The sequence below is a fragment of the Cellulomonas edaphi genome (assembly GCF_030362815.1).
In the GTDB taxonomy this organism is placed as follows: Bacteria; Actinomycetota; Actinomycetes; order Actinomycetales; family Cellulomonadaceae; genus Cellulomonas; species Cellulomonas edaphi.
The window spans coordinates 57,672-113,809 of the sequence record NZ_JAUCGR010000003.1 but is presented as its reverse complement, the minus strand read 5'-3'; the positions used below and the strand labels follow the sequence as shown (position 1 = coordinate 113,809).

Annotated in this window: 54 protein-coding genes (1 of these 54 only partly in view); 43 read left to right on the top strand and 11 right to left on the bottom strand. The window is 73.9% G+C overall.

The annotated features are described in order from the left end of the window. Positions 1–92 precede the first annotated feature (92 nt). Genes QRT05_RS12000 through QRT05_RS11980 form a run of 5 tightly spaced genes read left to right on the top strand, consistent with a single transcriptional unit; the run spans position 93 to position 3,517 of the window. Positions 93–611 carry a type III secretion system chaperone family protein gene (locus QRT05_RS12000; protein WP_289447510.1) on the top strand — a complete coding sequence of 173 codons (519 nt, stop codon included), beginning with the start codon at positions 93–95 and terminating at the stop codon, positions 609–611. A gap of 5 nt (positions 612–616) precedes the next feature. Beyond that, on the top strand, positions 617–1,324 hold the full coding sequence (locus QRT05_RS11995; protein ID WP_289447509.1) for a class III extradiol ring-cleavage dioxygenase family protein: 708 nt from the start codon (positions 617–619) through the stop codon (positions 1,322–1,324). After that, positions 1,321–2,277 carry a tRNA (adenosine(37)-N6)-dimethylallyltransferase MiaA gene (miaA, locus tag QRT05_RS11990; protein WP_289447508.1) on the top strand — a complete coding sequence of 319 codons (957 nt, stop codon included), beginning with the start codon at positions 1,321–1,323 and terminating at the stop codon, positions 2,275–2,277. Before QRT05_RS11995 ends, miaA begins: the two co-directional genes overlap by 4 nt. Then, positions 2,274–3,200, top strand: coding sequence for a diaminopimelate epimerase (gene dapF / locus QRT05_RS11985; RefSeq protein ID WP_289447507.1), 927 nt, complete (start codon positions 2,274–2,276; stop codon positions 3,198–3,200). Before miaA ends, dapF begins: the two co-directional genes overlap by 4 nt. Further along, positions 3,197–3,517 (top strand): thioredoxin family protein, encoded by a 321-nt coding sequence (locus QRT05_RS11980; RefSeq protein ID WP_289447506.1) that lies wholly within the window; start codon positions 3,197–3,199, stop codon positions 3,515–3,517. Before dapF ends, QRT05_RS11980 begins: the two co-directional genes overlap by 4 nt. Before the next feature lie 40 nt (positions 3,518–3,557). Here QRT05_RS11980 and QRT05_RS11975 read toward each other — a convergent pair whose 3' ends face one another. Then, positions 3,558–4,901, bottom strand: coding sequence for an MFS transporter (locus QRT05_RS11975; protein WP_289447505.1), 1,344 nt, complete (start codon positions 4,899–4,901; stop codon positions 3,558–3,560). Further along, complete coding sequence (locus QRT05_RS11970; protein WP_289447504.1) at positions 4,898–5,503, bottom strand: class I SAM-dependent methyltransferase; 606 nt, start codon at positions 5,501–5,503, stop codon at positions 4,898–4,900. The genes QRT05_RS11975 and QRT05_RS11970 overlap by 4 nt, the downstream gene beginning before the upstream one ends. A 189-nt stretch (positions 5,504–5,692) precedes the next feature. Between QRT05_RS11970 and hflX the strand changes: the two genes are divergently transcribed. The 3 genes from hflX (at position 5,693) to QRT05_RS11955 (ending at position 10,470) form a co-directional block, all read left to right on the top strand. Then, on the top strand, positions 5,693–7,213 hold the full coding sequence (hflX, locus tag QRT05_RS11965) for a GTPase HflX (protein WP_289447503.1): 1,521 nt from the start codon (positions 5,693–5,695) through the stop codon (positions 7,211–7,213). Positions 7,214–7,268: 55 nt separating this feature from the next. Beyond that, on the top strand, positions 7,269–9,404 hold the full coding sequence (locus QRT05_RS11960; protein ID WP_289447502.1) for an ATP-dependent DNA helicase: 2,136 nt from the start codon (positions 7,269–7,271) through the stop codon (positions 9,402–9,404). 64 nt (positions 9,405–9,468) lie between these two features. Beyond that, the gene (locus tag QRT05_RS11955; protein ID WP_289447501.1) at positions 9,469–10,470 is read left to right on the top strand and encodes an L-lactate dehydrogenase; all 1,002 of its coding nucleotides are present in this window, start codon (positions 9,469–9,471) and stop codon (positions 10,468–10,470) included. Here the strand turns inward: QRT05_RS11955 and QRT05_RS11950 are convergent. Together QRT05_RS11950 and lexA are read right to left on the bottom strand one after the other, a co-directional pair. Continuing rightward, positions 10,467–10,664 carry a hypothetical protein gene (locus QRT05_RS11950; RefSeq protein ID WP_289447500.1) on the bottom strand — a complete coding sequence of 66 codons (198 nt, stop codon included), beginning with the start codon at positions 10,662–10,664 and terminating at the stop codon, positions 10,467–10,469. The two genes, QRT05_RS11955 and QRT05_RS11950, sit on opposite strands and share 4 nt — an antisense overlap. Before the next feature lie 29 nt (positions 10,665–10,693). Beyond that, positions 10,694–11,434 (bottom strand): transcriptional repressor LexA, encoded by a 741-nt coding sequence (lexA, locus tag QRT05_RS11945; protein ID WP_289447499.1) that lies wholly within the window; start codon positions 11,432–11,434, stop codon positions 10,694–10,696. A gap of 437 nt (positions 11,435–11,871) precedes the next feature. Here lexA and QRT05_RS11940 point away from each other — a divergent pair, with 437 nt between their 5' ends. The 4 genes from QRT05_RS11940 to QRT05_RS11925 all read left to right on the top strand — a co-directional run bounded on the left by QRT05_RS11940 (position 11,872) and on the right by QRT05_RS11925 (position 15,475). Then, the gene (locus QRT05_RS11940; RefSeq protein ID WP_289447498.1) at positions 11,872–12,288 is read left to right on the top strand and encodes a LysM peptidoglycan-binding domain-containing protein; all 417 of its coding nucleotides are present in this window, start codon (positions 11,872–11,874) and stop codon (positions 12,286–12,288) included. A 396-nt stretch (positions 12,289–12,684) separates the two neighbouring features. Continuing rightward, positions 12,685–13,179 carry a transcriptional regulator NrdR gene (gene nrdR / locus QRT05_RS11935; protein WP_289447497.1) on the top strand — a complete coding sequence of 165 codons (495 nt, stop codon included), beginning with the start codon at positions 12,685–12,687 and terminating at the stop codon, positions 13,177–13,179. 54 nt (positions 13,180–13,233) lie between these two features. Then, positions 13,234–15,183 (top strand): S9 family peptidase, encoded by a 1,950-nt coding sequence (locus QRT05_RS11930; RefSeq protein WP_289447496.1) that lies wholly within the window; start codon positions 13,234–13,236, stop codon positions 15,181–15,183. A 103-nt stretch (positions 15,184–15,286) separates the two neighbouring features. Beyond that, the gene (locus tag QRT05_RS11925) at positions 15,287–15,475 is read left to right on the top strand and encodes a DUF5302 domain-containing protein (RefSeq protein ID WP_289447495.1); all 189 of its coding nucleotides are present in this window, start codon (positions 15,287–15,289) and stop codon (positions 15,473–15,475) included. A 93-nt stretch (positions 15,476–15,568) separates the two neighbouring features. Here the strand turns inward: QRT05_RS11925 and serA are convergent, their stop codons facing one another. Next, positions 15,569–16,768 carry a phosphoglycerate dehydrogenase gene (gene serA, locus QRT05_RS11920; protein WP_289447494.1) on the bottom strand — a complete coding sequence of 400 codons (1,200 nt, stop codon included), beginning with the start codon at positions 16,766–16,768 and terminating at the stop codon, positions 15,569–15,571. 61 nt (positions 16,769–16,829) lie between these two features. Then, on the bottom strand, positions 16,830–19,103 hold the full coding sequence (locus QRT05_RS11915) for a HelD family protein (RefSeq protein ID WP_407650338.1): 2,274 nt from the start codon (positions 19,101–19,103) through the stop codon (positions 16,830–16,832). 222 nt (positions 19,104–19,325) lie between these two features. On the opposite strand from QRT05_RS11915, the gene QRT05_RS11910 reads away from it, so the two are divergent. From QRT05_RS11910 to QRT05_RS11890, 5 genes are all read left to right on the top strand, one after another. Continuing rightward, the gene (locus tag QRT05_RS11910; RefSeq protein WP_289447493.1) at positions 19,326–20,555 is read left to right on the top strand and encodes a PP2C family protein-serine/threonine phosphatase; all 1,230 of its coding nucleotides are present in this window, start codon (positions 19,326–19,328) and stop codon (positions 20,553–20,555) included. Between the two features lie 56 nt (positions 20,556–20,611). Continuing rightward, entirely contained in the window at positions 20,612–22,165 is a 1,554-nt protein-coding gene (locus QRT05_RS11905; RefSeq protein ID WP_289447492.1) for a sensor histidine kinase, read from the top strand. Continuing rightward, positions 22,149–22,589: a response regulator gene (locus tag QRT05_RS11900; protein WP_289447491.1), complete on the top strand. Its 441-nt coding sequence runs from the start codon at positions 22,149–22,151 to the stop codon at positions 22,587–22,589. Before QRT05_RS11905 ends, QRT05_RS11900 begins: the two co-directional genes overlap by 17 nt. A 133-nt stretch (positions 22,590–22,722) precedes the next feature. Then, positions 22,723–23,658, top strand: a complete 936-nt coding sequence (locus QRT05_RS11895; protein ID WP_289447490.1) for a PAC2 family protein — start codon at positions 22,723–22,725, stop codon at positions 23,656–23,658. A 176-nt stretch (positions 23,659–23,834) separates the two neighbouring features. Next, on the top strand, positions 23,835–24,038 hold the full coding sequence (locus tag QRT05_RS11890) for a cold-shock protein (RefSeq protein ID WP_289447489.1): 204 nt from the start codon (positions 23,835–23,837) through the stop codon (positions 24,036–24,038). Positions 24,039–24,110: 72 nt separating this feature from the next. Here QRT05_RS11890 and QRT05_RS11885 read toward each other — a convergent pair whose 3' ends face one another. Then, positions 24,111–25,010 carry a spermidine synthase gene (locus QRT05_RS11885; RefSeq protein WP_289447488.1) on the bottom strand — a complete coding sequence of 300 codons (900 nt, stop codon included), beginning with the start codon at positions 25,008–25,010 and terminating at the stop codon, positions 24,111–24,113. A gap of 153 nt (positions 25,011–25,163) precedes the next feature. Between QRT05_RS11885 and QRT05_RS11880 the strand changes: the two genes are divergently transcribed. The 3 genes from QRT05_RS11880 to QRT05_RS11870 are packed head-to-tail and all read left to right on the top strand — an operon-like array spanning position 25,164 to position 27,434. Continuing rightward, positions 25,164–25,682, top strand: coding sequence for an SAV_6107 family HEPN domain-containing protein (locus tag QRT05_RS11880; RefSeq protein WP_289447487.1), 519 nt, complete (start codon positions 25,164–25,166; stop codon positions 25,680–25,682). Further along, a complete protein-coding gene (gene dinB / locus QRT05_RS11875; protein ID WP_289447486.1) occupies positions 25,679–26,998 on the top strand; it encodes a DNA polymerase IV in 1,320 nt (439 codons plus the stop codon). The genes QRT05_RS11880 and dinB overlap by 4 nt, the downstream gene beginning before the upstream one ends. Positions 26,999–27,035: 37 nt before the next feature. After that, a complete protein-coding gene (locus tag QRT05_RS11870) occupies positions 27,036–27,434 on the top strand; it encodes a DUF3040 domain-containing protein (RefSeq protein ID WP_289447485.1) in 399 nt (132 codons plus the stop codon). Here the strand turns inward: QRT05_RS11870 and QRT05_RS11865 are convergent. Genes QRT05_RS11865 through QRT05_RS11855 form a run of 3 tightly spaced genes read right to left on the bottom strand, consistent with a single transcriptional unit; the run spans position 27,379 to position 31,960 of the window. Then, positions 27,379–29,715 carry a transglutaminase family protein gene (locus tag QRT05_RS11865; RefSeq protein ID WP_289447484.1) on the bottom strand — a complete coding sequence of 779 codons (2,337 nt, stop codon included), beginning with the start codon at positions 29,713–29,715 and terminating at the stop codon, positions 27,379–27,381. The two genes, QRT05_RS11870 and QRT05_RS11865, sit on opposite strands and share 56 nt — an antisense overlap. Beyond that, positions 29,712–30,959: a DUF58 domain-containing protein gene (locus QRT05_RS11860; protein ID WP_289447483.1), complete on the bottom strand. Its 1,248-nt coding sequence runs from the start codon at positions 30,957–30,959 to the stop codon at positions 29,712–29,714. The genes QRT05_RS11865 and QRT05_RS11860 overlap by 4 nt, the downstream gene beginning before the upstream one ends. Further along, a complete protein-coding gene (locus QRT05_RS11855; RefSeq protein WP_289447482.1) occupies positions 30,959–31,960 on the bottom strand; it encodes an AAA family ATPase in 1,002 nt (333 codons plus the stop codon). The genes QRT05_RS11860 and QRT05_RS11855 overlap by 1 nt, the downstream gene beginning before the upstream one ends. Before the next feature lie 369 nt (positions 31,961–32,329). Between QRT05_RS11855 and mraZ the strand changes: the two genes are divergently transcribed. The 22 genes from mraZ to QRT05_RS11745 all read left to right on the top strand — a co-directional run bounded on the left by mraZ (position 32,330) and on the right by QRT05_RS11745 (position 54,601). Beyond that, on the top strand, positions 32,330–32,806 hold the full coding sequence (gene mraZ / locus QRT05_RS11850) for a division/cell wall cluster transcriptional repressor MraZ (RefSeq protein WP_289447481.1): 477 nt from the start codon (positions 32,330–32,332) through the stop codon (positions 32,804–32,806). A gap of 209 nt (positions 32,807–33,015) precedes the next feature. Next, on the top strand, positions 33,016–34,050 hold the full coding sequence (rsmH, locus tag QRT05_RS11845) for a 16S rRNA (cytosine(1402)-N(4))-methyltransferase RsmH (RefSeq protein WP_289447480.1): 1,035 nt from the start codon (positions 33,016–33,018) through the stop codon (positions 34,048–34,050). Further along, positions 34,047–34,460: a hypothetical protein gene (locus tag QRT05_RS11840; RefSeq protein WP_289447479.1), complete on the top strand. Its 414-nt coding sequence runs from the start codon at positions 34,047–34,049 to the stop codon at positions 34,458–34,460. The genes rsmH and QRT05_RS11840 overlap by 4 nt, the downstream gene beginning before the upstream one ends. Before the next feature lie 131 nt (positions 34,461–34,591). Next, positions 34,592–36,289 carry a peptidoglycan D,D-transpeptidase FtsI family protein gene (locus QRT05_RS11835; RefSeq protein WP_289447478.1) on the top strand — a complete coding sequence of 566 codons (1,698 nt, stop codon included), beginning with the start codon at positions 34,592–34,594 and terminating at the stop codon, positions 36,287–36,289. A gap of 61 nt (positions 36,290–36,350) precedes the next feature. After that, positions 36,351–37,937: a UDP-N-acetylmuramoyl-L-alanyl-D-glutamate--2,6-diaminopimelate ligase gene (locus QRT05_RS11830; protein WP_289447477.1), complete on the top strand. Its 1,587-nt coding sequence runs from the start codon at positions 36,351–36,353 to the stop codon at positions 37,935–37,937. Next, positions 37,934–39,373: a UDP-N-acetylmuramoyl-tripeptide--D-alanyl-D-alanine ligase gene (locus QRT05_RS11825; protein WP_289447476.1), complete on the top strand. Its 1,440-nt coding sequence runs from the start codon at positions 37,934–37,936 to the stop codon at positions 39,371–39,373. The genes QRT05_RS11830 and QRT05_RS11825 overlap by 4 nt, the downstream gene beginning before the upstream one ends. Next, the gene (gene mraY / locus QRT05_RS11820) at positions 39,370–40,452 is read left to right on the top strand and encodes a phospho-N-acetylmuramoyl-pentapeptide-transferase (RefSeq protein ID WP_289447475.1); all 1,083 of its coding nucleotides are present in this window, start codon (positions 39,370–39,372) and stop codon (positions 40,450–40,452) included. The genes QRT05_RS11825 and mraY overlap by 4 nt, the downstream gene beginning before the upstream one ends. Next, positions 40,453–41,874: a UDP-N-acetylmuramoyl-L-alanine--D-glutamate ligase gene (murD, locus tag QRT05_RS11815; RefSeq protein WP_289447474.1), complete on the top strand. Its 1,422-nt coding sequence runs from the start codon at positions 40,453–40,455 to the stop codon at positions 41,872–41,874. It begins immediately after the preceding gene. Beyond that, on the top strand, positions 41,871–43,103 hold the full coding sequence (gene ftsW / locus QRT05_RS11810) for a putative lipid II flippase FtsW (protein WP_289447473.1): 1,233 nt from the start codon (positions 41,871–41,873) through the stop codon (positions 43,101–43,103). The genes murD and ftsW overlap by 4 nt, the downstream gene beginning before the upstream one ends. Further along, positions 43,096–44,226: a UDP-N-acetylglucosamine--N-acetylmuramyl-(pentapeptide) pyrophosphoryl-undecaprenol N-acetylglucosamine transferase gene (locus QRT05_RS11805; protein WP_289447472.1), complete on the top strand. Its 1,131-nt coding sequence runs from the start codon at positions 43,096–43,098 to the stop codon at positions 44,224–44,226. The genes ftsW and QRT05_RS11805 overlap by 8 nt, the downstream gene beginning before the upstream one ends. Next, on the top strand, positions 44,223–45,656 hold the full coding sequence (gene murC, locus QRT05_RS11800; RefSeq protein ID WP_289447471.1) for a UDP-N-acetylmuramate--L-alanine ligase: 1,434 nt from the start codon (positions 44,223–44,225) through the stop codon (positions 45,654–45,656). Before QRT05_RS11805 ends, murC begins: the two co-directional genes overlap by 4 nt. 98 nt (positions 45,657–45,754) lie before the next feature. Further along, positions 45,755–46,663, top strand: coding sequence for a cell division protein FtsQ/DivIB (locus tag QRT05_RS11795; protein WP_289447470.1), 909 nt, complete (start codon positions 45,755–45,757; stop codon positions 46,661–46,663). 236 nt (positions 46,664–46,899) lie between these two features. After that, a complete protein-coding gene (ftsZ, locus tag QRT05_RS11790; RefSeq protein WP_289447469.1) occupies positions 46,900–48,147 on the top strand; it encodes a cell division protein FtsZ in 1,248 nt (415 codons plus the stop codon). 9 nt (positions 48,148–48,156) lie between these two features. Beyond that, on the top strand, positions 48,157–48,879 hold the full coding sequence (gene pgeF, locus QRT05_RS11785; RefSeq protein ID WP_289447468.1) for a peptidoglycan editing factor PgeF: 723 nt from the start codon (positions 48,157–48,159) through the stop codon (positions 48,877–48,879). Positions 48,880–49,034: 155 nt separating this feature from the next. Next, positions 49,035–49,514, top strand: coding sequence for a cell division protein SepF (locus tag QRT05_RS11780; RefSeq protein ID WP_289447467.1), 480 nt, complete (start codon positions 49,035–49,037; stop codon positions 49,512–49,514). Positions 49,515–49,517: 3 nt separating this feature from the next. Beyond that, positions 49,518–49,796 carry a YggT family protein gene (locus QRT05_RS11775; RefSeq protein ID WP_289447466.1) on the top strand — a complete coding sequence of 93 codons (279 nt, stop codon included), beginning with the start codon at positions 49,518–49,520 and terminating at the stop codon, positions 49,794–49,796. Between the two features lie 165 nt (positions 49,797–49,961). Further along, positions 49,962–50,654 carry a DivIVA domain-containing protein gene (locus tag QRT05_RS11770; RefSeq protein ID WP_289447465.1) on the top strand — a complete coding sequence of 231 codons (693 nt, stop codon included), beginning with the start codon at positions 49,962–49,964 and terminating at the stop codon, positions 50,652–50,654. Positions 50,655–50,795: 141 nt separating this feature from the next. Further along, the gene (locus QRT05_RS11765) at positions 50,796–51,248 is read left to right on the top strand and encodes a TraR/DksA family transcriptional regulator (protein ID WP_407650347.1); all 453 of its coding nucleotides are present in this window, start codon (positions 50,796–50,798) and stop codon (positions 51,246–51,248) included. A 20-nt stretch (positions 51,249–51,268) separates the two neighbouring features. Then, positions 51,269–51,898 carry a signal peptidase II gene (gene lspA, locus QRT05_RS11760; protein WP_289447464.1) on the top strand — a complete coding sequence of 210 codons (630 nt, stop codon included), beginning with the start codon at positions 51,269–51,271 and terminating at the stop codon, positions 51,896–51,898. Further along, a complete protein-coding gene (locus QRT05_RS11755; protein WP_289447463.1) occupies positions 51,891–52,826 on the top strand; it encodes an RluA family pseudouridine synthase in 936 nt (311 codons plus the stop codon). Before lspA ends, QRT05_RS11755 begins: the two co-directional genes overlap by 8 nt. A 119-nt stretch (positions 52,827–52,945) precedes the next feature. Then, entirely contained in the window at positions 52,946–54,112 is a 1,167-nt protein-coding gene (locus QRT05_RS11750; protein WP_289447462.1) for an acyltransferase family protein, read from the top strand. A gap of 9 nt (positions 54,113–54,121) precedes the next feature. After that, the gene (locus QRT05_RS11745; protein ID WP_289447461.1) at positions 54,122–54,601 is read left to right on the top strand and encodes a GNAT family N-acetyltransferase; all 480 of its coding nucleotides are present in this window, start codon (positions 54,122–54,124) and stop codon (positions 54,599–54,601) included. Between the two features lie 16 nt (positions 54,602–54,617). On the opposite strand, the gene QRT05_RS11740 is transcribed toward QRT05_RS11745, so the two are convergent. Then, positions 54,618–55,730, bottom strand: coding sequence for a right-handed parallel beta-helix repeat-containing protein (locus QRT05_RS11740; RefSeq protein ID WP_289447460.1), 1,113 nt, complete (start codon positions 55,728–55,730; stop codon positions 54,618–54,620). Between the two features lie 262 nt (positions 55,731–55,992). Here QRT05_RS11740 and dnaE point away from each other — a divergent pair, with 262 nt between their 5' ends. Next, positions 55,993–56,138, top strand: partial view of a DNA polymerase III subunit alpha gene (gene dnaE / locus QRT05_RS11735; RefSeq protein ID WP_289447459.1) — the start only. 3,409 nt of this gene lie beyond the right edge of the window; the window shows 146 of its 3,555 coding nt (coding positions 1–146); the start codon lies at positions 55,993–55,995; its stop codon lies beyond the right edge, outside the window.

Here is a 56,138-nt window from a genome sequence, read left to right as displayed (position 1 = left end):
GCCGTGTCCGACGTCGGGCCGGTGGCGACGAGGGTCGGTCACGGTCGTTAGGGTCAGGGGGCACGACGACCACGACCCGAACGGTGACCGACATGACGAACTTCGACCCCGCTGCGCTGCCCGCGGCCGCGTTCGAGCCCATCTCCGAGCTCGGCCCGCTGAGCCGCGAGCGCATCAAGACGCGGCTCGACGCTCGCGGCTACAACTACGCGATCGACAGCGACGGCGACATCGGCGGGCGCTGGGACGACCACATCTTCTACTTCCTGCTGCTCGGCAAGGACTCCGAGTACCTGCAGGTGCGCGGTCGCTGGTCGCGCACGCTGCCCGCCTCGTCGCTCGGCCAGCTGCTGGTGCTCGCCAACGAGTGGAACGCCGGACGCATCTGGCCCAAGGCCTACGTCCGCACCGAGGAGAACGAGACGCTCGGCGTCTACTGCGAGCACTCGGTGGACTACGAGCCCGGCCTCACGGACGCGCAGCTCGACCAGCACCTCGGGTGTGCCATCTCGACCTCGCTGGCGTTCTTCAGCAGCCTCGACGAGCAGTTCCCCGAGGCCGTCGCGGCCGCCAAGGAAGAGATCGCCCGCCTCACGGCGGAGCAGCAGTAGCACGGATGCTCGTCGCCGCCGCGCTCGTCCCCGACACCGCGCTGCTCGTCCCCGGTTCCGGCGGGACGGTCGACGTCGCCGCGACGTTGCGGTCCGCCGCGCTGGACGCGGTGCAGGCCTCGGTCGCTGACGCGCGCTCGCTCGTCGTCGTCGCGCCCGGCCCGCGGACGCGTGAGCTGACCGGGCGGGTGGTCGCGACGCTCGGCGCTGCCGGGATCCCTGACGGGCAGCTCGCCTGGCCCCCGGTCGCGTTCGGGACGGGCGAGGACGCGCGCGCGTCGGTGGCAGCGTCGGTCGGGCTGCACCTCGCGGCGCGCTGCGGGTGGCACGGCGCGACGAGGGTCGTCGAGGTCGCGCCCGGAGCGGGTCTCGGCGAGCTCGGCGCGTCGCTGGTCGCCGACGGCCCGACCGGGCTGCTCGTCGTGGGGTCGGGCAGCGGGCGGCACGGTCCCGACGGGCCGCTGGCCGACGACGAGCGCGCGCCCGCGTACGACGAGGCGCTGCTCGCGGACCTCGCCGACGCGGGCCCGGCAGCCCGGGCGCGCCTGACGCAGCGCCCGGCCGACGAGGCCGCCGCGCTGGCCGTCACCGGGTGGGCCCCTTGGCAGGTGCTGGTCGGTGCCGCCGGGGAGCGCGCCGTGACGGCGCGGCTGGCCGTCCAGCAGGTCGTGGCCGGAGCACAGCACGCCGTCCTGTCGTGGGTCGTGGCATGAGCCTCGTCGTCGCCGTCGTGGGTCCCACCGCCACCGGCAAGTCGGACCTCGGGATCGCGCTCGCCACCGAGCTCGGCGGTGAGATCGTCAACGCCGACGCGATGCAGCTGTACCGGGGCATGGACATCGGTACGGCCAAGCTGCGGCCGCACGAGCGCGGCGGTATCGCCCACCACCTGCTCGACGTGCTCGACCCGCACGAGGACGCGTCGGTGGCGGACTACCAGACCATGGCGCGCGCCGAGCTCGTGGGGATCGAGGCCCGCGGGGCCCGCGCGGTGGCGGTCGGCGGGTCGGGCCTCTACGTGCGCGCGCTGCTCGACGCGATGGAGTTCCCGGGGACGGACGCGGGCGTGCGCGACGCGCTGGAGGCGCGTGTCGAGGCGGAGGGCGCACGCGCGCTGCACGCCGAGCTCGAGGCCGTCGACCCGGCGGCCGCCGCGGGCATCGGTCCACGCAACGCTCGCCGCATCGTGCGTGCCCTCGAGGTCATCACCCTCACCGGTCGCCCGTACTCGGCGTCGTTGCCGCAGCACGTCTACGAGGTCCCGGCCGTCCAGATCGGTCTCGACTGCGACCGCGCCACGCTCGACGCGCGCATCGAGGGCCGCGTCGAGCGGATGTGGTCGCAGGGCCTCGTCGAGGAGGTCGAGGCGCTGCTCGCCCGCGGGCTGGGTCGCACCGCGTCCCGCGCCGTCGGCTACGCCGAGGTGATCGCCATGCTCGACGGGCGGCTGACCGCCGCGCAGGCGCGCGAGGCGACCGCCGCCGGGACGCGCCGGCTGGCACGCAAGCAGATGGGCTGGTTCGGCCGGGACCCGCGGGTGCACTGGCTCGACGCGCAGGCGCCCGACCTGCTGGACCGAGCGCTCGACCTGGTGCGGCGTGCCGACGCCGGGACGCTCGGCCTCGCGACGGAGGACCCGGCACCGCGCCGTACCCTGGGCTCATGACTTCCGGCACCCTGCGCGTGACGAAGGGCCACGGGACCCAGAACGACTTCGTCCTGCTCGACGACCGCGAGGGCGCCCTCGACCTCACCGACGCTCTCGTCCGCGACCTCGCCGACCGGCGGGCGGGCGTCGGCGGCGACGGCGTGATCCGGGTGGTCGCCTCCGAGAGCCTGCCGGAGGGGGCGGCCGCGCTGCGCGACGAGCCGTCCGCCGAGTGGTTCATGGACTACCGCAACTCCGACGGCTCGATCGCGGAGATGTGCGGCAACGGCGTGCGCGTGTTCGCCGCCTACCTCGAGCACCTGGGCCTGTGGGGCGGCTCGGGCGAGCTCGCGCTCGGCACCCGCGCGGGCGTGCGCCGCGTGCGCCGCGTCGAGGGCCCGGACGGTGCCGCCTGGTACGCCGTCACGATGGGTCGCTGGACGCTGCCAGGTGGCCCCGACGCCCTCGCGGCGGGGTACGACGCCGAGGTGCAGGTGTCCGGCCTCGACGTGGTTCGGCCCGCCCTGAGCGTGGACGTCGGCAACCCGCACACGGTGCTCGCTCTGCGTGACGACGAGCTGGACGGCGCGGACCTCTCGCGCGAGCCCCTCGTCGTGCCGGTGCCGCCGCACGGGACGAACGTGGAGCTCGTCGTGCCGCTGGGTGAGCAGGAGGTCGACGGCCGGGTGGTCGGCCGCGTGCGCATGCGCGTGCACGAGCGCGGGGTCGGGGAGACCCGCTCGTGCGGGACGGGCGCCGTCGCGGCCGCGATGGCCGTCCGGGCCTGGGCCGGTGCGGGCGCCCCCGACGTGTGGCTCGTGGACGTCCCCGGCGGGACCGTGCGCGTGACCGCCCTCCCGGACGGCGAGGCCGAGCTCGCGGGTCCGGCGGTGCTCGTCGCCGAGGCCCAGGTGGACCTGGACGCCCTCGGCGTGCGATGACGGTCCGGCTCAGCGCGCAGGACCTCGGCGTGCCGCTCGGCAGCGGCGCCACCGTGGTGCAGTTCTCCAGCACCTTCTGCCAGCCGTGCCGCATGACGCGGCTCGTGGTCGAGCGCGCGCTCGCGGATGCCCCGGACGTCGCCTACGTCGACCTGGACGTCGCCGACCACCTCGAGCTCGGCGAGCGACTGCACGTCGACGTCACGCCCACGGTGCTCGTCCTGGACCGGACCGGTGCGCAGCGGCACCGCGCCGCGGGGGTCCCGCGGTTGGCGCAGGTGCGCGCCGTGATCGCGTCCGCGCGTGAAGGCGCCTGACGCCGTGCTCGCGCCCGCGTGGGCGAGCTGACGGCCCGGCTCAGCGCCGCGCCACGCGAGGCGCGACGACCGCTGCGGCCGACGCCAGGAGCGTCGTGAACGCGAACGTCGCGACGAACGGACCGTCGGCGCCCGCGGCGGCCGCGAACACCAGGCCCGTCACCGCGAGCGACCACGCCGCGCCGGTGCTGTCGGCGATGGTCAGTCCGGCGCTGTTCTCGCCCTGCGTGCCGGGCTGCGAGTAGCCGAGCACGAGCACGGTCTGCCGCGCGTACGTCAGGCCCATCCCCGCCCCGGCGCAGGCCCACGTCGCCACGAGGAGACCCACCGGCGCGTGCGCGGCCGCGACGGCGCACGTCGCACCGATGCCCACGGTCACGACGACGGTGCCGATGCGGACCGCGTCGCGGTCGCGGAGCCGACCGGCGAGCCGCCCCTGCACCCAGGACGCGCCCGCCCACGAGATGGCGGCCGCCGTGAGCGTGATGCCGGCCAGCGTGGGGGAGATGTCGTAGCGGCGCGTGAGCAGGTACGGCAGGTAGACCTCGGCGCCGAAGAACGCGCCCGCCATCAGCCCGCGGCTGACGACCACGCTGGGCAGGCCGCGCTCCACGCGAAGCGACCCGGCCGGGAGCAGCCGGTGCAGCGCCACGAGCATGACCGCCGTCGCGGCGGCGGCCAGGACCACGTCCCACGGCGACGCGACCTGCGTGGCCAGGTTGAGCCCGAGCACCGCGAGGGCGGCCAAGCAGGCCCACGGCACGCGACGGCCGCCCGGGCTGGCGGGCTCCGCCGGTGCGCCGAGCCGCGCCACGTGGGACAGCACGGCCAGGGCGACGGGGATCACGATGCCGGCTACGCCCAGGAACACCCAGCGCCACCCCAGGTGCTGCGCGATGGCCCCGGCCAGCGGCGGGCCCACCAGGGACGGCACCACCCAGGCGGCGGAGAAGCCCGCGAAAACCCGCGGGTGCAGCAGTGCAGGGCACGCGCGCGCCACGACGACGTAGACGGCCACCGTGATGCCGCCGGCGCCGAGCCCCTGCACCAGGCGGCCCGCGACGAACAGCTCCATCGACGAGGCGAGCCCGGCGAGCGTCAGTCCGGCCGCGAACAGCGCGACGGCCGCGGCGAGCGGCCCGCGTGGCCCGGCGCGGTCAGCCCAGAGGCCGGCGACGACCATGCCGACGACTCCCGCGGCCAGCGGCCCGGCGAAGGCGAACGCGTAGAGGTCGGCGCCGTCGAGCGCCCTGGAGACCGTCGGCATGACGGTCGTGACGGCCAGGGCCTCGAACGCGGCCAGGAAGATCAGCGCGTAGAGGCACCACGTGGTCACGCGCAGGGTGCGCCAGGCGACCTCCGGGCGCAGGTCCTGCGTGCTCACGACTGGCGGACGGTGAGCACCCGGAAGCCGCGCGAGCTGGCCGTGCGCTCGACGGGAGTCCCCAGCGCGTCCGCGAGCCAGCGCTGCAGCGAGTCCGCACCCAGGTTCTTGCCCACCACCAGGTGCGCCTCGCCCCCCGGAGCCAGCCGGGGGAGCCACTGCAGGAGCAGCTCGTGCAGGGCCGCCTTGCCGACACGGATCGGCGGGTTCGACCACACGGCGGCGAACCACACGTCGTCGGGCACGTCCTCGGGCCGCGCCGCGCGGATCTGGTCGAGGCCCAGACGATCCGCGTTGCGTCGCACCAGGTCGAGCGCGCGCTCGTTGACGTCCACCGCCCACACCCGGGCCTGGGGCGACTGCAACGCCATGCTGAGCGCGATCGGCCCCCAGCCGCACCCGAGGTCGAGCAGGTCGCCCGACGACGGTGGCGCGGGCACCTCGTCGAGCAGCACCGCCGTCGCGTGGTCGACGTGCCCGGGAGAGAACACGCCACCGGCCGTCTCCACCTGGAGCGTGCGCCCGGCGAGCTCGACGGTGAGGCTGCGTCGCTCGTCGTCGGACGCGGGGTGGGCGGTGAAGTAGTGGTCGTGCTCGGTCACGCACCGACCCTATCCGCGGCCGTCCGTGCTCCGCGCACGCCGATCCACGGGGGCGAGCAGCGCTCGGCCGGGAGCGAAATGGGTCGACCGCGAGGGTGTCCCGTGCGACCCTGGAAACCTCGCGCACGGCGGTCCCTCTGGGGTTCTCGTGCCGCGTGATCGAGGACCTGGACGACCGAGAGGAACCGCGTGAACGACCCGCAGCCCACCATCCGCGAGACGCAGGACGCCCCGGTGGCCCGCAGCGCGCAGGAGGTGGCCGACGACGTCGTCGCGCGGGTGCTGGCGAGGGCCGGCACAGCCGTCCAGGCCGGCGGCACGGTCCACTCCTCGTACGACGGCGACCAGCTGGACCTCGAGGAGCGCACGTCCCTGCGCCGCGTCCGCGGCCTGTCCACCGAGCTCGAGGACGTCACCGAGGTCGAGTACCGCCAGCTCCGGCTGGAGAAGGTCGTCCTCGTGGGCCTCTGGGGCGCCGGCAGCGTGCACGACGCCGAGGTGTCGCTCCGAGAGCTCGCCGCGCTCGCGGAGACGGCCGGTTCCGAGGTGCTCGACGGGATGCTCCAGCGCCGCCGCTCGCCCGACCCCGGCACCTACCTCGGCTCGGGCAAGGCCGCCGAGCTCGCGTCCGTCGTGGCCGCGGTCGGCGCGGACACGGTCGTTGTCGACGGCGAGCTCGCACCCTCGCAGCGGCGCGCGCTCGAGGACATCGTGCGTGTGAAGGTCGTCGACCGGACCGCGCTGATCCTCGACATCTTCGCCCAGCACGCCAAGTCCCGGGAGGGCAAGGCCCAGGTCGAGCTCGCTCAGCTGGAGTACCTGCTCCCGCGCCTGCGCGGCTGGGGCGAGTCGATGTCCCGCCAGGCCGGTGGCCAGGTCGGCGGCGCCGGCGCGGGCATGGGGTCGCGTGGTCCCGGTGAGACCAAGATCGAGCTCGACCGGCGGCGCATCCGTAACCGGATGGCCAAGCTCCGCAAGGAGATCGCCGCCATGGAGCCCGCGCGCCAGACCAAGCGCGCCTCCCGCAAGAAGAACGCGATCCCGTCCGTCGCCATCGCCGGCTACACCAACGCGGGCAAGTCGTCGCTGCTCAACCGCCTGACGAACGCAGGTGTCCTCGTGGAGAACGCGCTGTTCGCCACGCTCGACCCGACGGTGCGCCGTGCGGAGACCGCCGACGGGCGCGTCTACACGCTCGCCGACACCGTGGGCTTCGTCCGGGCGCTGCCGCACCAGCTGGTCGAGGCCTTCCGGTCGACGCTCGAGGAGGTCGCCGACGCCGATCTCCTGCTGCACGTGGTCGACGCGTCGCACCCCGACCCCGAGGGCCAGATCGCCGCGGTCCGGCACGTGCTGGCCGACATCCCGGGGGCGATGGACGTGCCCGAGATCATCGTGCTCAACAAGGCCGATCTCGCCGCGCCCGACGTGATCGCCCGCCTGCGCTCGCGCGAGCTGCACACGATCGTGGTCTCCGCCCACACCGGCGAGGGCATCGAGGAGCTGCAGGCACTGGTCGCCGACCAGCTGCCGCGTCCGGGCGTGCTCGTCGAGGTCGTCGTGCCCTACGACCGGGGCGACCTCGTCAGCCGGGTGCACCTGCACGGCGACATCGACTCCGAGGAGCACACCGAGCAGGGCACGCTGCTGCGGGCGCGGGTCGACTCGGCGCTGGCGGCCGAGCTGGCGAGCGCCGCCGTCACCGCCTGAGAGGCCGCCCACAGGGGTGGCGTCCGCAGCCGGCGAGGCGCACTACGCTGACGCGGTGCCTCCCACGACAGCCCGCTCGACCGCGCCGAGCGGGAGCGCGGCGGGGACGGACGAGCCGTCGGTCGACGAGCTGCTCGACCTCGCCGTGGGCGCGCTGGGTGGTGCACGGCGCGACGGCCAGCACCAGATGGCGGTGGCGGTCACCACCGCCCTCGAGACGGGCGACCACCTGCTCGTCCAGGCCGGGACGGGCACGGGCAAGTCGCTCGGCTACCTCGTGCCTGCCGTCCGGCACGCCGTGCTCGAGGACCAGCGCGTCGTCGTCTCGACGGCCACCCTCGCCCTGCAGCGGCAGGTGATCACGCGCGACCTCCCCCTGGTGGCCGACGCGCTGGCGCCGCGCCTGCCCCGCGCCCCGCGCATCGCGCTGCTCAAGGGCTGGCACAACTACGTGTGCGTCAACAAGGTGTCCGGCGGCTATCCCGAGGACGAGGGCGCGACGCTGTTCGACCTGGGGGAGCACGCGGGTGCGGCCGAGCACCCGGCCCCCGAGCGCGGGGAACGCCCCGGCACCGGGGAGTCGCTCGGCGAGCAGGTGGTGCGGCTGCGCGAGTGGGCCGAGGAGACCGAGTCGGGCGACCGTGACGACCTGGTTCCCGGCGTGACGGACAAGGCGTGGCGGCAGGTCTCCGTCACCTCGCTCGAGTGCATCGGCGGCAAGTGCCCGATGCTGGCCGAGTGCTTCCCGGAGCGCGCGCGGGCGCTGGCTCGGGAGGCCGACGTCGTGGTCACCAACCACGCCATGCTCGGCATCGCGGCGTCCGGCTCGCCCAACGTGCTGCCCGAGCACGACGTCCTGGTGGTCGACGAGGCGCACGAGCTCACCGACCGCGTGACCGCGCAGGCCACCGCCGAGCTGTCGCTCGCGAGCATCGAGCACGCCGCGCGGTTGGCGCGGCGGCACGGAGGCGTCCCGACCACGGACCTGGACTCGGCGGGGCAGGCGCTCGCCTCCGTGCTGGTCACAATGCCCGAGGGTCGGTTCCCGCGCGGTCTGCCCGACGGGGCGCGTGCGGCGGTCGCCGCGGTGCGGGACGCGTCGCGCACGCTGCTCAGCGTCCTCAAGCCGGATGCCAGCACGGCCAAGGCGGCGGGCGCCGAGGGCGGCCTGAAGATGGCCGCGTCGGCCATGCTCGTCCTGTTCGAGGTCGCGGACCGCATGGCGGCGGACCCCGAGGACAACAGGCACACGGTGCTGTGGTGCGCGCGCAGCGAGGACCGGCGGGGAACCCCTACGACGCGCCTGCACGCCGCACCGCTGGCGGTCAACGGCCTGATCCGCACCCACCTGCTCTCGGGTCGCTCGGCGGTGCTGACCTCCGCGACGCTCGCGCTCGGCGGCTCGTTCGAGCCGGTGGCCCGCGCCGTCGGTCTCGAGGTCCGCGCCGACGCCGAGCCGGTCGGGCCCACGGGCTCGGAGACGGCGCCGGCCGAGCTCAGCTGGACGGGCCTGGACGTCGGCAGCCCGTTCGACTACCGCCGCCAGGGCATCTGCTACGTGGCCGCCCACCTGCCACCGCCCGGGCGCGAGCCGGCGACGGACGCACAGCTCGACGAGATCGAGGCGCTCGTGACCGCGGCGGGGGGACGCACCCTCGGGCTGTTCTCGTCGCGCCGCGCGGCCAACGCGGTCGCCGAGGCCATGCGCGAGCGCCTCGACGTGCCCGTGCTGCTGCAGGGCGACGACCAGCTGCCCACGCTCGTCGCGCAGTTCGCCGCCGACGAGGCCACGTGCCTGTTCGGCACCCTGTCGCTGTGGCAGGGAGTCGACGTGCCCGGGCCCTCGTGCTCGCTGGTGCTCATCGACCGCATCCCGTTCCCGCGTCCCGACGACCCCGTGCGCTCCGCGCGCGCCGACGCCGTGGGCTCCGCGGGCGGCAACGGGTTCATGGCCGTCTCGGCCACCCATGCCGCCCTGCTGCTGGCGCAGGGGGCCGGCCGGTTGATCCGCGGCACCCAGGACCGCGGCGTGGTCGCCGTGCTGGACCCCCGGCTGCGTACCGCGCGCTACGGAGACTTCCTCGCGCGCTCGATGCCGGACTTCTGGCGCACTACCGACCGTGACGCCGTGCTCTCGGCGCTGACCAGGCTGCGGGCGCCCGGCGCGCCGACGACGGGCCGGACGCCCTGAGCAGGCGCGATGCGTTCGGGCTAGCCTGGCCAGGTCCAGCCGGAACCGCGCCAGGGGAGTAGCGATGACCCAGCCCGACGACATCGACGAGGCCCCGATGGGGGCGAGCGTCAGCACCCGCAGGACGTCCAAGCTGGCGATCGTGGGCGCGGGCGCCGTCGGGTCGACCATGGCCTACGCGGCGCTCATGCGCGGGGCCGCTCGCTCGGTGGCGCTCTACGACATCAACAAGGCGAAGGTCGAGGCGGAGGCGCTGGACCTGGGGCACGGCATCCAGTTCATGCCCATGGCGGAGGTCGTCGGCTCGGACGACATCGCGGTGTGCGCCGACGCGGACGTCGTGATGTTCACCGCGGGAGCCAAGCAGAAGCCCGGCCAGACCCGCCTGGACCTGGCCGAGGCCACCATCTCCCTGGTGCGCAAGGTGCTGCCCCTGGTCACGCAGGTGGCGCCGAACGCGGTCTACGTCATGGTGACGAACCCCGTGGACGTCGTGACCTACGCGGCGCTGAAGATCTCCGGGCTGCCGCCCACCCAGCTGTTCGGGTCGGGCACCGTGCTCGACTCGTCCCGGCTGCGGTACCTCATCGCCCAGCACACCGGCGTCGCCGTGCAGAACGTGCACGCGTACATCGCCGGCGAGCACGGCGACAGCGAGCTGCCGCTGTGGAGCTCCGCGAGCATCGGTGCGGTGCCGGTGCTCGAGTGGCAGGGCGTCGACGGCGCGAGCCCCATGACCGGGGACGTGCGCGACAAGATCGCCCGCGAGGTCGTCGAGTCCGCCTACCGGATCATTGAGGGCAAGGGAGCGACGAACTACGCGGTCGCGCTCGCGGGGTCGCGCATCATCGAGGCCGTCCTGAAGGACGAGCGCCGCATCCTGCCGATCTCGTCGCTGCTCAACGGCTACTACGGCATCGACGACGTGTGCCTGTCGGTGCCCACGATCGTCGGCGCGGGCGGCGTGGGGGACCGGCTGGCCGTCCCGATGTCCGACGACGAGCTGGCGGGCCTGCGGGCGTCGGCGGACGCCGTGCGGTCGGTCGCGCGCCAGTTCGGGTTCTAGGGCTCCGACGGCTCCTCGCCGGGCTCGCGCCCGGCCTCGGTCGACGGCGGGGCGCCCGTACTCACCGTCGTTGCCGGGTCGTCGACCATCGGGGGCCCGAGCTCGCCGGCCGCGTCGCGCCGCTCGCGCGCTCGGCGCAGGGCGGCGTCGATCCCGGCAGCAACGCCGGGCCCGGGATCACGCTGCGGTGCCATCGCGACCACCTCTCCGACGTCGCGCGCACTCAGAGGCTGCGGAGCACGCTCACGACGCGACCCAGCACGACCGCCTCGTCGCCGTCGATGGCCGCATAGGAGGCGTTGGCCGGGAGCAGCCACACGTGGCCGTCGGTCCGCTTGAGCGTCTTGACCGTCGCCTCGCCGTCGATCATGGCCGCCACGATCTCGCCGTTCTCGGCCACCGGCTGGCGTCGCACGACCACCCAGTCGCCGTCGCAGATGGCCGCCTCGATCATCGAGTCACCGCTGACCTTGAGCAGGAACAGCTCGCCGTCACCCACCAGCTGGCGCGGGAGCGGGAAGACGTCCTCGACCACCTGGTCGGCCAGGATCGGGCCGCCGGCCGCGATGCGACCCACCACAGGGACGTAGCTGGGCGTGGGGGCGCCGTCGCGCTCGGGCGCGTCGTCGTCCACGAACGAGGGTGCCCCGAGCGCACCCCACGGGGTCACGCCGCGTGAGTCGTCCGGGTGCACGACCTCGATGGCGCGGGGCCGGTTGGGGTCGCGCCGCAGGTAACCCTTGCGCTCGAGGGCCGTGAGCTGGTGCTTCACGCTCGACGGGCTGTTCAGCCCGACCGCCTCGCCGATCTCCCGCATGCTCGGCGGGTAGCCGCGCGACTCGACGGACGACCGGATCGTGTCGAGGACGAGCCGCTGCCGGGCCGTGAGGCCGTCGGGTCCCGCGGGGGCGTCGGGCAGTGCGTGCACCGTCGCCAGGTCCTGGGTGGACGTCTCGTCGCTCACGTGCGGCCTCTCCTTCGCGGCGCGGCCCGGGCGGCGCCGATCGGTGGTCTCTGCGGTGCGGGATGAATCTGCGGTGCGGGATGAATCTGCGGTGCGGGATGAATCTGCGGTGCGGGATGAATCTGCGGTGCTGGTCTGTCTGCGGTTCTCGCGTCTCTGCGGTGCTGGTCTGGCCACGCGTGTTCTCACTGGTCAGACCCCCTTGGGACGCCCGCCCCCCGGCCGTGTCAGTGGTCGATGGTGCGCTGTACCTACGCGGCCAGCCTAGGGAACCGCGGACCTGATTTCAAACATCTGTTCGACGAGCGCTCGACACGTGTCGGTGCCGACTGGTAGACATCGTACAGACGTTCGACGTACATACGTTCGGTCGGGAGACGACCGAGCACCGGGCGGGAGCAGCGGCTCCCGGCCGGGGACGCGAAAGGTGGAGACACATGAGTGCGATCGCGATGGGCCCGCAGCTCCGTTCGGCACAGCCGCTGCGCCCCGTGCGCCAGGCGCGCCCGGCACAGCCTGCGCGTTCAGCGGAGCCCGCCGGTGCGGCCCGCCCCGGTGTGCGCGGCCTCGCGCTGACGCACCGCGGTCGTGCCGTGGTTGTCGTCGTCGCGGCCCTCATGGGCGCACTCGTCGTGATGCTCGGCGGGCAGGCTCTCGCCGAGCCGCCGGCGAGCTCGCGCTCCGTGGTCGAGCATCAGGTGGTGGCCGGCGAGACCCTCTGGGGCATCGCCGCGGAGGCCGTCTCGCCGGGCGAGTCCGTGGGCAAGGCCGTCACCGAGATGGTGCGCCTCAACAACCTGCCGAGCGCGGAGCTGATGGCCGGTCAGACGATCCTGGTGCCGACGCACGGCTGACCTTCGCGCTGCGCACGAGAGTGGTGCGTGGGCGCGGCGAGCGGGCGTCGTGCGCGCGGTGAGCGGACCACCCGGTTGCCATCGGGGCGACCCAAAGGCTAGGTTAGGCTTACCTTCTTCGGCGAGCTGGGGGGCTCACGAGAAGCGCGGGAGCCAGGGGGCCTACGGTCTTCCGCTCATCCGCAGCACCACGCGGCGTCGAGGCGAGTCGACGCCGCAGGGATGGGGGCGTCCCACCTCGGGGCGGTCGCTCAGGCGGCCGCCCCGAGGCCTGTGCACGTCGCCTTGCGAGGCCGTGCGGCGTTGGCCTAGCGTCACGGGGGCGCACACGCGGCGCGCCGCCCGGCGCGGCAGCCCGTCGCACGATCCTGCGCACCGGCCCGAAGGGGATGCTCCGTGCACTGTCCGTTCTGCCGTCACCCGGACTCGCGAGTCGTCGACTCGCGGACGTCCGACGACGGCGCCTCCATCCGTCGCCGCCGCCAGTGCCCCAACTGCAACCGGCGGTTCACGACCGTGGAGACGACGAGCCTGTCGGTGGTGAAGCGCTCGGGCGCGACCGAGCCGTTCAGCCGCGACAAGATCGTCGGCGGCGTCCGCAAGGCCTGCCAGGGCCGTCCGGTGAGCGAGGACGACCTCGCCATCCTGGCCCAGAAGGTGGAGGAGACTCTGCGCTCGTCGGGGTCGGCGGAGATCGACGCGTACGAGATCGGCCTCGCGATCCTCGTGCCGCTGCGCGAGCTCGACGAGGTCGCCTACCTGCGGTTCGCCAGCGTGTACCAGGCGTTCGAGTCCCTCGAGGACTTCGAGGCCGCCATCACGGTGCTGCGCGCCGGCCACGTCGACCACGACGAGGACGACACGCTCGAGGACTCGGCCACGACGTCCTGACCGCGCGCGCCCACGGATGCGGTGCGGCACGCAGGACCGGCGTACGGTCGTGCGGTGATCCCTGACGATCTTGCGCTCCTCCATGTCCCCGGCACCCCCGCGGTGCTCCCCGACGGCTCCGCCGCGATCGTCTCGGTGGTCCATCCGGATCTCGAGGCCGACGAGTACCGCGGCTCGCTCTGGACCGTGCCGCTCGACGGCGCCGCGCCGCGGCCCCTCACCCGCGGGTTCCGGGACACGGCCCCCGCGGTCTCGCCGGACGGGCGGTGGGTCGCGTTCTGCCGTGCGGAGAAGGACGGCAAGCCGCAGGTCTTCCTCGTCGAGGCGACCGGCGGGGAGCCGGTCGCGCTCACGGACGCGCCGCTCGGCGCCGCCAGCCCCGTGTTCTCGCCGGACGGCACCCGCATCGCCTTCCTCGCGCGCGTGCCCGAGCCGGGCAGGTACGAGCCGGACGGGAGCCCCGCCGCCGAGGCGCCGCGGCACATCACGGAGCTGCGCTACCGCGCCGACGGCATCGGCTTCGTGCGCGACCGCCCCCAGCACCTGTTCGTGCTCGACCTGCCTGCCCCCGACGCGGCGGTCGCCATCGACGGCGTGCCGTCGGCGACCGCGCTGACCAGCGGCCCCGACGGCGTCGGCACCTTCACCTGGCTCGACGACGCGGCCCTGGCCGCGACCATGGCGCGGCACGCCTCGCGCGAGGTGGACCTGCGCAGCGACGTCGTGCGAGTCGACGCCCGGTTCCCGGAGGAGCCCACCCCGCTCACGGACGCGGACCAGGGCTCGACGCTGGACGTCTCCACCGTCCGTGCCGCGGCGGACGGCTCGCTGCTGTGGTTCGTCGCCTCGGACCTCGGAGACACGGGCCTGGACTTCGTCGCCTCGCAGAGCGGGCTGTTCGAGCTGTCGCTCGCCGAGGGAGGTGCGCCGCGTCGGCTCACCGACCCCGACACCGTGGACCTGCTGCCCGAGCTGCTCGTCGAGCACGACGGCCGCCCCGTGGTGGCGGACCAGCGCCGCGGGGCCGTGCACCTCGTGCGGGTCGACGTCGTAGGTGCCATGACCGACCTCGTGTCGGGCCCGGTGGTGGTCACCGCGGCCGGGTCGGGAGGTGGCGCGCTGGTCGCGGTGCGTGCCGCAGCGGGCGACGCGGGCGAGCTCGTCCTCGTGGGCTCCGAGGAGCCCCTCACCGACTTCTCGGCGCCGCTGCGAGCAACGGGCCGCACACGCCAGGGCGTCGAGCTGACCGCGACGGCCCCCGACGGCTACCCGATGCACGGCTGGCTCACCACGCCCGACCCGGCGCGCTACGGCGAGGGGCCGTACCCGACGATCCTCATGATCCACGGCGGACCGTTCGCGCAGTACACGCACGCGCTGTTCGACGAGGTCCAGGTGCTCGTCGAGGCGGGGTACGCCGTGGTCCACGGCAACCCACGCGGATCGTCGGGCTACGGCCGCGACCACGGGCTGGCCATCGCGCAGCGGTTCGGCACCGTGGACGCCGACGACGTGCTCGCGCTGCTCGACGCGGCGCTGGGCGACCCCAGGCTGGACGCCTCGCGCGTCGGTGTGATGGGCGGGTCCTACGGCGGGTACATGACCGCCTGGTTGACCACCCGAACCGACCGCTTCGCGGCCGCCATCGTCGAGCGGGGGTTCCTCGACCCCGTGAGCTTCGTCGGCTCGAGCGACATCGGCTGGTTCTTCGGCGGTGCGTACCTGGGGGAGGACCCCGCCGCGGTCGCCGCGCAGTCCCCGATGGCGCACGTCGGCGAGGTGAGCACGCCGACGCTGGTGATCCACTCCGAGCAGGACTGGCGCTGCCCGGTCGAGCAGGGCCAGCGGTGGTTCGTCGAGCTCCGGCGACGCGGCGTGCATGCCGAGCTGCTGCTGTTCCCCGGCGAGGGGCACGAGCTGACGCGATCCGGCCGGCCGCGGCACCGTCAGGCGCGCTTCGAGCACGTCCTGGCCTGGTGGGCGGCGCGGCTGCCCGTCGCCTGACGACGCCGGCCCGCCGCGGAACTCGCTGGCGTCGGGCGCCGGCATCGGCCAGGCTGGGGGTGCCCGCGCGCTGCGGGCAGCACCGACGGACGAAGGAGACGCCATGGCGCAGGACGACAAGGCAGGAGCCGTGAGCGAGGACGCCAAGGCCAAGTTCCGCGAGGCGCTGGATCGCAAGAAGTCGGCGAGCCACCGCACCGCGGACGGGACGGCGAACACCGGTCAGGTGCACGGCTCCGAGACCGCGGGCCCGTCGCAGCGGCGGTTCCAGCGCAAGTCGGGCTCGGCCTGACGGCACCGGCAGACGAACGAACGGCCTGTCCCCACCGCGGGGGACAGGCCGTTCGGCGTCGAAGGTCAGGCGTCGAGGGTCAGGCGTCGAACGTCAGGACAGGACGCGCAGCCGGATCGCCTCGGGCTGCGACGAGAGCGCCGCGACCACGGCCGGGTCGACCGCGGAGCCGGCGTCGGTGACCACGTAGCCGATGTCGCCGCGCGTGGCCAGCAGCTGGCCCTCGATGTTGACACCGTGCTCCGCGAGGGTCGCGTTGATGCCGGCGAGCACGCCGGGGACGTTGTGGTGCAGGTACGCGAGCCGGTGCACGCCGGGGTGCTGGTCCAGCGCGACGTTGGGGAGGTTCACGGACAGCGTGGTGGAGCCGGTCGCGATGTAGTCCCGCAGCTTGTGCGCCACGAACTGGCCAATCGCCTCCTGCGCCTCCTCGGTGGAACCGCCCGTGTGGGGCGTGAGGATGACGTTCGGCAGGCCGCGCAGCTCCGACTCGAACGGGTCCCCCTTGCGCTTGGGCTCGACCGGGAACACGTCGACCGCGGCGCCGGACAGGTGGCCCGAGACAATCGCGTCGCGCAGGGCCGCGGGGTCCACCACGAACCCGCGGGACAGGTTGAGCAGCACCGCGCCGGGCTTCATGCGCGCGATCTGCTTGGCGCCGAACAGCCCGGCGTTGCCCGAGCGGCCGTCCACGTGCAGCGTGACGACGTCGGACGTCTCGAGCAGCTCGTCGAGCGTGTGCATGCGACGGGCGTTGCCGAGCGCCAGCTTCTCCGCCGTGTCGTAGAAGACGACGGACATGCCGAGGTTCTCGGCGAGGACGGACAGCTGCGTGCCGATGTTGCCGTAGCCGATGATCCCGAGCGTGCGACCACGGACCTCGTGCGCGCCGACCGCCGACTTGTTCCACACGCCGTCGTGCATCTGCTTGTCGAACTCGGTCAGCCGCCGGGTCAGCGCGATGATCTCGGCGATCGCGATCTCGACGACGGAGCGCGTGTTGGAGAAGGGCGCGTTGAACGTCGCGACGCCGCGCGTGGCCGCCGCGGCGAGGTCGATCTGGTTGGTGCCGATGCAGAACGCACCGATCGCGACCAGGTCGGAGGCCTGCTCGATCGCCGCCGCCGTGACCTGGGTCTTGGAGCGGATGCCGAGCAGGTGCACCCCGTCGAGCGCCTCGATCAGCTCGGACTCGTCGAGCGCGCCCGTGCGCGTGACGACGTCGAAGCCGGCCTCGGCGAGGATGGCGTGCGACTGGGGGTGGAGGTTCTCGAGCAGCAGGGCCTTGGGCACGGGCCCATCGTGCGCCTGTCCGAGGGCCGGGCACAGGGGTGTCCGACCCTCGGACAGCCGGTCAGGACGCGATCCCGGCGGGCAGGTCGAGCGCGTGCACCACGTGCAGCACGCGTGTCGGGCGCGTCATCGCGACGTACAGGTCGCCCGCGGACTCGGCGAGGACGTCGGCAGGCTCGACCAGCACCACCGCGTCGAACTCGAGCCCCTTCGCCTCGCGCGGCGTCAGCAGCACGAGCGGGGCGTCGAGGTCCGCAGCGAGGGTGGCCTGCCCGACCGCCGGGGACAGGCCGGCCGCGACGAGCGCGTCCCGGACCGTGTCCAGCGTCGCCGTCGTCGCCACGACGGCCACCCGGCCCGCGCCGATGTCGTCCGTCACCGACGCGACCGCCTCGCCCGCGCGACTCGCGACCGCCGGGAGGAGCTCGCCGGGCGTGGCGTGCGTGAGCACCAGGGCGTCGTCCACCTCGCGTGCCGAGGTGAGGGGGCTGATGGGCAGCCCGGCGGCCGTGGCCATCCGCACCGCGGCATCCGCGACCGCTGCGGGCGTCCGGTAGTTCACGGTCAGCTCGTTGAGGCGCCAGGAGCCCTGCAGCACCGGGTCCAGCATGTGCGCCCAGCTGCGCGCCCCGCCCGAGGCGCTCGTCTGGGCGACGTCGCCCACGATCGTGAGCGAGCGGGTCGGCACGCGGCGCAGCAGCGCCCGCCACGCCATCGCGGACAGCTCCTGCGCCTCGTCGACGACCACGTGGCCGTACGTCCAGGACCGGTCGTTCGCCGCACGCTCCGCCGTCGTCATGGCCGGTCCGGAGCCGGCGAAGCGGTCCGCGAGAAGCTCGGCGGACACCAGGGCGCCCGACCCGGTCGACTCCAGCACCTGGCGCGCGTACGCCACCTCGGTGGCCCGCTGCTCTGCCGCGGCGCGGGCCAGCGCGCGGGCCGCCTGGTCGTCCTCGCCGAGCAGCTCGGCGGCCTCGTCGAGCAGGGGGACGTCGGCCGCGGTCCACGGCGCGTCCGCGTCTCGCGCCAGCAGGGCGCGCTCCCGCTCGGTGAGGTCGGGTGCCGCGGAGGCCAAGCGCCAGGGCTTGGCGTAGAGGTCTGCCAGGAGCTTCTGCGGCGTGAGCGGCATCCACGCGAGGTTCAGCGCGACGCGGACGTCCCGGTCCGCGCGCAGCTCGCCGATGATCTCCGCGCGCTCGTCGGGCTGCACCTCCCAGCCCAGCTGAGCTGCGTACTGGTCGGCGAGGCGCCCGAGCATGTCGCGCACGAACGTGACCCGAGCCTGGTTGTGCGGCCGGTGCTGGCGCCGGGCCCGGTTGATCGCCGAGGCGACGTCGCCCGGGCGGATCTCCACCGCGATGCCGTCGATGCGCGCGGTGGCGGCCTGGGCAGGGACGCGCTGACGGTCGCGGACGGCGCGGGCGATGACCGCCGCCATGGACGCGCGGCCCTTGATCTCGGCGACGTGCTCGGGCTCGTCGCCGGTGGCGAGCACACCCGGGACGATCTCGGCGATCGTGGTGGTCACCACGCCGGTCTCACCCAGGGACGGCAGGACCTGGTCGATGTAGCGCAGGAACGTGCGGCTCGGCCCCACCAGCAGCACGCCCGAGCGCTCGAGCATCCGGCGGTGGGCGTAGAGGAGGTACGCGGCGCGGTGCAGCGCCACGGCCGTCTTGCCGGTGCCGGGCCCGCCCTGCACGACGAGCGCGCCGCCCAGCTCGGACCGGATGATGGCGTCCTGCTCGCCCTGGATGGTGGCGACGATGTCGCCCATCCGGCCTGTGCGGCCGGCCCGCAGTCCCGCGAGCAGCGCGCCCTCGCCGGACAGCCCGGTCAAGCGGCCCTCGTCGTCGTCGGTCAGCAGGTCGAGGTCGAGGACCTCATCCTCGACGCTGGTGACGGTCCTGCCCCGCGTGACCACGTGCCGCCGCCGCACGACCCCGTCGGGGTGTGCCGCCGTCGCGCGGTAGAACGCCTGCGCGGCGGGCGCCCGCCAGTCCGTCAGCAGCTGCGTCTGCTCGTCGTCGGTCAGGCCGATGCGTCCGATGTAGCGCCGGGTGTCGTCCTCGAGGTCGATGCGACCGAAGACCAGGCGCTCCTCGACGGCCTCGAGCTGCGCCACGCGGTCCTCGTAGAGCGTCGCGAAGGCGTCGCGCTCGGAGCGGTTCTGCGGCGATCCCGCGGGGCCTGTGCGGCGCACCTCGGCCAGGCGCTCTCGCGTGCCCGCCCGCAGCTCGTCGAGGCGCGCGTACATGATGTCGACCGTCTTCTGCTCGCCGGCCAGCTCATCGTTCGTGCCTGTCACGTGCGCGTTCTCCTGTCCACGGACCATCGTCGAGCCACTGTGCGGTCTGCTCCTCGCCGCCTGCGCACCTCTGAGCGGGCCAGGTGCGTGCGGGGTACTCGTGAGCAAGGTGCGCGGAGCGGCCGTCCATTATCCGCCCTCGCAGGGCGCTCCGCGTCGGCCGCGCGGGCGTAGGGCCGTTCGAGTGGTCGGTACGCGGTCACCCGAACGGGGCCGTACGCTTTCGGTTGCCCGAAAGAGAGGACGACCGTGACGGACGCACCTGCCGCGACCGGTCCCGTGCGTGACCGCCCGCGCTCGACCGTGGACGACGACCGCCAGATCCGGCTGCTGCTCGTCGAGGACGACGACGGCGACGCCGTCCTCGTCTCCGAGCACCTGCAGGACGCCGGGCTGGACGTGGCTCTGACGTGGGTGCGCACTCTCGACGAGGCCGTCGCGTCGCTCGACGTGGACTGCGTCCTGCTCGATCTCGGCCTCCCCGACGCGACCGGCATCCCCGCGCTCGAGCGGCTGCTGGCGGCCGGCGCACCGGCCGTCGTGGTGCTCACGGGCCAGTCCGGGGGAGACACGGGCGTGCTCGCCGTCGCCGCGGGCGCGCAGGACTACCTGGTCAAGGACGAGGTGGACGGGCACCGGCTGAGCCGGGCCGTGCGCTACGCGGTCCAGCGCCGCCGGCTCGAGGCCACCGACCGCGAGCTGTACCGCAGCCTCGTGCGTGCCGAGGAGACGAACAGGCTCGAGCGCGCGCTGCTGCCCACGCCCATGATCCGCGACGAGCGCCTCGAGGTGCGCGTGGGGTACCGCGCGGGCCGCGACGGCGTGCTGGGTGGCGACTTCTACGACGTCGTCGAGCGTCCGGACGGCACCGTGCTCGCGATCGTGGGCGACGTGTGTGGTCACGGGCCCGACGAGGCCGCCCTGGGCGCCACGCTGCGCACCGCGTGGCGCACGCTGGTGCTCACCGGGACGCGCCCCGCCGACATCTTCGGTCTGCTGGAGGTGGTGCTCGAGGCCGAGCGGCCGCGTCCCGAGGTCTTCACGACGGTGGCCATGTTCGTCATCCCGCCCGGTCGCCGGACCGCGGACATGTACCTCGCGGGCCATCCCGTGCCGCTCGTGCTGGGCCCCCCGTCCGAGCTGCCGCCCACCACGCGGCGTGGCCGCGCGCTCGGCATCCCCGTGGGCGGCACCTGGCACGCCCAGGTGCTCGACCTCGGCGAGTCCTGGCGCCTGCTGATGTACACCGACGGCCTGCTCGAGGCCACCGTCGGCGGGGGCCCCGAGCGTCTGGGCAAGGCGGGCCTCCTCGGCGTCGTCGACCGCGTGCTGGCGTCGGAGACCGGCCCTCGCCCGGCGGCGGACCCCGCCGGGCTGGAGGACGATCTCGTGGGCCGCGTGCTGCGCGACGTGCGCGCGCTGCACGGGGGCGACCTCGTGGACGACGCGGCGATCGTCGTGCTCGGGTGGGGCGAGTGACCTCGGACGCACCGCGCCCCGCGGGGCCGCGCGGGGCCACCCTGCGCCGGCGGCTGATGGTCCTGCTGATCGTCGCCGGCGTGGTGCTCGGGCTGCTGCTGGGCGCCGCGGGCCTCGTCTTCGCGCAGCTGGCCGATCGGCAGGCCGCCCTCACGAAGAACATCTTCGCCGCCGTGGTCGCGGTCGAGGAGGGACTCATCACCTACGTCGACGCCGAGACCGGGCTGCGCGGCTTCGCCCTCTCCGGCGACGAGGACATCCTGGCGCCCTACGTCCAGTCGCTCGCGCAGCGCCCGTCGTTCGTCGCGATCGCAGAGGACCTGTCGGACGTCGTGTCCGACCCGGAGCTGCTCGCCAGGGCGCAGGCCGCGGACGCGGCTGCCGACGCCTGGATCACCGACTACGCCGAACCCCTGGTCGCCCAGGTGCGAGAGCAAGGCCCCTCCTCCGTGGACTTGGCGAACGTCGAGGCCGGCAAGGCGCAGTTCGACGCCTTCCGCGGTGCGGTCGAGCACCTGTCCCACGAGGTGCGGAGTGCGCGCAGCGACGTCGCGGCCGACCTGGCGCGCTGGACGAGGTACGCGTCGACGGTCGTCGCGCTGCTCGCCGTCGCGGCCGTGACGGTCGGCATCCTGATCTGGACGGCGCTGCGTCGTTGGGTCGTCGAGCCGCTGGACGCGCTCGCCGGCGACGCGCGGATCGTGGCCGGGGGAGACCTGCGCCACGAGGTCGTCGCCACCGGGCCCGGGGAGATCGCCGACCTGTCGCGGGACGTCGAGCGGATGCGTGGCGCGCTGCTCACGCAGGTCGAGGCGGTCGAGGCCTCGCACGCGCTCCTGGAGGAGCAGGCCGAGGAGCTGCGCAGGTCCAACCGCGACCTCGAGCAGTTCGCGTACGTGGCCTCGCACGACCTGCAGGAGCCGCTGCGGAAGATCGCGAGCTTCACCCAGCTGCTGCAGAAGCGCTACGGCGGGCAGATGGACGAACGGGCGGACCAGTACATCGAGTTCGCCGTGGACGGCGCCAAGCGCATGCAGCGCCTCATCCAGGACCTGCTCGGGTTCAGCCGTGTCGGCCGCGTGGGCGGCGAGGTGACCGACGTCCCGCTGGACGAGGTGCTCGACGTCGCGCTGGGCAACCTCGAGAACGCGATCACCGACTCGGGTGCCGTCGTGACGCACGACGAGCTGCCCGTCGTGCGCGGCGAGGCGCCGCTGCTGGCCCAGCTCTTCCAGAACCTCGTCGGCAACGCCGTGAAGTTCCGAGCCGCCGACCGCGTGCCGCACATCCACCTCAGCGCTCGGCTCGTGCAAGACTCGGGCCGGAGCGAGTGGGAGCTGGAGTGCCGCGACAACGGCATCGGCATCGACGCGCAGTACGCGGAGCGGGTCTTCGTGATCTTCCAGCGGCTGCACCCGAAGGACGTGTACGAGGGGACGGGCATCGGCCTGGCCCTGTGCAAGAAGATCGTCGAGTTCCATGGCGGTCGCATCTGGATCGAACCGCCCGCCGGTGAGGGCACCAGCATCCGCTGGACCCTGCCGTCGACGCAGACCAACGACCGAGACCCGGTCGAGGAAGTGAGCGTCACCCGTGACGGAAGCTCGTAAGCCCATCGACGTCCTGCTCGTGGAGGACGACCCGGGCGACGTCCTGATGACCCGCGAGGCGTTCGCGGAGCACAAGGTCGCCAACCGGCTCTCTGTCGTGTCGGACGGCGTCAGCGCACTGGCGTTCCTGCGCAAGGAGGGCGAGCACGCCGACGCCCCCACGCCCGACCTGGTGCTGCTCGACCTCAACCTGCCCCGCATGGACGGGCGCGAGGTGCTCGAGGCGCTCAAGGCCGACGCCAGCCTGCGCTCGATCCCGGTCGTGGTCCTCACCACCAGCGAGGCCGAGGAGGACGTGGTGCGCAGCTACTCGCTGCACGCCAACGCCTACGTGACCAAGCCCGTGGACTTCGACCGGTTCATCGACGTGGTGCGCCAGATCGACGAGTTCTTCGTCGAGGTCGTCCGCCTCCCGTCTCGCTGATCCCTGCCGGCTGCGAGTCGTCGCAGCCGGCGGGAAGAGGACGCGTGCTCGTCGTGTTGACGCAGGTGTGCCGGAGGGCACGGGGGTGCCTGGACCGGCATCCCTGGACGAACGAGAGGTGCGTGCGCGACGCATGCTTGACCCCAGCGAGATCTACGACGTCGTCCCCGAGGTGGCTGCCGAGCTGGACGCTCGCACGGCCGCCGGTCAGGGCCCTGTCCTGGTGCACGCCGTGCGTGGGTTCATCGACGCCGGCAACGCCGGGCAGATCGCTGCCGAGCACCTGTCGGAGGAGCTGACCAGCAGCCGCCTTGCGACGTTCGACGTCGACCAGCTGCTCGACTACCGCTCGCGCCGCCCGCTCATGACCTTCGACGCGACCACCTGGGCCTCCTACGAGGAGCCCGAGCTGGTGGTCGACCTCGTCCAGGACGCGGTGGGCACGCCGTTCCTGCTGCTGCACGGCTCGGAGCCCGACGTGCAGTGGGAGCGTTACGTGGCGGCCGTGCGCCAGATCGTGGAGCGGTTCGACGTGTCCCTCACGGTCGGCGTGCACGGCATCCCGATGGGCATCCCGCACACGCGGCCCGCCTCGGTCACCGCGCACGCGACGCGGCCCGAGCTCGTCGCCGACCACACCTCGTGGTTCGGGACCGTCCAGGTCCCCGCGAGTGCGAGCTCGCTGCTCGAGCTGCGCCTGGGGGAGTCGGGCCACGACGCGATGGGGTTCGCCGTGCACGTGCCGCACTACCTCACCCAGTCGTCGTACCCGCAGGCCAGCATCGCTGCGCTGCACGCCGTCGAGCGGGCCACCGGTCTGGACCTGCGCACGTCCGCGCTGACGGCGGCCGCGACGGACGCCACGGCCGAGATCGAGCGCCAGGTCGCGGGCTCCGAGGAGGTCGCGGGCGTGGTGCACGCGCTCGAGGAGCAGTACGACGCCTTCGCGCGCAGCTCGGGCCGGGGCAGCCTGCTGGCCCGTTCCGCGGACCTGCCGACCGCCGACGAGCTGGGCGCCGAGTTCGAGCGCTTCCTCGCGCAGCAGGGCGACGAGCCGCCCGCGGGCTGACCCCCGACGCGGCGACGTTTACCCAATCGTTGTCGAAGCATGGCGCCCAGGTGGCTGAAACCGTGGCGTACGCCACACCCCTGTGCAACTATTTGCGCGTCGCACTCGATCTCTCGAGGCGGCAGGGCGCGGAGAAGGTCCGTCGTCGTCACCGGTGGGACAGAAGGAAGCAAGACATGGCACAGGGTGCTGTCAAGTGGTTCAACTCCGAGAAGGGCTTCGGGTTCATCGCCCAGGACGGTGGCGGCGCTGACGTCTTCGTCCACTACTCGGCGATCGACACCCAGGGCTACCGCTCGCTCGACGAGGGCCAGCGGGTGGAGTTCGACATCGCGCAGGGCCCCAAGGGCCCCCAGGCGGAGCACGTCCGCCCGCTCTGATCGACTTCCACCGCCACCGGCTCACGCCGGTCGGCGCGTGCAGGGCCGCTTCCCGTGCGTCGGGAAGCGGCCCTACGCCGTCCCTGGGTCTGCGCCGGGGTCGGTCGCGGGGTCGCGCAGCGCGGGGGACCGCCCGGCGAACGTGAGGAGCTCCTCACCGTGCAGGAGCCGGGCCGGCGCGGGCAGGCTGCGCACGGCGCGCGCGAGGGCCGGCGCCCCCAGCACGTCGGTGCGGTCGGTGCCGGCCAGCACGAGGTTGCCGTAGCCGCGCCCGCGCAGCACGCCCGGCTCGGCGATCGCCGCCACGTCGACGAAGGCGTCGCGCAGCGTGGCGACCTCGCAGCGCGCGGTCGCGAGCGGCGGCCGATCCGCGCAGTTGACGAGGTAGAGCCCGCCGGGGCGCAGCACGCGCACGACCTCGGCCGCCATCTCGCGGGTCACGAGATGCGCGGGCGTCACGGAGCCGGCGAACACGTCGCGCACCACGACGTCGGCGCTGGCCTCCGGCATGGTGGCCAGCTGCGCGCGGGCGTCCCCGGCCCTGATCCGCAGCGCCGGGGAGCGCGGCAGGTCGAACCAGCCGCGCACGAGCTCCGGGAGTGCCGTGTCGAGCTCGACGGCGACGTGCCGCGAGCCCGGGCGCAGGGCGTGCAGAGCTCGTGCCAGTGCGCAGCCGGCGGCGCCCAGGTGCACCACGTCGAGGGGGCCGGTGCCGTCGTCGAGCCGTGCGACCACCGCGGCCATCTGCTGCATGTACTCGAACGCCAGCACCTCCGGGCGGGCCAGGTCCAGGTAGGAGCTGGGCACGCCGTTGACCAGCACGGTGACGCCGTCCGGCTGGTCGGGGTCCCGCACCAGCTCGACCGTCCCGGTGGGGATGCGCACCGGGCCCTCGGGCCAGGCTGCCGCCGTCCGTGTGGGTGCCCGGTGCGAGGCTGAGGCCCGTCGCGTGGATCGGTCGCGGGCAGCCATGGCGCCACGGTACGGCCTGCGTCAGGGATGCACGTGCAGGACGCAGCGCAGGACGGCGGCCCGGGACGGCCGGGCTCCGGCGGCTTGGCGGCTCTGCGGCCGGTGTTGACGCGATCGAACATCTGTTCGATGATGAGTGCGGGAGGTGGGGTCATGGCGACGCTCGACGTGGTGACGCAGGTGCAGGACAGGCGGGACGCGCGCGGGCCCGTCCCGGTCACGCGGTCCCTCGTCTCGCCGCGTGCCCGCGAGCTGGTGCACCGCGCCGACGCCGAGCTCCTGGCGGCCCAGTACTCGTCCGAGGCGTGGGAGCAGTTCAGCCACGCGCACCTCGCCGCGGTGCGCGCGGGCGCGGCCGTCGTGGCGAGCAGGGCCGCGTCCGGTGGTCGCCGCGCCCCGCGCACGGTCTGGGCGATGCTGCACGAGGTCGCCCCCGAGCTGGACGAGTGGTCCGAGTACTTCGCGGCCGGCGCGTCCGCCAGGGCGGCGGTCGAGGCCGGCCGGTTCGAGGTCGTCAGCGGCGAGCGGGCCGAGCAGACGCTGTGCGCGGCCGAGGACTTCGTCGACGAGGTGCGTCGCCTCGTGCTCGACGAGGGAGCGGCGAGCCTGGGTGAAGCCGAGCGTCCCGCCGCCCGGACGCGCGGCGGGATGCTCGCTGTGAGGGCCTCGTGAGCCGAGCTCCGCGGTCCGCTGCCGCGCGGCGCGACTGGGGCCGCGAGGAGGACGGCTGCTCGATCCTGCACGTCGACATGGACGCGTTCTTCGCGTCGGTCGAGCTGGCTCGCCGCCCCCAGCTGCGAGGGCTTCCGGTCATCGTGGGGGGCGCCCAGCGCGGGGTGGTGCTGGCCGCGACCTACGAGGCGCGCGCGTTCGGCGTCCACTCCGCCATGCCCATGAGCGTCGCGCTGCGCACGTGCCCGCAGGCCGTCGTCATCCCGCCGGACCACCACGCCTACCACGAGGTCTCCGTGGGCGTCATGGAGCTCCTCGGCGAGATCACCGCGCTCGTGGAGCAGGTCAGCGTCGACGAGGCCTTCCTGGACGTCGCAGGCGCGCGGCGCAGGCTCGGGCCGCCCACCGCCATCGCGGCGCTGATCCGGGCCCGGGTGCACGAGCGCTACGGCGTGACGTGCTCGGTCGGCATCGCCTCGACCAAGTTCGTGGCGAAGCTCGCTTCCGGCCACGCCAAGCCGGACGGTGTGCTGCTCATCCCGCGCGCCGCGGCCGTCGACTTCCTCCACTCGCTTCCGGTCGGCGCCTTGTGGGGCGTGGGGGAGCGCACGGAGGCGGCGCTGGCTCGCTCGGGGATCGACTCGGTGGCAGAGCTGGCCGCGAGCGACGTCGCCACGGTGCAGCGGGCCGTGGGCAAGGTGGCCGGCGCGCACCTGCACGACCTGGCGTGGGGCCGTGACCCGCGGCCGGTGAGCCCGGGACGCGTCGAGAAGTCGATCGGCGCGGAGGAGACGTTCGTCGAGGACGTCGCCGACCTCGACGTGGTGCAGAGCAAGGCACTGGAGCTCGCGGACCGCTGTGCGGTGCGCCTGCGCAAGAGCGGCATGGTCGGGCGCACGGTGAGCGTCAAGGTGCGCACCTCCGACTTCCGCACCCTGACCCGTTCCCGCACGCTGTCGACCCCGACGGACGTCGGCCGGGAGATCTACCTCGCCGCCCGCGAGCTGCTGGCTGCCGCCGATCTCGGCGGTCTGCCCGTGCGCCTCGTGGGAGTGCGCGTGGAAGGGCTCGGAGCCGTGGCGGACTCGGTGCGCCAGCCCACGCTCGAGGAGGCCATGGCGGAGCCCGTCTCCGTGGGGGTCGCGGTGGCGACGCGGCGTGCGCTCGGTGTGCCCGGCGCCCGTCGTGAGGCCGAGAAGGCCATGGATGTGGTCCGCGAACGTTTCGGAAAGGTCTCAATACGGGCAGGAGCGACATCTCGCCCCCCGTCGGAGGCTCGTTCGGCTACCACCTTCGTACCAGCCGATCTATCCTGAACCTGATACGGATCCATCAGGTTCGACAGGAGTCGGGATGCCACTCTCCGAGTACGAGCAGCGCGTCCTCGAGCAGATGGAGCGACAGCTCACATCAGACGACCCGCGTCTCGCGAACACGTTGACCCACAACGGTCACCGAGCCGCCGGCCGGTACGTCATCGCGTCGGTCGGTGCCGTCGTGGGCTTGCTTCTTCTCGTGTTCGGCGCCGCTGGTAGCCAGCCGCTGCTGGGCGTGCTCGGGTTCGTGGTGATGTTCGCGGCCGTCGCGTTCGCGTTCGCCAACCCCCGCCGGCATCGTGGCCAGGCGGGCCCGCAGGGCGTTGTCGCCGCAGACGGCACCGTGCGCCGCACCCCGGCGCCCCGCGCTCACCGCGGGTTCATGACCCGACTCGAGGAGCGCTGGGAGAAGCGTCGCGGCGAGGACGGTCGCTGAGCAGGTCCTTCACCGCGAGGGTGATCTCGCGGACCGCGCGCTCCAGCACCTCCGGGTCGACATCGGGCGCGCTCGGCGCGTAACGGTCGGCCTCGACGAGGCGTGACAGCGACACCAGGCTCTCGGCAGCGCCGCCCTCGAGCCCGCGCTCGCTCCGCTCCACCAGCTGCGCCTGGATCAGGTCCACGGCGGCACGAGGCGTGGTGGCGTCCGACCAGCGGATCCCCCGCGAGCCCAGCGCGCGCCGCAGCCGGCTCCACGCCGCCTCGGGCGTGAGGTCCACCCGGCGGCGCCGGTGCGCCACGGCGACGGCGGCGGCGATCGTCGCCAGGGCCAGCACGATCGCCACGGTGATGCCCACGGGCACCCAGTTGGTGCCCTGCGCCGGCGTCGACGTCGAACTCTGCTCCGGCTCGGACGTGGAGTCGCTGCCCGGCGCCTGCGCCTGGCCGGTGGGCCGGATCGCGTCCGGTCCCGTGACCTGGTCGGAGGAGCGGAACGGGTCGCTCCACACCGGCGGGGCGCCGGACTGGATCGCGGGAGTCGGCTCGAAGCGCACCCAGCCGAGGTCGTCCCCGAAGTAGAGCTCGGGCCATGCGTGAGCCTGCTTCCCCGTGACCACGATCGACCCCTCGCCGTCCGACTTGCCGGGCAGGAAGCCGATGCCGACGCGCGCCGGGATGTCCAGCGTGCGCGCCATGATCGTCATGGTCGTCGCGAACTGCACGCAGTACCCGTGCTTGTCCTGCAGGAAGTCCCACACGGCGTCGTCGGTCTTGGCGGGCGCCACGCGCACGTCGTACGTGAAGTTGGCGGTCGAGCGCAGGTACGTCTGCAGGTCCATCGCCCGCTGGTACGGCGTGGTCGCGTCGGCGGTGATCTCCCGGGCGAGCTCCGCGATGTCGTCGCGGTGAGAGGTCTCCGGGACGTCCAGCACGCCGGAGGCGGTCGCGTCGTCGGGAGCGGGCGTCGTGGCGTCGGCGAGGTCGTTCGAGGTGAGGTTCGGCATCTCCACGACCATCGAGTACTCGAGCCCGGGGGAGGTCGCCGCTGACCCGAACACCTCGTCGCGGTCGGCGTCGTACTGCCACTGGCCGGGCACGTCGACGGTCCGGGGGAAGATCCCGATGGGGAGGCGGGCCTCGTCCAGCGAGGCCACCTTGACGTCGACCCGAGCGAGCGTCCCCCGCTCGGCGCTGGGCGGCTGGTTGGCCAGCTGCGGGTCGGGCGAGAGCAGGCCACCCGGGACGACCGGTCCCGTGGCCGTCGGCGTCGTGGGGGTCCACGTGCGGCCGTCGAACTCCGTGAGCGTGAAGGCGCGCAGCGGCCCGAGGCTGCCGGCGCTCACGGACGGGCCCGTCGGGCTCTGGCTCGCCGACGGGCTCGCCGATGGGCTCGCCGACGCGCTCGGCGACGCCGCGTCCTCGTCGGCCGGTTGCACAGGCTCAGGGGCCGTGACCGAGTACGTCAGCACGGTCTGCCCGCTGCGCTGGCCCAGGCTGTGGCGCAGGTCCAGCTGGTCGCTGAGCCGCACCGGCCCGGCCGAGCCGCTCCCGAAGCTCGGGAGCCTGATCGCGGACCAGCCGGGGATGGCCGCGAGCACGGGGCCCAGCAGGACCGCGCCGACCAGGACGGCGGCCGTCGACCACGCGGCGGCGGACGCGAGCCTGCTGCGCTCGACGCGGCCGGCGTGCGGCGCCGCGGTGAGCGCCAGCAGCAGCAGGTAGGCCGCGCCGGTCCAGAACAGCGCGCCCGCACCGATGCCGAAGCCCAGTGAGACCGCGGGGATCCACATGGCGGCGTACACGAGCCCCGCCCATGCCGCGCGTCCGAGGGCGACGGCGAGCAGGTCCGCGAGCAGGAACACCGACAGCGCGCCCACCAGCATGACGAGCTCGACCGACCGTGTGACGGTCAGGGGGACGACGGACGAGTTGATGATCGACAGTCCGTCACCCCAGGCCGAGGTTGTCCGGTCCCAGGCGTCCAGGTCGGGCACGAGCTGGACCCGGCCGGGGGGCGCGCCGTAGCGCAGGACGAGGGTGATCAGGGCGGCGACGGCGCCGACGGCGGACGGGATCCACCACGTGCGGGTCAGCCAGCGCACGCCCGCGACGAGCGCGGCGAGCATGACGACGCCCATCCAGATCGCGCCACGCGAGCCGGTGCCGTCCAGGAGGTTGCCCAACGCCAGGGTGCTCGCGCACGTGCCGACGGCCACGAGGGCCGTGGCGATCGCGGCGCGGCCACCGCGCGGCGCCAGTCGGGTGACGACGCTCATCGCACGCTCCCCAGCATCCGGGTCCAGGCGCCGACGACGTCCTCGCCCGGCTCGACCATGACGGCTCTCCACCCCGCGCGCCGCAGGGCGCGGACCGTGTGCTCGGCGTCGCTCTGGCGGGCGGCCGTCGAACCGTCCGAGCGGACCATGGCCCACCCCTGCGCCGTATCGACCACGTGCGCGAGGGCCTCGCGGGAGCGCACGCTCAGGGCGCCCAGCACGGCGAGCACGATCTCCCCGCCGGCCTCGGTGCTGTCGAGCATGTGGGCCGCGGCGATCAGTGCCTTCTCGGCGTCGGCGGCCGCGCGGGGCCGTTCCAGGTCGATCGTGCGATCGAGGAGCGCGCTGCGCGCCGAGTCCGTGCGCGCGTGCACGAACGGCGTGCCGACGGCCGAGACGTGCGTGCCGTCCAGCATCCGCACCGGGTGGCCCGCGTCGAGCATCGCCAGCGCCATCGAGGCACCGGCGGAGATGGTCCACTCGAGCGCACCCGCGCTGCGCAGCGGCAGGTCCATGAGCACGGAGACCGGACGCATGCCGGCTCGCTCGTCGGACCGCACCATGAGGGCGCCGCGGCGGGCGCTGCTGCTCCAGTGCACGCGGCGCAGGTCGTCGCCCTCGCGGTAGTCGCGCAGCGACGCGTCGTCCGTGGAGGGGGACCGGGCACCCAGGGCCACCCGGTCCGGCTCGCCCACGAGCACGTCCGACGGCGTCGGCAGCGCCGCGATGGTCGGCCACACGCGCACCTCCGCGCTGTCCCCGAGCGTCGTGGAGGTGGTGACGGTGCCGAAGACGTCCGAGCGCGTGACCACGAGCGGGCCGATGGGCCAGCGGCCCCGGCGGGCGGCCTCGACCGTGTAGCTCACGGTGACGTGCGCGCGCTCGCGGGAGACCTGCGCCTTGAGCGGCCGTCCGGCCGAGAGCTCGGTCGCGGCCTGCTCGGCGAACCGGAGGCCCGCCAGGCGCGTGCGTGATCCCACGTCGTGCGCCCGGATGTGGACGTCGACCCCGACGACGGACCCCGCGTGCACGGGGTTCGGCATGACCAGCCGCTCGACGTCGATCCGGCTGCGTCCCCGAGCGGGGTCGCGCCAGGCGACGACGGCCGCCGCACCGCCGACGCAGAGCAGCGCGAGCGCGGCGATCCGCACCAGGTCGGTCGACCCCATGCCCGTACCGAGGCCCAGGGTCGCGAGGCCGACGCCCGCCAGGCCCCAGCCACGGGCGGTGGGACGCAGGCGCATCAGCCGATGGCGCGGGAGGCGCGGGAGGCGGGCACGGGCGTGGGCAACGGGATGCGCGCCACGATGTCGCGGACGATCGCGTCGGTGCCGCGGCCGGACAGGCGCGACTCGGTGCTCGGCAGCAGGCGGTGCGCCAGCACGGGTTCGGCCAGCTGCTGCACGTCGTCGGGGAGCACGTGGTCGCGGCCGGCCATCGCGGCCACGCCCTTGGCGGCGCGGAGCAGCTGGATCGCGGCGCGCGGCGAGGCGCCGAGGCGCAGGCCCTGGTCCTCGCGGGTGGCCGTGACGAGGTCGACGACGTACCGCTTCACGCCCGGCGCGGCATACAGCCGGCGCGTGGTGTCGACGAGGCGCGCGACGTGGGCGGCGTCGGTCACCGGCCGCATGTCGACGAGCGGGTCGGACGACTCCTGCATGTCGAGCATCCCGAGCTCGGACTCGATGCTGGGGTAGCCCACGGTGAGGCGGGCCATGAAGCGGTCGCGCTGGGCCTCGGGGAGCGGGTACGTGCCCTCCATCTCCACGGGGTTCTGCGTCGCGACCACGAGGAACGGGCGCGGCAGGGGATAGCTGTGCCCGTCGACCGTGGCCTGCGCCTCCTGCATGCACTCGAGCAGGGCCGACTGCGTCTTGGGCGAGGCGCGGTTGATCTCGTCGCCGATGACGATGTGCGCGAACACCGGGCCCGGCCGGAACTCGAACTCGTGCGTCTGGCTGCGGAAGATGTTGACGCCGGTCAGGTCGCTCGGCAGCAGGTCCGGCGTGAACTGGATGCGCCCCACCTGGCAGTCGATCGAGCGGGCGAGCGCCTTGGCGAGCGTGGTCTTGCCGACGCCCGGGACGTCCTCGAGCAGGAGGTGCCCCTCGGCGAGCAGCACGGCGAGCGTCGTCTGCACCAGCTCCGGCCGGCCGCTGACCACCTGGCCGATCCCCGCGCTCATGCGCTGCATCGTCTGGACGAGGTCGTCGAGCTCGCTCGACGTGGGCACGGCCTGCAGCATGAACGCCTCCTTTGGCGGGACTGCCACGAGCCTACGTGCCGACCGCCCACCCCGGCAGGGAGTTCACCCCACCACTTCGCTCCACCGCGCGCCCCGGGGCGCCCCCCGAGCGGGCGTCGGCGCTGTTCGGAGTCCGGTTTGCCCGTGAATGCGGCGGTACGACGCGCGCCCTGCCGGCGCACGACATGCCCGAGCGTTCGCGCGGTGCATTTCCCCTCCACTTCCCACCACCGCACATGACCTGGGCAGATGCTGCGCACACGGGTGAATTCGGGCCCCGGCACGATTGCCAGTGGAGGAAAGTGGAGTACCGTGGGGGCACGTGGTGAGGCAGGGAGAGCCGAGCTCGAGACAAGGGAGGGAGGCGGGGTGTCCAGTGATGCGACGTCCGGCCTCTTCGGCTCGTCCGCGCCCTTCCTCGGCACGTACACCCCGCGTCTGGACGAGAAGGGCCGGCTCATCCTTCCGGCCAAGTTCCGTGGTCAGCTCTCAACGGGTCTGGTCATGACCCGCGGCCAGGAGCGCTGCCTCTTCTTGCTTCCGATGGACGAGTTCCGTCGGTACCACGGCCAGCTCGCGCAGGCGCCGGTCACGAGCAAGCAGGCCCGTGACTACCTGCGCGTGTTCCTGTCCGGCGCCAGCGACGAGCTGCCCGACAAGCAGGGCCGCATCTCCATCCCGCCGGTGCTGCGCAAGTACGCCGGGCTCGACCGGGACGTCGCCGTGATCGGTGCGGGGACCCGGGTCGAGATCTGGGACCTGCAGGCATGGGAGACCTACCTGGCCGAGCAGGAGTCCGGCTACGCCGACACCACCGAGGAGGTCTTCCCGAACGGGCCGTTCTGAGGTGGTGCACGCGGCGACACGTCGCCCGGTGAGACCTCCTCCCGTCCGCTCTGACGCACTTCCCCGCGTCAGAGGGCCGGTGGGGGATCTGGTCGGACGGCGGAGGGGCCGCTCGACCACACCTTTTCACGCAGGGAACCGGCGTCGGAGAACGACGCAGGCACAACGCAGGCACGACGCAGGACTCGCGAGCAGGAGAGGGGGGCGCAGTGAGCGACGAGCGACCGGCCGACGAGCGCCACGTCCCCGTCCTGCTCCAGCGCTGCCTGGACCTGCTCGCGCCGGCGCTCGCGGTCGAGGGTGCCGTCATGGTCGACTCGACCCTAGGCATGGGCGGGCACACCGAGGGCGTGCTGACAGCGTTCCCGCACGTGCGGGTGATCGGTCTCGACCGCGACACGCAGGCGCTCGAGCTCGCGGGCCGCAGGCTCGAGCGGTTCGGCGACAGGTTCACCGGCGTCCACGCGGTCTACGACGAGATCCGCGAGGTGCTCGACGAGCTGGGCGTGCCCGCGGTCCAGGGCGTGCTCATGGACCTCGGGGTCTCGTCGCTGCAGCTCGACGAGGTGGACCGCGGCTTCTCCTACGCGCAGGACGCGCCGCTGGACATGCGCATGGACGCGACGCAGGGGACTACGGCCGCGGACGTGCTCAACACGTACGACGAGCGGGAGATCGCGCGCATCCTGCGCGTGTACGGCGAGGAGCGGTTCGCCCCGCGCATCGCGCGCAACATCGTCGCCGCGCGCACCAAGGCGCCGCTGACCCGGTCCGGCGAGCTCGTCGACATCATCCGGGCGAGCATCCCGGCGGCCCACCGCAAGGTCGGGGGGCACCCGGCCAAGCGCACGTTCCAGGCGCTGCGCATCGAGGTCAACGGCGAGCTGGAGACACTCGAGCGCGCCGTGCCCGAGTCGATCGAGGCGCTCGGCGTCGGCGGCCGCATCGTCGTCGAGGCGTACCAGTCGCTCGAGGACCGGATCGTCAAGCAGGCGTTCGCCGCCGGCGCGACCACCAGCGCCCCGCCGGACCTGCCCGTGGTGCCCGAGACGCACACCCCGTACCTGCGCCTCGTGACGCGCGGTGCGGAGGAGGCGGACGAGGCCGAGCTCGAGCTGAACCCGCGGTCCGCCTCCGTCCGCCTGCGGGCCGCGGAGCGGGTCCGGCCCACGCCGGCGCACATGCGCCCCCGCACCCTCGAGCAGCCGACCCGACCACGCAGCACCCGCAGGAGGACCGCATGAGCGCCCAGGCCACGGCCCGCGTCGCGCCCCCCGCGTTCGCCCCGCGTCCCCGCCCCGAGCGCGAGGCCGCGCCCGCACCCCGGCTGCGCGTCGTCCGGGCACCCGCGCAGGCGCGCACCCGCGTGCCGTTCGTGCTCGTGTGCATGGCCGTGCTCGCCGCTGCGCTGCTGTCCGCGCTGCTGCTCAACACGCAGATGGCACAGAACGCCTACCAGCGTCACGACCTGACCAACGAGCTGGCCCGGCTGGACCAGGACCAGAAGGACCTGGTCGCGGTGCTGGACCACAAGTCGTCGCCCGAGGAGCTGGCGGCCTCCGCGCGCCGGCTCGGCATGGTGCCCGCAGCCGGGACCGGCTGGGTGCGCCTGGCCGACGGCAGCGTCCAGGGCGTGCCGAAGGCGTCGAAGTGAGCGCCCCCACCACCGAGCGCCCGCGGACGCGGGTGACCGCGCCCGCCGCGAGCCCGCCCCCCGCCCCGCGCCCTGCCCGGGTGATCCCCGGGCGCCCGGCGCCCCAGCCGCGCTCGGGCTCCCGGGGACGCATGACCTTCCTGGCGATCGCGATCGTCGCCGTCCTCGCCGTCTTCGCGGCCCGCCTGGTGTGGGTCCAGGTGATCGACGGGCCCGCCACCGCGCAGCAGGCGCGCGAGAAGCGGCTCATCCCCGTGGCCCTGCTGGGTGCGCGCGGGCAGATCACCGACGTCAACGGCGTGGCGCTGGCCACGTCCGTCGAGCGGTACGACATCTCGGTCAACCAGCAGCTGCTGGGTCAGTTCCGCGGGACGGCCGACGTCCCCGCGGGCGTCGAGGGTGTCGCGACGCTGCTCGCGCCGATGCTCGGCGTCAGCGAGCCGGAGCTCGGCGGCATGATGGTGGGTAGCAAGGGCTTCAAGTACATCCAGAAGGGCGTGCTGCCGGAGGTCGCCCGCGAGATCCGCGCGCTGCAGCTTCCCGGCGTGAACGTGGACCGCGTGGCCGACCGGGTGTACCCGAACGGCGCCGTCGCGGGGAACCTCATCGGCTTCGTCAACTCCGCCGGTGCCGGCCTCGAGGGCCTCGAGGCCTCGCTCGACGACAAGCTCAAGGGGACGCCGGGCGAGGAGCTCTACGAGGGCGGTCGCGGCGGGCAGGCGATCCCCGGCGGGTACTCCCAGGACACGCCGGCCAAGCCGGGCAGCTCGGTGCGGCTCACGGTGGACGCCGACATCCAGTTCCGGGCCGAGGCGGCGCTGCGCGACGCGGTCCAGCAGACCGGTGCCGCATCCGGCACGGTCGTGGTGCAGAAGGTCGGCAGCTCCGAGATCCTTGCGCTAGCCGACTCCGGCACGCGCGACCCGAACGAGCCGGGCAAGTCCAAGGGCTCGCTCGCCGCGTCGGTCTCCAACGTGTTCGAGCCGGGCTCGACCGGCAAGGTCATCACCATGGCGGCAGCGCTGGAGAACAAGCTGACGACGCCCACCTCCGAGTTCGAGGTGCCGTACACGCACACGACGCCGAACGGTCAGCTGTTCCACGACTCGCACGAGCACGGGACGCTCAAGCTGACCACGACGGGCATCCTGGCGCAGTCGTCCAACGTCGGCACGGTGATGATCGGCGAGAAGCTCACCACCGCGCAGCGGTACGCCTACCTGAAGCGCTTCGGCTTCGGCTCCCGGACGGGGATCGAGCTGCCGCAGGAGTCGGCCGGGTTCTTCGCCCCCCAGGAGGGACGATCCAAGTACGCCGTCCTGTTCGGCCAGGCGGTGGCGGTGAACGCGCTGCAGGCCACCGAGGTCTTCGCGACCATCGCGAACCACGGCGTGCGCGTGCAGCCGCACATCATCGCCGGATGGACGGCCCCGGACGGGACCTACACGCCCGAGAAGGCGAAGGGCAGCACCAAGGTGGTCAGCGCCAAGACCGCGGACACCGTGCTGAAGATGCTCGAGAGCGTCGTCGACGACGAGGGCGGCACGGCCCCGCTCGCCGCGATCCCGGGCTACCGCGTGGCGGGCAAGACCGGTACGGCCCAGAACTGGATCAAGGGCAAGCAGGGCATCACGTCCTCGTTCATCGGCGTGGTCCCGGCCGACGACCCGAAGATCGTCGTCAGCGTGTTCCTGCACAACCCGAGGAGCTCCATCTACGGCGGTACCGTGGCGGCCCCGGTCTTCAAGGACGTCGCGTCCTACACCCTCGGCAAGCTCGGCGTCGCACCCTCCGGCGACGAGGGTTCGCGCTTCCCGAACACGTGGTGACCCTGCGCACGCCCCGGCCCGGCTGCCGGGCCGCGGGTGCCCCGCGAGGTAGATTCTCCCCATGACCTCACCCGCCCGGATGCGTCCCGCGCATCCCGCGGACCACGACCTGGCAGCTCTGGCCGACGCGTTCTCGCTGGTCACCTCGACGGGTGCGGCCGTGACCCCCTCCCTCGCCGGCGTCAGAGTGACCGGCGTGACCGTGGCCAGCAACGACGTCGAGCCCGGCGACGTGTTCGTCGCCGTCCCCGGCCTGCGGGTGCACGGAGCGACGTACGCGCGCCAGGCCGTCGAGGCGGGGGCCGTCGCCGTCGTCACCGACGCGGTCGGTGCCGCGACCCTCGACCTTCCGGTGCCCGTGCTGCTGTCCGACGACCCGCGCGCCCTCGCCGGCCCGCTCGCCGCCACCGTGCACGCGCGGCCCGCCGACAGGCTCACGACCGTCGGTGTCACGGGGACCAACGGCAAGACGACCACCACGTACTTCGTGGACGCCGCGCTGCGCGCCGCCCACCCGGTGACGGCCGTGATGGGGACCGTCGAGCTGCGCATCGGCGACGAGGGGATCGAGAGCCCCCGCACGACGGTCGAGGCGCCCGTGCTGCAGGCGATCCTCGCGCTCGCGCTCGAGCGCGACGCGGGCGCCGTCGCCATGGAGGTCTCGTCGCACGCGCTCGCCCTGGGCCGCGTGGCCGGGCTCGAGTTCGATGTCGTCGCGTTCACCAACCTGCAGCGAGACCACCTCGACTTCCACGGCGACATGGAGGGCTACTTCCGCGACAAGTCCCGCTTGTTCGCGCCCGGCCAGGGTCGCCGCGGCGTGGTCGTCGTGGACGACGAGTGGGGCAGGCGGCTCGCGCGCGAGGCGCAGATCCCGGTCGAGTCCGTCGCGACCCACGTGGGCGCGCCGGAGTCCGCCGACGCCGACTGGGCGGTGGTCGCCGCCGACATCGGGCTCGACGGGGTGGGCTCGACGTTCACGCTGCGCGGGCCCGACGGGGCCCTGCACGAGGCGGCGAGCCCCCTGCCCGGGCTGGTCAACGTCTCCAACGCGGCGCTCGCCGTGGTGGTCGCCCACGCGGCGGGTGTGCCGCTCGACGCCGCGATCGCCGCCGTCGGCCGTGCGGGTGCCATCCCCGGCCGCATGGAGCGGGTGATCGAGCGCGGTGACGGCTTCCCGCTCGCGCTCGTCGACTACGCCCACACGCCCGACGCGCTGGTGCTCGCCCTCGAGGCGGTCCGCCCCATCACGCCGGGACGGCTCATCCTGGTGTTCGGCTCCGACGGGGACCGTGACCAGGGCAAGCGGCCCCTGATGGGCGAGATCGCCGCGCGCCTCACGGACGTGATCGTCGTCACCGACGAGAACCCCCGTTCCGAGGAGCCCGCAGCCATCCGGTCCGCCATCCTTGACGGCGTCCGCGCGGTCCGCCCGGACCTGGCCGACGTGCACGAGGCGAGCAGCCGCACGCAGGCCATCCACGACGCCCTGGCGCTGGCTCACGAGCCGGACACCGTGATCATCACGGGCAAGGGCCACGAACCGACACAGGAGATCGCCGGCGTGTTCCACCGCTACAACGACCGTTCCGTGCTGCAGGCCGCCGAGTCCGCCGCCCGGGCGCAGCGAGCGGAGCGCCACGCGTGATCGCGCTGACGGCGGCCGAGATCGCGGCCGCGACCGGCGGCGAGGCGCGCGCGACCGGCACCGGGCCCCTCGTGGTGAGCGGGTCGGTGGTCACCGACTCGCGCGACGTCGAGCCCGGTGGGCTGTTCGTCGCGCTGCCCGGTGAGCACGTCGACGGCCACGACTACGCCGCCCGGGCCGTCGCCGCGGGCGCGGCGCTCGTGCTCGCGGCCCGTCCCGTGCACGCCGAGGACGGTTCGGAGCTGCCGTGTGTCGTCGTCGAGGACGTCGAGCGCGCGCTGGGCGACCTCGCGCGCGACGTGCTCGCGCGGCTGCGCGAGGCGGCGCACGCACCGGGCGGCTCGGGCCTGCGCGTGGTCGGCGTCACCGGCTCGGTGGGCAAGACGACGACGAAGGACCTGCTGGCGCAGCTGTGCGGCGCGGCGGGCCCGACGATCGCACCCGTGCGGTCCTTCAACAACGAGATCGGTCTGCCGCTCACGGTGCTGCGCGCCGACGAGTCGACGCAGTACCTGGTGCTCGAGATGGGCGCGAGCGGGATGGGGCACATCGAGTACCTCACCCGCATCGCGCCGCTGGACGTCGCGGTGGTGCTCGTCGTGGGGCAGGCGCACCTGGGCGGGTTCGGGGGGATCGACGCCGTCGCGCGCGCCAAGTCGGAGATCGTGGCGGGGCTCGTGCCCGACGGGGTCGCGGTGCTCAACGCGGACGACCTGCGCGTCTCGGCCATGGCACCGCTCGCTCCGGGCGAGGTGGTGATGTTCGGCGCCGCGCCCACGAGCGACGTGCGCGCCGTCGACGTGGTGCTGGACCGTGCGGGCCGCGCGCGCTTCACGCTCGTCGCGGCGGACGCCCGCGCGCGCGTCGAGCTGCGCCTGGTGGGGGAGCACCACGTGCACAACGCGCTGGCGGCCGCGGCCGCCGCCCTGGCCGTGGGCCTGAGCCTCGACGACGTCGCCGCCGGCCTGACGGCTGCGGACGCGCTCAGCCCGCACCGCATGCACGTCGTCGACCGCGCCGACGGCGTCACGGTCATCGACGACTCCTACAACGCCAACCCCGACTCGATGCGCGCCGCGCTCAAGGCGCTCGCCGTGGTCGCCGGCCGCGACCGGCGCTCCATCGCGGTGCTCGGGGAGATGCTCGAGCTCGGCGACGAGTCCCGCGAGGCGCACGACGCGCTCGGTACGCTCGTGGTGCGGCTCAACATCGGCCTGACGGTCGTGGTCGGGGAGGGCGCGCGCGCCATCCGCGACGGCGCGAACCGCGAGGGCAGCTGGGGCGACGAGGTCGTGCTGGTCGACGACATCGAGAACGCGCGGCTGCTCCTGGAGCACGAGCTGCGCCCGGGCGACGTCGTGCTCGTGAAGTCGTCCTACGGCGCCGGGCTCTGGCAGCTGGGGGACGTGCTGGTCGAGGGCGGTGACGGCGCGTGAAGGCCGTCCTGATCGCCGGCGGCCTCGCCATGCTGGTGGCGCTGCTCGGCACGCCGCTGTTCATCCGGTTCCTGGTCCGCAAGCAGTACGGCCAGTTCATCCGGCAGGACGGGCCCACCGCCCACTTCACCAAGCGCGGCACGCCCACCATGGGCGGCGTCGTCATCATCGCCGCGACGCTGATCGGCTGGTGCGGCGCGCTGCTCGTCACCGGGACCGAGCCGAGCGCGTCCGAGGTTCTCGTGCTGTTCCTCATGACCGGCCTCGGGCTGGTGGGGTTCCTCGACGACTACATCAAGATCTCCCGCCAGCGCAGCCTCGGCCTCGAGGCGCGCTGGAAGTTCGTGGGGCAGGGCCTCGTCGGGGTCATCTTCGCCGTGGCCGCGCTGCAGTTCCCCAACGAGCAGTTCCGGACGCCGGCGTCCACGCGGATCTCGTTCATCCGCGACACCAACATCGACCTGGCGTTCGCCGGCGTCACCGTCGGCCTGATCCTGTTCGTGGTCTGGGCCAACTTCCTCATCACCGCCTGGTCCAACGCCGTCAACCTCACCGACGGGCTCGACGGGCTCGCCACGGGGACGTCGCTCATCGTCTTCGGCTCCTTCGTGGTGGTCGGCGTGTGGCAGTTCAACCAGTCGTGCCAGTTCCTGTCCACCGCGGGGCCCAGCTGCTACGAGGCGCGTGACCCGCTCGCGCTCGCCGTCGTGGCCGCCTCGATCACCGGTGCCTGCTTCGGCTTCCTGTGGTGGAACGCGAGCCCGGCCAAGATCTTCATGGGCGACACGGGATCGCTGGCCCTCGGCGGTGCGCTCGCCGGGCTGTCGATCCTGGCCCGCGTCGAGATCCTCGCGGCGATCATCGGCGGTCTGTTCGTCCTCGAGGTGCTCTCGGACGTCATCCAGATCGGCTTCTTCAAGATGACCGGCCGGCGCGTGTTCAAGATGGCGCCGCTGCACCACCACTTCGAGCTGCAGGGCTGGGGCGAGGTCACGATCGTGATCCGGTTCTGGATCATCGCCGGGCTCTTCGTGGCGCTCGGCATCGGGATCTTCTACGCCGAGTGGGTGTCCGGCTAGGTGGGCGCGCAGGACCTGGACGGCGCGCGCGTCGTCGTCGCCGGCCTGGGGGTCTCCGGACGGGCGGCCGCCGACGTGCTCGCCTCCGCCGGGGCGCGCGTGGTGCCGGTGGACGACGCCGCGGGCGACGTCATCTCGTCGGCCGAGTACCTGGCCGGGACGGGCCTGGACCGCGCCGACCTGGTGGTCGCCTCGCCGGGCCTGGCGCCGCACCATCCGCTCGTGGCCGCCGCGCTCGAGCGCGGGCTGCCCGTGTGGTCGGAGGTGGAGCTCGCGTGGCGGCTGCGCGCGACGCGGCCCGACGGCCCCGCACCGTGGCTCGCCATCACGGGGACCAACGGCAAGACGACGACGGTCGGCATGCTCGACGCGATCCTGCGCGCGGGCGGGCGCACGTCCGCGGCCGTGGGCAACGTCGGCACGCCCGTGGTGCTGGCGGCGACCGACCCGTCCTACGACGTGCTCGCGGTCGAGCTGTCCAGCTTCCAGCTGCACTTCACGCACAGCATGTCGGCGCAGGCCGCCGCGGTGCTCAACATCGCGGCCGACCACCTCGACTGGCACGGGGACCTGGAGCAGTACGCCGCCGCGAAGGGGCGCATCTACGAGCGCGCGCAGGTGGCCTGCATCTACAACGTCGCCGACCGCCGCACGCAGGACCTCGTGCAGCAGGCCGACGTGGTGGACGGCGCCGTCGCCGTGGGCTTCACCACCGGCACGCCGCTGGTGGGGCAGGTGGGTCTGGTCGAGGACGTGCTCGTCGACCGCGGGTTCGCCCGGCTGAGGCACACGCACGCGGCGGAGCTCGGCACGCTCGACGACCTCGCCCAGCTCGCCGGGCCGGACGGGACCGTGCCGCGGCACGTCGTTGCCGACGCGCTGGCCGCGGCCGCGCTCGCCCTCGCCCACGGCATCGAGCCGTCCGCGGTGCGCGACGGGCTGCGCTCGTTCGGGCCGTCGGCGCACCGCATCGAGACCGTCGCGGTGCGCGACGGGGTGGCGTGGGTCGACGACTCGAAGGCCACCAACGCGCACGCCGCGGCCGCGTCGCTCGGGGCGTTCGAGGCCGGCTCGGTGGTCTGGATCGCCGGCGGGCTCGCCAAGGGCGCCCGCTTCGACGACCTCGTCCGCACGCGCCGCGACCGGCTGCGGGCCGTCGTGCTGATCGGCGTCGATCGCGAGCCGTTGCGCGACGCGCTCGCCCGACACGCCCCGGATGTCCCGGTGGTCGAGGTCGAGCCCGGTGAGACTGGTTCGGTGATGACCCGCGCCGTGCAGGAGGCCGCCCGCCTCGCCGCGCGCCCGGCGGGAACCACCGCCCCGACCGTCCTGCTGGCGCCCGCGTGCGCCTCGATGGACCAGTTCGCGTCGTACGCAGCGCGGGGGAGCGAGTTCACTGCCGCGGTGCGGGCGCTCGGATGACGGCGACCACCCCGCGCGAGGAGGTCACAGCCCCTGCGGCCAAGCGGTCGCTGCTCGGCCAGTGGAACAGCGCGGTCACCAGCTACTACGTGCTCGCCGGCGCGACCGCGCTGCTGCTCGTGATCGGGCTCGTCATGGTGCTGTCGAGCTCGAGCGCGGAGTCGCTCGCCGACGGCAACTCGCCCTACGCGGTGTTCTTCGACCAGGCCAAGTACGCCGTGATGGGGCTGCCGATCCTGCTGCTGGCCACGCGGCTGCCGCTGCGCTTCTACAAGGCGGTGGCCTGGCCGGCGCTGCTCGTCGGCGTGATCTTCCAGCTGCTGGTCTTCAGCCCGCTCGGCGCGTCCGCGGGCGGCAACCGGGGCTGGATCTACGTGGGCTCGTTCTCCGCCCAGCCGTCCGAGGCGCTCAAGCTGGCGCTGGCCATCTGGCTCGGGGTGGTGCTCACGCGCAAGCAGGCGCTGCTCGACCAGTGGCAGCACGTCTTCGTGCCCGCCGTGCTCGCGGCGTCCGGCGCGATCTTCCTCGTGCTGCTGGGGCACGACCTCGGCACCGCGATGGTCATGATCGTGCTCGTGTTCGGCGCGCTCTTCGTGGCCGGCGTGCCGATGCGCATGTTCGCGGTCGCGGGGCTGGCCGGCGTGGGAGCCGCCGTCGCGCTTGCGCTGGGCAGCACCAACCGCATGGGCCGCATCGGGACCTGGCTGGACCCCGCCAGCTGCAGCACCGACGAGTGCTACCAGACGCTGCACGGCGGCTGGGGCCTGGCGACGGGCGGCATCGGTGGCCTCGGCCTCGGGCAGAGCCGCGAGAAGTGGTCCTACCTGCCGGCCGCGCACAACGACTTCATCTTCGCGATCATCGGCGAGGAGCTGGGGCTCGTCGGCACGCTCATCGTGCTCACGCTCTTCGGGCTGCTGGCGTTCGCGATGATCCGCGTGATCCGCCGGCACCCCGACCCGTTCGTGCAGATCACGACGGGCGCGATCCTGTGCTGGATCATCGGGCAGGCCCTCATCAACATCGCGGTGGTGATCGGGCTCGCGCCCGTCATCGGTGTCCCGCTCCCGCTCGTCTCCGCCGGAGGTTCGGCTCTCATCATGACCATGGCGGCCCTCGGCATCGTCATCTCCTTCGCCCGCTCGGAGCCGGGTGCCGCCCAGGCGCTCGCGGCACGCCCCAGCGTGGTGCGCAGCTCCCTCGCCGTGATCGGGCGGGCCCGTGGCTGACCCGCTGTCCGTCCTGCTGGCCGGCGGCGGCACGGCGGGGCACGTCAACCCCTTGCTCGCCGTGGCCGACGAGCTGCGCCGCCGGCACCCCGACGCGGTGCTGACCGTGCTCGGCACCGCCGAGGGCCTCGAGGCGCGGCTCGTGCCGGAGCATGGTCTGCCGCTCGCGCACGTGCCGCGTGTGCCGCTGCCGCGCCGGCCGTCGGTCGACATCTTCCGCCTCCCGGGCCGCCTGCGAGCGGCGGTGGCCGCCGCCGGCGCGGCGATCGACGACACCGGCGCGCGCGTGGTCGTCGGTTTCGGCGGCTACGTCTCGACCCCGGCGTACCTCGCGGCGCGCAAGCGCGGCATCCCTGTGGTCATCCACGAGCAGAACGCTCGCCCGGGCCTGGCCAACCGGCTGGGGTCACGGTGGGCCGCGGCGGTCGCCGTCACGTTCGCGGGCACCTCCCTCAGGGGTGCCCAGGTGACCGGGCTGCCCCTGCGCGCGTCGATCGCCGAGCTCGTGGCGGACCGTGCGGCCGACGCCGAGGCCTCGCGGCGGGCCGGCGCGGCGGCGCTCGGGCTCGACCCCGCGCTGCCGACCCTGCTCGTCACGGGCGGCTCCAGCGGCGCGGTCAGCGTGAACACGGCCGTCGCGGGCGCGGCCCCCGAGCTGCTGGCGGCGGGCGTGCAGGTGCTGCACCTCACGGGCCTCGGCAAGGCGGCCCCCGTGCACGCCGCGCTCGAGGGCGTGCCCGGCGCGGAGCGCTACGTGGTGCGCGAGTACCTCACCGACATGCACCTCGCGCTCGCGGCGGCCGACGTGGTGCTCGCGCGCTCGGGCGCCGGCACCGTGTTCGAGCTGGCCGCGCTCGGCATCCCGGCGGTGTACGTGCCGCTGCCGATCGGCAACGGCGAGCAGCGGCTCAACGCCGAGGGCGTGGTCGGCGCGGGCGGCGGCATCCTGGTCGACGACGCCCAGCTGGATGCGGCGTGGATCCGCGCGCACCTGCCCGTGCTGCTCGTCGGCCCCGAGGCCGCCGAGACGCGCGCGCGCATGGGCGCTGCCGCGGCGAGCGTGGGCGTCCCCGACGCGGCGGGCGGGGTCGCCGCGCTCGTCGAGGCCCAGTGGCGCGCATGAGCGCCCTCGACGCGCTCGGTCGCGTGCACCTGGTGGGCGTGGGCGGTGCCGGCATGTCGGCCGTCGCCACGCTCCTCGCGTCGCGCGGCCTGACGGTCAGCGGCTCGGACGCCGCCGACGGTCCCGCGCTGCCCGCGCTGCGTGCCGCCGGCGTGGCCGTGCACGTGGGGCACGACGCCTCGCTCGTGGACGACGCCGACACGCTCGTGATCTCCTCCGCGGTGCGCGAGTCGAACCCCGAGCTCGCTCGCGCGCGGGAGCGGGGCCTGCCCGTGCTGCACCGCTCCGAGGCGCTCGCCGCCCTCATGGCCGACCGCGACGCGGTCGCGGTCGCCGGCGCGCACGGCAAGACGACGACGAGCGCGATGGTCGCCGTCGCGTTGCTCGCTGCGGGTGCCGATCCGTCGTTCGCGATCGGCGGCACGGTGCTCTCCGACGACGGCCCGCTGGGCGGGGCGCGCGACGGCTCCGGTGCGGCGTTCGTGGCCGAGGCCGACGAGTCGGACGGGTCGTTCCTCGCCTACGAGCCGCTCGTGGCCCTCGTGACCAACGTGGAGCCCGACCACCTCGACCACTACGGCTCGCGCGAGGCGTTCGAGCAGGCGTTCGTCGCATTCGCCGGGCGCGTCCGGTCGGGCGGCACGCTGATCGCGTGCGCGGACGACGAGGGCGCCGCACGGCTCGCCGCCTCAGCGCGCCTGGAGCTGGCGGAGCGCGGGATCCGGACCGTCACGTACGGGCGCGCGGCGGACGCCGACATCCGGCTCGTCGACGGCGATGGCTGGTCGGGCCAGGTGACGGGGCTCGGTGCCTCGGCGCGGATCGAGCTCGCCGTGCCCGGCGCGCACAACCTGCTCAACGCTGCCGGGGCGTGGGCCGCCTGCGTGCGGCTCGGCATCGACCCCGCGGCGGCCGCCGCCGGTCTCGGCGCGTTCCGCAGCACGGGGCGGCGCTTCGAGGATCGCGGGACGGTCGACGGCGTGCGGGTGGTCGACGACTACGCGCACCATCCCACCGAGGTCACGGCGCTGCTGCGCGCGGCGCGCTCTGTGGTGGGTGACGGGCGCGTGGTCGCCCTGTTCCAGCCGCACCTCTACTCGCGCACCCGGACATTCGCCGACGAGTTCGGGGTGGCCTTCGACCTCGCCGACGTCGTCGTCGTGACCGACGTGTACGCGGCGCGGGAGGACCCGGACCCCGCCGTGACGGGAGCGCTCGTGGCCGAGCGCGTACCGACGCCCGGCAAGGCGACCTTCGTGCCTGACCGGCTCGACGCGGCGCGCGCCGCCGCGGCGGCGGCGCGTCCCGGAGACCTGGTGCTCACCATCGGCGCGGGGGACGTCACGGCGCTGGGGGAGGTCGTGCTCCAGACCCTCGCCGCGCGCGGCCGGGCCGACGAGCTCGACCGGGCCGGTCAGGACGCGCCGTGAGCCCGTCGCGCCCTGCTCGTCCCGTCGTGCCGCGGCCCCCCGCGCGTCCCGCGGCGTCGCGCGCGAAGGCGGCCGATGCGACGCCGTCGCGCCCCGTTGTGGACAGGCCCACGGCTCCGACGCCCCGGGCCCGTGCGGCCGAGGCTGATCGACCCTCGACAGGTCCCATCGCGACGGCCGCAGCGCCGGCCCCGGTCACCGGACCGCAGCGCAACGTCTCGACCTACTCCGCGTCGGGCCGCCGCCTGTCCGGGTCGAGCGCCGAGGCGCCGGTCGTCTCGTCGACGTCGCTCGCGCGGTTCGCCGAGCGTGCCCGGGCGCGCCGCACGCTGGCTCGCCGGCAGATCGTGCTGGTGGTCGGCGGCCTGGCCGCGGTGCTGGGGCTCGGGTGGTTGCTGTTCTTCTCGCCCGTGCTGGCGCTCGACACCGAGCAGGTGACGGTGGCGGGTGCCGGGTCGGTGGTGGCGGTCGAGAAGGTCGAGGCGGTGGTCGACGCGCGCGCCGGGGTGCCGCTCCCGCGCCTCGACACCGTGACGATGCGCGACGAGATCCTCGACGTCCCGGGGGTCCGCGAGGCCCGCGTGATGCGGGACTGGCCGCACGGCGTCTCGGTCACCCTGGTGGCGCGCGAGCCCGTGGCCGCCGTGCCCGACGAGGCGCGGTTCGCCCTGCTCGACATGGACGGCGTGCAGGTGGGCCGCGTCGACAAGGCACCCAAGGGCCTGCCGGTCGTGGACGTGCCGGTGGGGGAGAAGCGCACGCTCGGCGCGGTGCTCGCGGTGCTCGAGCAGCTGCCCGACGACCTGCTCAAGGACGTGCGGACCGTGGCGGCGCAGACGCAGGACACGGTGACCATGACGCTGCGCGACGGCGTGAAGGTGCACTGGGGCAGCGCCGCACGGACGCCGCTGAAGATCGCGGTGCTGAGCACCATCCTGGAGTCGAAGCCGGGCAAGGACGCCAAGGTCGTCGACGTGTCGGCGCCCGAGCTGCCGGTCACGCGCTGACGGCTCGTGCGCGTCGGTCACGTTCGCCGGACGAACTCGTCGCACCAGTCGCCGACACGCGCGGCGCGGTCGTTGATCGAGCGGGGGCGGCCACCTAGCGTCACGCACTGACAGCACACCTGACATAACTATAACCCTCAACCTGAGGGTGAAGGTTGAATGCCGGAGCCGGCGTGTCGGCCCCGGGGAACCGCGGTAGACCCGCGGCCGGCAAGCGAGAACGAGAGGCACCCACCGTGGCAGCTCCGCAGAACTACCTGGCGGTCATCAAGGTCGTCGGCATCGGCGGCGGCGGCGTCAACGCCGTGAACCGCATGATCGAGGTCGGGCTCAAGGGTGTCGAGTTCATCGCCGTCAACACCGACGCCCAGGCCCTGCTCATGTCCGACGCGGACGTCAAGCTCGACGTCGGCCGCGAGCTGACCCGCGGGCTGGGCGCTGGCGCCGACCCCGAGGTCGGCAAGAAGGCCGCCGAGGACCACGCGGAGGAGATCGAGGACGTCCTGCGGGGCGCCGACATGGTCTTCGTGACCGCGGGTGAGGGCGGCGGCACGGGCACCGGCGGCGCCCCGGTGGTCGCGCGCATCGCCCGCTCGCTCGGGGCCCTGACCATCGGTGTGGTGACGCGTCCGTTCACGTTCGAGGGCCGACGTCGCTCCGTCCAGGCCGACGCGGGCATCGACGCGCTGCGTGCCGAGGTCGACACGCTCATCGTCATCCCGAACGACCGCCTGCTGCAGATCTCGGACCGCTCGGTGTCGGTGCTGTCCGCCTTCCACTCCGCCGACCAGGTGCTGCTGTCCGGTGTGCAGGGCATCACGGACCTCATCACGACGCCGGGCCTGATCAACCTCGACTTCGCCGACGTGAAGTCGGTCATGCAGGGCGCGGGCTCCGCGCTCATGGGCATCGGCTTCGCGCGCGGCGAGGACCGCGCCGTGCAGGCCGCCGAGATGGCGATCTCCTCGCCGCTGCTCGAGGCCAGCATCGACGGCGCGCACGGCGTGCTGCTCTCGATCCAGGGCGGCTCCGACCTGGGGTTGTTCGAGATCAACGAGGCCGCCCGCCTGGTGCAGGAGGCCGCCCACCCCGAGGCCAACATCATCTTCGGCGCGGTCATCGACGACGCGCTCGGCGACGAGGTGCGGGTCACCGTGATCGCGGCCGGGTTCGACGGCGGCACGCCGTCCGTCCGCCGCGACTCCCGCGCGCTCGGTCAGGTCAGCGGCGCGCCCGTGCTCCCGCCGGCGCAGGTGCCCGCGCCGCGGCTCGGTGGCCGCACCGACGACCTCACGGCGCCGGTCCCGGCGGCTGCGCCGGCCAGCGTCCCGGTGCAGCAGCCCGACGTCCCGGCGTTCCTGTCCACCGAGGCCGAGCCGGTGCCGATCACGGGGGCGCTCGAGGTGCCGCGGATCTTCTCGGAGGACGCGCCCCGGCGTGATCGCGAGCGCGACGAGCTGGACGTGCCCGACTTCCTGAAGTGACCTGAGTCCGTGCTGGTCGACGAGGTGACGCTCGGCGCGCGCGTGCGCGCCGGGTTCACCTCCCGGCGAGGAGGCGTCAGCGCGGGCGCCTACACCGGGCTGAACCTGGGCGACCACGTGGGCGACGAGCCCCAGGCGGTGGACGCGAACCGCGCGCTGGTCGCCGACTGGGCGGGCGCCGCCCTGGTGTTCCCCCGCCAGGTGCACGGCCGGGGAGTCGTCGTGCTCGACGCGGTCCCCGGTGGCTCGGTGGGCGAGGCCGACGCCGTGGTGTCGACCAGCCCGGACGTGGCCGTGGCCGTCGTGGTCGCCGACTGCGTGCCCGTGCTGCTCGCCGACGACGAGGCGGGTGTCGTGGCGGCAGTCCACGCGGGGCGCCCGGGTCTCGTGGCGGGCGTGCTGCAGGCCGCGCTCGACGCGATGGTGCGCGCCGGCGCCCGGCGCGAGCGGGTCGCGGCGGCCCTCGGGCCCAGCATCGCCGGCGCCTCGTACGAGGTGCCCGCGCCGATGCGCGACGCCGTGACGGCACTCGTGCCCGAGACGTCCGCCTCGACGTCCTGGGGCACCCCGGCACTCGACCTCCCCGCCGGCGTCATCGCGGTGCTGCGGCGCGAGGGCGTCCGCTCCGTCCTGCGCGCCGCGGCCGACACCTTCACCGTGCCGGACTACTACTCCTACCGGCGGGACGGCGTCACGGGCCGCTTCGCCGGGGTCGTCCGCCCCTTGCCGTGAGTCGGCAGCCGGTACCGCTGGCGGGCGTGTCGCGGGCCGGAGTCCACGCGGCCCGTTGCTAGCGTGGCGAAAGAGACGGACCCGGCGTGATCCAGGGTCCGGACGACGCGAGACGAGAAGACACGCCGGAGCTGTCCGGGGGAGGGGCGAGGGCCATGGCCGGAGCACTGCGCAAGACGATGCTGTACCTCGGACTGGCCGACGACCGCGGCGAGACCGAGGAGTACCTCGACGAGTACGACGGGGGAGAGGCACCTGTGGAGCACCACGAGTACGAGGCCCAGGTCACGCCGCTGCGACCGACGCGCGTGAGCGCCACGCCGCAGCACGAGTCCCACGCCGCGGGCGAGCTGCGCCGCATCACCACGATCCACCCGCGCTCGTACAACGACGCCCGCAAGATCGGCGAGGCGTTCCGCGAGGGCACGCCGGTGATCATGAACCTCACCGACATGGACGACGCGGACGCCAAGCGGCTCGTCGACTTCTCGGCGGGCCTCATCTTCGGCCTCCACGGGGCGATCGAGCGGGTCACGGCCAAGGTGTTCCTGCTCTCGCCGTCGCACGTCGAGGTGGCGGGCGAGGGCCCCGCGGCCGAGCCGGCGACGCGTGCCGGGTTCTTCAACCAGAGCTGACGCGTGTCGATCGTCAAGGACGTCGCGTACCTCGTCCTGCTGCTGTTCTTCATCGTCCTGCTGGTGCGCCTCGTCCTCGACTGGGTGATGGTCTTCGCCCGCTCCTGGCGGCCCACGGGGGTGGCGCTCGTGATCGCCGAGGCGACGTACACGGTCACCGATCCGCCGTTGCGGCTCCTGCGACGGGTCATCCCGCCGCTGCGGATCGGGGCGATCTCGCTCGACCTGGCTTTCCTCGTGCTCTTCCTCGGCTGCAGCGTGGGGCTGTCGCTGCTCTCCTAGTGATCACGTGCAGCCCACGGTGGCGTCCCGGTGTCTCACCGTGCCGGAAGACGCGCCCACCAACGTCCCCGCGAGGACGTGCTGCGCAGGCAATGTCCGCTACGGTGAGCCGAGGTGGTCGGTGACTGCCCCGGCCTGATGAGCTCGACCGACAGAGGTGACACGATGGCGCTGCTGACCGCAGACGAGGTGCTGAACAAGAAGTTCCAGGCGACCAAGTTCCGCGAGGGCTACGACCAGGACGAGGTCGACGACTTCCTCGACGAGGTCGTCAACACGCTGCGCGACCTCCAGGGCGAGAACGAGGACCTGAAGACCAAGCTGGCCGCGGCCGAGCGCCGGATCGCCGAGCTGAGCCGGGCGGGCGCGCAGCAGGCTGCCCCGGCCGCCAAGCCCGAGCCCGTCGCCGAGCCCACGCCCGAGCCCGTCGCGGCACCGGCCCCCGTGGTCGCTGCTCCCATCGCGGCTCCCGCGCCGGTCGCCGCTCCCGTGGCGCCGCAGCGGGCGAACGAGCCCGAGTCGGCCACCGGCATGCTCGCGCTCGCCCAGAAGCTGCACGACGACTACGTGCGCAGCGGGCAGGAGGAGTCCGAGCGGCTCGTCGCGGACGCCAAGAACCAGGCGAACCGCATCGTGCGCGAGGCCGAGGAGACGTCGCAGCGCACGCTCGGCCAGCTTGAGCAGGAGCGCTCGCTCCTGGAGCGCAAGATCGACGAGCTGCGGGTCTTCGAGCGCGACTACCGCACGCGCCTGAAGAGCTACCTCGAGAACCTGCTCGGCGACCTGGACAACCGGGGCAGCGCGCTTCCGCCGCGCTCCGGTCAGTCCCAGCCGGGAACCGACGCGCACAACCTCTGATCGTCGGGCGCGCCCCTGGGTGCGTCCGCCCAGGTCAGCAACAGCACGCCACGCCGGTTTCACCCGGCGTGGCGTGTTGTGTCCGTATCCGCGCACGTCTACAGTCACGTGACCCGACAGACAGGGGGCACCGTCGTGGCCATCAACGACTCGCTCAGCACCGTCGACCTGACCGACGCCAAGGAGCTCGCCAAGCTCGTCCGCACGTTCCCCGTCCGCGACGGGGAGAAGCCGTGGACCGCCAAGGACGTGCGCGACGTCGCCGACGAGCTGACCGCGGACATCGACCGGCTGACCGCGGAGCTCGCCGCCGCCGACGCCGAGCTCTCCGATCTGCTGCGCAACTCGGGAGACGGCGCCGGCGACGACCAGGCCGACTCCGGCTCGTCGGCGCTCGAGCGCGAGCAGGAGCTCACGCTCGTGAACAACACGCGCGACATGCTGGGGCAGACGCAGCGCGCGCTGGCCCGCATCCAGGCCGGCACGTTCGGCACGTGCGAGGTCTGCGGCCAGGCCATCGGCAAGGCCCGCGTCCAGGCGTTCCCGCGCGCCACGCTCTGCGTCACGTGCAAGCAGCGGGAGGAGCGGCGCTGAGGCGCCCGTAGACTCCTGCGGTGCCTTCCTCCACGCCGACGGCGACCCGTCGCCGCCTGATCCTGACGCTCGCCCTCGTGACGGTGGCCGTGCTCGCCGTCGACCAGCTCAGCAAGGCGTGGGCGCTGCGCGAGCTGACCCCGGGTGAGCGGTCCGACCTGGTCGGCGACCTGCTCGGCTTCCAGCTCGTGTTCAACCCCGGGGCGGCGCTGTCGATCGCGACGGGGATGACCTGGCTGCTGACGCTCGTCGCCGCCGTGGTCGTCGTCGTGATCGTGCGCGCCTCGCGCCGGATCGGTTCCGCGCTGTGGGCGGTCGCGCTGGGCCTGCTGCTGGGCGGCGCGCTCGGCAACCTCGTCGACCGGATGGTGCGCGAGCCCGGGGTCGCCCGCGGCCACGTCGTCGACTTCATCGCCTACGCCGACTACTTCGTGGGCAACGTGGCCGACATCGCGATCGTGGTCGCCGCCGGGCTCATCGTGCTCGCGGTGGTGCTGGGCATCCACCTGGACGGGACGCGCGACGTCGCGCGGGAGCTCGAGGACGCCGACCGGACGCCCGACGAGCCGGCCACCGGCGCCACGCCGGCCGAGCCCACGGCGGACCGGACCCCGGTGCGCGCCGAGGACGAGGCCCAGACCGGTGCCTGAGACCCGCGCGCTGCCCGTCCCGGACGGCCTCGCGGGCGAGCGGGTCGACGCGGCGATGGCCCGCCTGCTGGGCCTGTCCCGCACGCGCGCGGCCGAGATCGCGGCCGCGGGTGGCGTGCACGTGGACGGCCGCGAGGTCGGCAAGTCCGACCGCCTGGTCGCCGGTGCGTGGCTCGAGGTCGAGATCCCCGACGTCGTGCCGGTCGCGCTCGAGGTCGTCGCGGAGCCGGTGCCGGGCATGGTCGTGGTCTACGACGACGACGACCTCGTCGTGGTCGACAAGCCCGTCGGTGTCGCGGCGCACCCGTCGCCGGGCTGGACCGGTCCGACCGTCGTCGGGGCCCTCGCCGCCGTGGGCTACCGCATCTCGACGTCGGGGTCGGCCGAGCGCCAGGGCATCGTGCACCGCCTCGATGCCGGCACGAGCGGCCTGATGGTCGTGGCGAAGAGCGAGCACGCCTACACGGTGCTCAAGCGCGCGTTCAAAGAGCGGACGGTCGAGAAGGTCTACCACGCGCTGGTGCAGGGCCACCCCGAGCCGACGACGGGCACGATCGACGCGCCCATCGGCCGGCATCCCAGCTCGGACTGGAAGTTCGCGGTCGTCGCCGACGGCAAGCCCTCGGTGACCCACTACGAGGTGCTGGAGATGTTCCCGGCCGCGTCGCTGGTCGAGGTGCACCTGGAGACGGGTCGCACGCACCAGATCCGCGTGCACTTCTCCGCGACGCGGCACCCGTGCGTCGGCGACCTCACCTACGGCGCCGACCCGTCGCTGGCCGCGCGCGTGGGCCTGACGCGGCAGTGGCTGCACGCCAAGCGGCTCGGGTTCGAGCACCCCACCACCGGCGAGTGGCTCGAGGTCACCAGCGAGTACCCGGCCGACCTGGTGTCCGCGCTCGAGGTCGTGTCCGCCGGCTACCGCTGACGCCGGGGACCGGCCGGCGCAGACCCGCTGACCGCTCCTCCGCTACGCGTGCGCGTCCGTTCGTCCCGCGTTCACCGGCTGGTCGGCCTCGCGCCGGGCCGCGTGGATAGCGTGCCGAGGTGCCAGCCACCGCGCAGCTGACCGGCTCGGTGCTCGAGCCGGCGACGGCGACCCCCCGCTCGTCGCCGTCGCGACCCCGGTACGCGGTCCTCGACGCGCTGCGGTTCGTGGCCGCGGCGGCCGTGGTCGCCTACCACCTCACCGCGTTCGGCTCGCTCGCGTGGGGCCAGCCGGCCACCGAGCACTTCCCGACCCTGCACCGGTTCACCGCCTACGGGGTGTTCGGGGTGCCGCTCTTCTTCGTCATCAGCGGGTTCGTCATCCTCATGTCCGCCTCGGCGCGGGACGTGCCGGCGTTCGTCGCGTCGCGCGTCGGCCGGCTGTTCCCCGCCTACTGGGTGGCGGTAATCGCCACCGGTGTGCTCCTCGTGGTCCTGTGGCCCGAGGGCAAGGCGATCGGCACCAGCCGCGTGCTCGCGAACCTCACCATGCTGCAGTCCGCCTTCGGCGCGGGGCAGGTGGACGGCGTGTACTGGACGCTGTGGGCCGAGCTGCGGTTCTACGTGCTGGTCGCGGTGCTGCTCGCGGTGGGCATGACCGCGCAGCGGCTCTACCTCGTCGTCTACGCCTGGCCCGCGCTCGCCTACCTGTGCCTGCGCGAGGACTTCGGCATCGGCGCCACGGTGCTCGTCGCCGAGCAGGCGCCCTACTTCGCCGGCGGGATGGCGCTGTACCTGGTGTCCCGCGACCGCCGGGCGCTGGTCGCGTGGGGAGGGGTCGCGCTCAACCTCGTCCTCGCCGCGACCGTCGTGGGCCAGGCGACGTCGGCGTCGATGACGCGGCACACGCAGGTGCGGCCCGGGGAGATGGGCGGCGTCCTCGCGGTCGCCATCTGCTTCGCGCTGGTCGCCCTCGCCGTGCTCACGCCGCTGCGCAGGGTGCGGTGGGCCGCGCTCACCGGGCTGGGGGCCCTGACGTACCCGCTGTACCTGCTGCATCAGTACTGGGCGTTCTGGGTCGTCGCGCACGTGCGCGAGGCCGTGCCGGCCGTCGTCGCCCTCGCCGTCGCCGTGGGCGTGTCCCTCGCGATGGCCTTCGCGGTGCACCGGTGGGTCGAGCGACCGTGGTCGCCGCGCCTGCGGCGCCGCGTGGAGGCCGAGCTCCGGCGTGCCGGGAGGGGACCGGACGACGGGCACCCGGGACGAGGGGCGCCGGCCGCCGCCTAGGATCGGCGCATGACGAGCGTGCTCCGCGTCCAGACCGACGAGCAGCGGGCCGCGATGACGGCGATCCGCATGACGGTCTTCGTCGAGGAGCAGCAGGTGGACCCCGAGCGGGAGATCGACGTGCTCGACGACGACCCGAGCACCGTGCACGTGCTCGCGGTCGGCGACGACGGGGTGCCGCTCGGCACGGCACGCCTGCTGGCGCCCCACCACGCGGGTGAGGCCGCCCACATCGGCCGGGTCGCCGTCAGCAGGTCGGCGCGGGGCCTGGGTGTGGGCGCCGCGCTCATGCGCCACCTCGAGGCGGAGGCGCTGGCCCGCTTCGGCACCGAGGTCGCCGGCAGGCGCACCGTCGCCGTCGAGCTCAGCGCCCAGGAGCAGGCGCTCGGGTTCTACGCCCGCCTCGGCTACGTCGCGCGCCCCGAGCGCTACCTCGACGAGGGCATCTGGCACCGCGACGCCGTGAAGGTGGTCGCGTCGCCCGCCTGACGGCGCTGCGGGCCTCCTAGCGCCGTGCGCACGAGACGCCCACGCACTGCGGGTCGTTGCCGTTGCCCTGCGCGACGTCGCCGCCCAGGTCGGTGGCGCCGGGCGCGCGGATGCCCCACCCCTCGTTGCGCCGTGCCTCGTTGTCGCCGATGCTCACCGAGGCGTCCGCCTCCTCGAGCCACAGCCCGTGGCCGTTGCGCGTGAACGTGTTCCCCCGGATGAGCGTGGGCGCCCACGGGGTCTCGGCGAGCCGGATCGTCGTGCCGTTCCAGCGGAACGTGCTGTCGGTCACGGACCCGCCCGCGCCGCCGACGACGACCGCGGTGGCGTTCGCGAGGAACCTGGACCGCGACACCGCCGCCTCGGCGGCCTCCGCGTCGACGGCGACGTCGGAGCCCACGAAGGTGCTGCCCGTGACGGTGAGCGAGGCCTCCCGACGCGTCACGACGGCGCGGGGGTTGTCGACGAAGGTCGAGCGCTCGACGGTTCCGCGCGTCTGCGTGAGCGCGAGGGCGGCGTCGTTGCGCTCGAAGTGCGACGCGGTGACCGCCGCCTGCCCGTCGCCGACGAAGACGCCGGTCTGGTTCGCGGTGAACACCGAGCGCTCGACGGTCAACGGACGGCCCTGCACGGCGTTGATGCCGGTGCGGCCGTTGTCGACGAACACCGAGCGCGTCACGGTCGTGGGCTTGCCGTAGGCGCCCGTGCCCGGCTGACCGGAGGCGTCGACGCCGTCGATGTTGCTGGCGAACCTGACGCGGTCGATGCGCAGCGACCCCCCGGGCCGGCCGTCGACCCCGTAGATCGCCACGCCCGTCGCGAACCCACGCACGGCGCCGCGCCGGATCTGCGTATCGCCCGCGCTCGCGACCCAGATCGCCGTGCCGAACTGCCCGGTCGCCTCGATGGTGTGGCCACCCAGGTCGAGGTCCACGCCCGGGGCGAGCCGCAGCGCGTCGTCCTCGCACTCAAGGTCGGCTCGCAGCACGCTGTCCACGGTCAGGACGTCACCGCACGCCGGCCCGGTCGCCGCACCCGCGGGCGCGGCGACCAGGAGCGACGTCGCCGTGAGGACACCCGCCACGAGGGCGGTGACGGCGGAGCTGGACAGCGCGGATCTCAGGCGCACGGATCGCTCCCAGAACGGTCGGGGGTGGGGTGCTCGGGCTTCGTCGTCGGGCAGCGGTCCTGGGCGCGGTCACGCATGCAGGCTGCCCCCTTCGGCACGGATGCGGGGCGACGTCCGCCCGCCCGGACAGCGTGCGGGCGCGGTCTGTCCGATACAACCGGAACGTGGTGGTTGCACCCGGGTGAAAACGTGATGCGGTCGGGCGTCGACACCGTCGGCGACGCGCCGAGGAGTGTCGGACGGGCGACGTAGGATCGCCCGCATGGCTGCTGCTGGGGGTTCCGACTTCGTCCACCTCCACGTCCACACCGAGTACTCGATGCTGGACGGCGCCGCCCGCCTCGGAGACCTGTTCGCCGAGGTCGACAGGCTCGGCCAGACGGCCATCGCGACCACCGACCACGGCTA

Excerpts from the sequence above, each read along its gene's own strand:
- QRT05_RS12000 (WP_289447510.1), top strand. The coding sequence starts at position 93 with ATGACGAACTTCGACCCCGCTGCGCTGCCCGCGGCCGCGTTCGAGCCC.
- QRT05_RS11995 (WP_289447509.1), top strand. The coding sequence starts at position 617 with ATGCTCGTCGCCGCCGCGCTCGTCCCCGACACCGCGCTGCTCGTCCCC.
- miaA (WP_289447508.1), top strand. The coding sequence starts at position 1,321 with ATGAGCCTCGTCGTCGCCGTCGTGGGTCCCACCGCCACCGGCAAGTCG.
- dapF (WP_289447507.1), top strand. The coding sequence starts at position 2,274 with ATGACTTCCGGCACCCTGCGCGTGACGAAGGGCCACGGGACCCAGAAC.
- QRT05_RS11980 (WP_289447506.1), top strand. The coding sequence starts at position 3,197 with ATGACGGTCCGGCTCAGCGCGCAGGACCTCGGCGTGCCGCTCGGCAGC.
- QRT05_RS11955 (WP_289447501.1), top strand. The coding sequence starts at position 9,469 with ATGACCCAGCCCGACGACATCGACGAGGCCCCGATGGGGGCGAGCGTC.
- QRT05_RS11950 (WP_289447500.1), bottom strand. The coding sequence starts at position 10,664 with ATGGCACCGCAGCGTGATCCCGGGCCCGGCGTTGCTGCCGGGATCGAC.
- QRT05_RS11940 (WP_289447498.1), top strand. The coding sequence starts at position 11,872 with ATGAGTGCGATCGCGATGGGCCCGCAGCTCCGTTCGGCACAGCCGCTG.
- QRT05_RS11925 (WP_289447495.1), top strand. The coding sequence starts at position 15,287 with ATGGCGCAGGACGACAAGGCAGGAGCCGTGAGCGAGGACGCCAAGGCC.
- QRT05_RS11915 (WP_407650338.1), bottom strand. The coding sequence starts at position 19,103 with ATGGTCCGTGGACAGGAGAACGCGCACGTGACAGGCACGAACGATGAG.
- QRT05_RS11905 (WP_289447492.1), top strand. The coding sequence starts at position 20,612 with ATGGTCCTGCTGATCGTCGCCGGCGTGGTGCTCGGGCTGCTGCTGGGC.
- QRT05_RS11895 (WP_289447490.1), top strand. The coding sequence starts at position 22,723 with ATGCTTGACCCCAGCGAGATCTACGACGTCGTCCCCGAGGTGGCTGCC.
- QRT05_RS11890 (WP_289447489.1), top strand. The coding sequence starts at position 23,835 with ATGGCACAGGGTGCTGTCAAGTGGTTCAACTCCGAGAAGGGCTTCGGG.
- QRT05_RS11885 (WP_289447488.1), bottom strand. The coding sequence starts at position 25,010 with ATGGCTGCCCGCGACCGATCCACGCGACGGGCCTCAGCCTCGCACCGG.
- QRT05_RS11880 (WP_289447487.1), top strand. The coding sequence starts at position 25,164 with ATGGCGACGCTCGACGTGGTGACGCAGGTGCAGGACAGGCGGGACGCG.
- QRT05_RS11870 (WP_289447485.1), top strand. The coding sequence starts at position 27,036 with ATGCCACTCTCCGAGTACGAGCAGCGCGTCCTCGAGCAGATGGAGCGA.
- QRT05_RS11865 (WP_289447484.1), bottom strand. The coding sequence starts at position 29,715 with ATGAGCGTCGTCACCCGACTGGCGCCGCGCGGTGGCCGCGCCGCGATC.
- QRT05_RS11860 (WP_289447483.1), bottom strand. The coding sequence starts at position 30,959 with ATGCGCCTGCGTCCCACCGCCCGTGGCTGGGGCCTGGCGGGCGTCGGC.
- QRT05_RS11855 (WP_289447482.1), bottom strand. The coding sequence starts at position 31,960 with ATGCTGCAGGCCGTGCCCACGTCGAGCGAGCTCGACGACCTCGTCCAG.
- QRT05_RS11840 (WP_289447479.1), top strand. The coding sequence starts at position 34,047 with ATGAGCGCCCAGGCCACGGCCCGCGTCGCGCCCCCCGCGTTCGCCCCG.
- QRT05_RS11835 (WP_289447478.1), top strand. The coding sequence starts at position 34,592 with ATGACCTTCCTGGCGATCGCGATCGTCGCCGTCCTCGCCGTCTTCGCG.
- QRT05_RS11830 (WP_289447477.1), top strand. The coding sequence starts at position 36,351 with ATGACCTCACCCGCCCGGATGCGTCCCGCGCATCCCGCGGACCACGAC.
- ftsW (WP_289447473.1), top strand. The coding sequence starts at position 41,871 with ATGACGGCGACCACCCCGCGCGAGGAGGTCACAGCCCCTGCGGCCAAG.
- murC (WP_289447471.1), top strand. The coding sequence starts at position 44,223 with ATGAGCGCCCTCGACGCGCTCGGTCGCGTGCACCTGGTGGGCGTGGGC.
- QRT05_RS11780 (WP_289447467.1), top strand. The coding sequence starts at position 49,035 with ATGGCCGGAGCACTGCGCAAGACGATGCTGTACCTCGGACTGGCCGAC.
- QRT05_RS11770 (WP_289447465.1), top strand. The coding sequence starts at position 49,962 with ATGGCGCTGCTGACCGCAGACGAGGTGCTGAACAAGAAGTTCCAGGCG.
- QRT05_RS11745 (WP_289447461.1), top strand. The coding sequence starts at position 54,122 with ATGACGAGCGTGCTCCGCGTCCAGACCGACGAGCAGCGGGCCGCGATG.